49 protein-coding genes and 1 tRNA gene (2 of these 50 cut by a window edge) are annotated in these 57671 nt (G+C 67.7%); 24 read left to right on the top strand and 26 right to left on the bottom strand.

Going from position 1 to position 57671, the window contains the following annotated elements:
• On the bottom strand, positions 1 to 193 hold the 5' portion of the coding sequence (gene rpsF, locus RM704_RS10890) for a 30S ribosomal protein S6 (protein ID WP_005482942.1). Its footprint begins 98 nt before the window's first position; 193 of the gene's 291 nt are visible here — the first part of the coding sequence; it begins with the start codon at positions 191 to 193; its stop codon lies off the left edge, out of view.
• 264 nt (positions 194 to 457) lie between these two features.
• Between rpsF and RM704_RS10885 the strand changes: the two genes are divergently transcribed.
• The 3 genes from RM704_RS10885 (at position 458) to RM704_RS10875 (ending at position 3213) form a co-directional block, all read left to right on the top strand.
• Entirely contained in the window at positions 458 to 772 is a 315-nt protein-coding gene (locus RM704_RS10885) for a hypothetical protein (protein ID WP_005482944.1), read from the top strand.
• Between the two features lie 222 nt (positions 773 to 994).
• Entirely contained in the window at positions 995 to 2116 is a 1122-nt protein-coding gene (femX, locus tag RM704_RS10880) for a peptidoglycan bridge formation glycyltransferase FemX (protein ID WP_033530671.1), read from the top strand.
• 65 nt (positions 2117 to 2181) lie between these two features.
• Complete coding sequence (locus RM704_RS10875; RefSeq protein ID WP_033530670.1) at positions 2182 to 3213, top strand: alanine racemase; 1032 nt, start codon at positions 2182 to 2184, stop codon at positions 3211 to 3213.
• A gap of 134 nt (positions 3214 to 3347) precedes the next feature.
• On the opposite strand, the gene RM704_RS10870 is transcribed toward RM704_RS10875, so the two are convergent.
• Both RM704_RS10870 and RM704_RS10865 read right to left on the bottom strand, forming a co-directional pair.
• Complete coding sequence (locus RM704_RS10870) at positions 3348 to 4847, bottom strand: glycosyltransferase family 87 protein (RefSeq protein ID WP_033530669.1); 1500 nt, start codon at positions 4845 to 4847, stop codon at positions 3348 to 3350.
• A gap of 191 nt (positions 4848 to 5038) precedes the next feature.
• Positions 5039 to 7702 carry a transglycosylase domain-containing protein gene (locus RM704_RS10865; protein WP_192829797.1) on the bottom strand — a complete coding sequence of 888 codons (2664 nt, stop codon included), beginning with the start codon at positions 7700 to 7702 and terminating at the stop codon, positions 5039 to 5041.
• Between the two features lie 372 nt (positions 7703 to 8074).
• Here RM704_RS10865 and RM704_RS10860 point away from each other — a divergent pair, with 372 nt between their 5' ends.
• The 3 genes from RM704_RS10860 (at position 8075) to RM704_RS10850 (ending at position 11250) form a co-directional block, all read left to right on the top strand.
• Positions 8075 to 8755: a PadR family transcriptional regulator gene (locus RM704_RS10860; RefSeq protein WP_033530667.1), complete on the top strand. Its 681-nt coding sequence runs from the start codon at positions 8075 to 8077 to the stop codon at positions 8753 to 8755.
• A 44-nt stretch (positions 8756 to 8799) separates the two neighbouring features.
• A complete protein-coding gene (locus RM704_RS10855) occupies positions 8800 to 9882 on the top strand; it encodes an inositol-3-phosphate synthase (RefSeq protein ID WP_033530666.1) in 1083 nt (360 codons plus the stop codon).
• A gap of 78 nt (positions 9883 to 9960) precedes the next feature.
• Positions 9961 to 11250: an MFS transporter gene (locus RM704_RS10850; RefSeq protein ID WP_033530665.1), complete on the top strand. Its 1290-nt coding sequence runs from the start codon at positions 9961 to 9963 to the stop codon at positions 11248 to 11250.
• A gap of 96 nt (positions 11251 to 11346) precedes the next feature.
• Here RM704_RS10850 and RM704_RS10845 read toward each other — a convergent pair whose 3' ends face one another.
• Positions 11347 to 12795: a CCA tRNA nucleotidyltransferase gene (locus RM704_RS10845; RefSeq protein ID WP_033530664.1), complete on the bottom strand. Its 1449-nt coding sequence runs from the start codon at positions 12793 to 12795 to the stop codon at positions 11347 to 11349.
• A gap of 236 nt (positions 12796 to 13031) precedes the next feature.
• On the opposite strand from RM704_RS10845, the gene RM704_RS10840 reads away from it, so the two are divergent.
• From RM704_RS10840 to trxA, 7 genes are all read left to right on the top strand, one after another.
• Positions 13032 to 15440 carry a DUF6049 family protein gene (locus RM704_RS10840; RefSeq protein ID WP_033530663.1) on the top strand — a complete coding sequence of 803 codons (2409 nt, stop codon included), beginning with the start codon at positions 13032 to 13034 and terminating at the stop codon, positions 15438 to 15440.
• A gap of 47 nt (positions 15441 to 15487) precedes the next feature.
• Complete coding sequence (murJ, locus tag RM704_RS10835) at positions 15488 to 17704, top strand: murein biosynthesis integral membrane protein MurJ (RefSeq protein WP_033530662.1); 2217 nt, start codon at positions 15488 to 15490, stop codon at positions 17702 to 17704.
• A 118-nt stretch (positions 17705 to 17822) separates the two neighbouring features.
• A complete protein-coding gene (locus RM704_RS10830; RefSeq protein ID WP_033530661.1) occupies positions 17823 to 19547 on the top strand; it encodes a protein kinase family protein in 1725 nt (574 codons plus the stop codon).
• 24 nt (positions 19548 to 19571) lie between these two features.
• Positions 19572 to 20285, top strand: coding sequence for an RNA polymerase sigma factor SigM (gene sigM, locus RM704_RS10825; RefSeq protein WP_033530660.1), 714 nt, complete (start codon positions 19572 to 19574; stop codon positions 20283 to 20285).
• Positions 20282 to 21178, top strand: coding sequence for an anti-sigma factor family protein (locus RM704_RS10820; protein ID WP_033530659.1), 897 nt, complete (start codon positions 20282 to 20284; stop codon positions 21176 to 21178). The genes sigM and RM704_RS10820 overlap by 4 nt, the downstream gene beginning before the upstream one ends.
• Positions 21179 to 21350: 172 nt before the next feature.
• A complete protein-coding gene (gene trxB, locus RM704_RS10815; protein WP_033530658.1) occupies positions 21351 to 22322 on the top strand; it encodes a thioredoxin-disulfide reductase in 972 nt (323 codons plus the stop codon).
• A gap of 40 nt (positions 22323 to 22362) precedes the next feature.
• Entirely contained in the window at positions 22363 to 22695 is a 333-nt protein-coding gene (gene trxA, locus RM704_RS10810; protein ID WP_009332067.1) for a thioredoxin, read from the top strand.
• Between the two features lie 52 nt (positions 22696 to 22747).
• Here trxA and RM704_RS10805 read toward each other — a convergent pair whose 3' ends face one another.
• The 9 genes from RM704_RS10805 to rpmH all read right to left on the bottom strand — a co-directional run bounded on the left by RM704_RS10805 (position 22748) and on the right by rpmH (position 29659).
• Complete coding sequence (locus RM704_RS10805; RefSeq protein WP_033530657.1) at positions 22748 to 23365, bottom strand: GNAT family N-acetyltransferase; 618 nt, start codon at positions 23363 to 23365, stop codon at positions 22748 to 22750.
• A gap of 322 nt (positions 23366 to 23687) precedes the next feature.
• The gene (locus RM704_RS10800) at positions 23688 to 24779 is read right to left on the bottom strand and encodes a ParB/RepB/Spo0J family partition protein (RefSeq protein ID WP_078937373.1); all 1092 of its coding nucleotides are present in this window, start codon (positions 24777 to 24779) and stop codon (positions 23688 to 23690) included.
• Positions 24776 to 25849 carry a ParA family protein gene (locus tag RM704_RS10795; protein ID WP_078937383.1) on the bottom strand — a complete coding sequence of 358 codons (1074 nt, stop codon included), beginning with the start codon at positions 25847 to 25849 and terminating at the stop codon, positions 24776 to 24778. Before RM704_RS10795 ends, RM704_RS10800 begins: the two co-directional genes overlap by 4 nt.
• Before the next feature lie 288 nt (positions 25850 to 26137).
• Positions 26138 to 26854, bottom strand: coding sequence for a 16S rRNA (guanine(527)-N(7))-methyltransferase RsmG (gene rsmG / locus RM704_RS10790; protein WP_033530654.1), 717 nt, complete (start codon positions 26852 to 26854; stop codon positions 26138 to 26140).
• A gap of 115 nt (positions 26855 to 26969) precedes the next feature.
• Entirely contained in the window at positions 26970 to 27482 is a 513-nt protein-coding gene (locus tag RM704_RS10785) for a Jag family protein (protein ID WP_033530653.1), read from the bottom strand.
• Between the two features lie 15 nt (positions 27483 to 27497).
• Positions 27498 to 28775, bottom strand: coding sequence for a membrane protein insertase YidC (yidC, locus tag RM704_RS10780; RefSeq protein ID WP_033530652.1), 1278 nt, complete (start codon positions 28773 to 28775; stop codon positions 27498 to 27500).
• A 3-nt stretch (positions 28776 to 28778) separates the two neighbouring features.
• The gene (yidD, locus tag RM704_RS10775; protein ID WP_033530651.1) at positions 28779 to 29132 is read right to left on the bottom strand and encodes a membrane protein insertion efficiency factor YidD; all 354 of its coding nucleotides are present in this window, start codon (positions 29130 to 29132) and stop codon (positions 28779 to 28781) included.
• Positions 29129 to 29500, bottom strand: coding sequence for a ribonuclease P protein component (rnpA, locus tag RM704_RS10770; protein ID WP_078937372.1), 372 nt, complete (start codon positions 29498 to 29500; stop codon positions 29129 to 29131). Before rnpA ends, yidD begins: the two co-directional genes overlap by 4 nt.
• 21 nt (positions 29501 to 29521) lie before the next feature.
• Positions 29522 to 29659: a 50S ribosomal protein L34 gene (gene rpmH / locus RM704_RS10765; RefSeq protein ID WP_005482975.1), complete on the bottom strand. Its 138-nt coding sequence runs from the start codon at positions 29657 to 29659 to the stop codon at positions 29522 to 29524.
• Positions 29660 to 30076: 417 nt separating this feature from the next.
• Between rpmH and dnaA the strand changes: the two genes are divergently transcribed.
• The 9 genes from dnaA to RM704_RS10720 all read left to right on the top strand — a co-directional run bounded on the left by dnaA (position 30077) and on the right by RM704_RS10720 (position 43242).
• Complete coding sequence (gene dnaA / locus RM704_RS10760; RefSeq protein ID WP_033530650.1) at positions 30077 to 32101, top strand: chromosomal replication initiator protein DnaA; 2025 nt, start codon at positions 30077 to 30079, stop codon at positions 32099 to 32101.
• A 1026-nt stretch (positions 32102 to 33127) separates the two neighbouring features.
• On the top strand, positions 33128 to 34258 hold the full coding sequence (dnaN, locus tag RM704_RS10755; RefSeq protein WP_033530649.1) for a DNA polymerase III subunit beta: 1131 nt from the start codon (positions 33128 to 33130) through the stop codon (positions 34256 to 34258).
• A 210-nt stretch (positions 34259 to 34468) separates the two neighbouring features.
• On the top strand, positions 34469 to 35344 hold the full coding sequence (gnd, locus tag RM704_RS10750; RefSeq protein WP_033530648.1) for a phosphogluconate dehydrogenase (NAD(+)-dependent, decarboxylating): 876 nt from the start codon (positions 34469 to 34471) through the stop codon (positions 35342 to 35344).
• Positions 35345 to 35463: 119 nt separating this feature from the next.
• Positions 35464 to 36588 carry a DNA replication/repair protein RecF gene (gene recF, locus RM704_RS10745; protein WP_033530647.1) on the top strand — a complete coding sequence of 375 codons (1125 nt, stop codon included), beginning with the start codon at positions 35464 to 35466 and terminating at the stop codon, positions 36586 to 36588.
• Positions 36585 to 37118 (top strand): DciA family protein, encoded by a 534-nt coding sequence (locus RM704_RS10740; protein ID WP_192829796.1) that lies wholly within the window; start codon positions 36585 to 36587, stop codon positions 37116 to 37118. The genes recF and RM704_RS10740 overlap by 4 nt, the downstream gene beginning before the upstream one ends.
• 396 nt (positions 37119 to 37514) lie before the next feature.
• The gene (gyrB, locus tag RM704_RS10735; RefSeq protein WP_033530646.1) at positions 37515 to 39584 is read left to right on the top strand and encodes a DNA topoisomerase (ATP-hydrolyzing) subunit B; all 2070 of its coding nucleotides are present in this window, start codon (positions 37515 to 37517) and stop codon (positions 39582 to 39584) included.
• 42 nt (positions 39585 to 39626) lie between these two features.
• On the top strand, positions 39627 to 42224 hold the full coding sequence (gyrA, locus tag RM704_RS10730; RefSeq protein ID WP_033530645.1) for a DNA gyrase subunit A: 2598 nt from the start codon (positions 39627 to 39629) through the stop codon (positions 42222 to 42224).
• Positions 42225 to 42242: 18 nt separating this feature from the next.
• The gene (locus RM704_RS10725) at positions 42243 to 43058 is read left to right on the top strand and encodes a DUF3566 domain-containing protein (protein ID WP_033530644.1); all 816 of its coding nucleotides are present in this window, start codon (positions 42243 to 42245) and stop codon (positions 43056 to 43058) included.
• 110 nt (positions 43059 to 43168) lie between these two features.
• Positions 43169 to 43242: transfer RNA gene (locus RM704_RS10720), tRNA-Ile, on the top strand.
• A 260-nt stretch (positions 43243 to 43502) separates the two neighbouring features.
• Here RM704_RS10720 and RM704_RS10715 read toward each other — a convergent pair.
• Entirely contained in the window at positions 43503 to 43694 is a 192-nt protein-coding gene (locus RM704_RS10715) for a hypothetical protein (RefSeq protein ID WP_033530643.1), read from the bottom strand.
• A gap of 136 nt (positions 43695 to 43830) precedes the next feature.
• Between RM704_RS10715 and RM704_RS10710 the strand changes: the two genes are divergently transcribed.
• Together RM704_RS10710 and RM704_RS10705 are read left to right on the top strand one after the other, a co-directional pair.
• The gene (locus RM704_RS10710; RefSeq protein WP_052146371.1) at positions 43831 to 44808 is read left to right on the top strand and encodes a hypothetical protein; all 978 of its coding nucleotides are present in this window, start codon (positions 43831 to 43833) and stop codon (positions 44806 to 44808) included.
• Between the two features lie 464 nt (positions 44809 to 45272).
• Complete coding sequence (locus RM704_RS10705) at positions 45273 to 45509, top strand: helix-turn-helix domain-containing protein (RefSeq protein ID WP_033530642.1); 237 nt, start codon at positions 45273 to 45275, stop codon at positions 45507 to 45509.
• A 265-nt stretch (positions 45510 to 45774) separates the two neighbouring features.
• On the opposite strand, the gene RM704_RS10700 is transcribed toward RM704_RS10705, so the two are convergent.
• The 12 genes from RM704_RS10700 to RM704_RS10645 all read right to left on the bottom strand — a co-directional run.
• The gene (locus RM704_RS10700; protein ID WP_157856780.1) at positions 45775 to 45984 is read right to left on the bottom strand and encodes a hypothetical protein; all 210 of its coding nucleotides are present in this window, start codon (positions 45982 to 45984) and stop codon (positions 45775 to 45777) included.
• The gene (locus RM704_RS10695; protein ID WP_033530832.1) at positions 45981 to 46205 is read right to left on the bottom strand and encodes a hypothetical protein; all 225 of its coding nucleotides are present in this window, start codon (positions 46203 to 46205) and stop codon (positions 45981 to 45983) included. Before RM704_RS10695 ends, RM704_RS10700 begins: the two co-directional genes overlap by 4 nt.
• 196 nt (positions 46206 to 46401) lie before the next feature.
• A complete protein-coding gene (locus RM704_RS10690; RefSeq protein WP_033530641.1) occupies positions 46402 to 47622 on the bottom strand; it encodes a helix-turn-helix domain-containing protein in 1221 nt (406 codons plus the stop codon).
• Positions 47623 to 47791: 169 nt separating this feature from the next.
• Complete coding sequence (locus RM704_RS10685; protein WP_033530640.1) at positions 47792 to 48076, bottom strand: hypothetical protein; 285 nt, start codon at positions 48074 to 48076, stop codon at positions 47792 to 47794.
• Positions 48076 to 48321, bottom strand: a complete 246-nt coding sequence (locus RM704_RS10680) for a hypothetical protein (RefSeq protein ID WP_033530639.1) — start codon at positions 48319 to 48321, stop codon at positions 48076 to 48078. The genes RM704_RS10685 and RM704_RS10680 overlap by 1 nt, the downstream gene beginning before the upstream one ends.
• Before the next feature lie 2 nt (positions 48322 to 48323).
• Entirely contained in the window at positions 48324 to 49295 is a 972-nt protein-coding gene (locus RM704_RS10675) for a peptidoglycan recognition protein family protein (protein WP_052146370.1), read from the bottom strand.
• Complete coding sequence (locus tag RM704_RS10670; RefSeq protein ID WP_033530638.1) at positions 49295 to 49513, bottom strand: hypothetical protein; 219 nt, start codon at positions 49511 to 49513, stop codon at positions 49295 to 49297. Before RM704_RS10670 ends, RM704_RS10675 begins: the two co-directional genes overlap by 1 nt.
• Positions 49514 to 49580: 67 nt before the next feature.
• Positions 49581 to 51410 (bottom strand): hypothetical protein, encoded by a 1830-nt coding sequence (locus tag RM704_RS10665; RefSeq protein WP_033530637.1) that lies wholly within the window; start codon positions 51408 to 51410, stop codon positions 49581 to 49583.
• A 1-nt stretch (position 51411) separates the two neighbouring features.
• Positions 51412 to 52311 carry a hypothetical protein gene (locus tag RM704_RS10660; protein ID WP_311590496.1) on the bottom strand — a complete coding sequence of 300 codons (900 nt, stop codon included), beginning with the start codon at positions 52309 to 52311 and terminating at the stop codon, positions 51412 to 51414.
• Positions 52312 to 52358: 47 nt separating this feature from the next.
• Complete coding sequence (locus RM704_RS10655; protein WP_311590495.1) at positions 52359 to 53516, bottom strand: siphovirus ReqiPepy6 Gp37-like family protein; 1158 nt, start codon at positions 53514 to 53516, stop codon at positions 52359 to 52361.
• Between the two features lie 9 nt (positions 53517 to 53525).
• Positions 53526 to 54491, bottom strand: a complete 966-nt coding sequence (locus RM704_RS10650) for a phage tail family protein (RefSeq protein ID WP_033530635.1) — start codon at positions 54489 to 54491, stop codon at positions 53526 to 53528.
• Positions 54492 to 57671 carry the 3' portion of a phage tail tape measure protein gene (locus RM704_RS10645; RefSeq protein ID WP_052146369.1) on the bottom strand. Its footprint extends 3 nt past the window's final position, so 3180 of the gene's 3183 nt are visible here — the last part of the coding sequence; the start codon falls outside the window, past its right edge — the gene reads right to left on this strand; the stop codon is at positions 54492 to 54494.

The raw sequence follows: 57671 nt of genomic DNA, 5'->3' as shown, positions 1-57671 counted from the left end.
GGTCGATGACCGAGTAGATGCCCTCAGGCTTCTTCTTGATCTCGTACGAGAGACGACGACGGCCCCAGGTGTCGACCTTCTCGACCTTTCCGTTGCCCTCACGGACGACGGAGAGGAAGTTCTCGATCAGGGGGGCGACAGCGCGCTCCTCCAGATCGGGGTCGAGGATGACCATCACCTCGTAGTGACGCATGTGGAACCCACCTCCTTTGGACTCAACGGCCACGGTCGTTCCGTGGCAGGAGGGTTGTGATGCGTACGCAACGGTATCGGCAGCCACTGACAATCGGGGGTCCCCGATGGGGATCCCTGTCATGGCCTAGGCAGACAACGGTGCAGACGGTACAGACTACCTGCACACCCGCTTCCGGTTGAAATCCGGTGGCGGTGACCGTCAATCTGTACACATCGGGTGTGTATGGCGCTACGATGCGCCGCCTTCCGCAGGAGGTGCCCCATGGCACAGACATTGCGACCCAACATCGCCGGCTCCCTGTTCGCCACCGACGACAAGCCCCATCCAGTGCAGGACACCCTGCTGGCCGTGACGCTTGTACTCGGGGCGGTCTCGTTCATCACGGCGATGTTCCACCATCTGCATCTGCTCAGTTCCTGGACGGGCTTGGTGGGAATCCTGACCGGCGCGTACGGGCAGTTCATCTCGGAGACGACCCGTGAGCGCTTCGGCCTGATCGTGGGTCTCGGTGCCTCGGCCGTCGGCTTCTTCCTCGGCATGGCCCACGGGGGTCTCTTCGGCGGCGTCATCGGCTGACATCGCACCCTCGGTCGCACGGTCGGCAGACCGATCCATGCTGTCCGTCGTCTCACATCGGACCAAGCGGCCGAATAACACCACCTGACGTCCTGACCGCGTGATGGCCGGGCTCCAGGTTCCATACAGCCATTCGGGGCGCCCGCAGGGCGCAGTAGGCTTCGGCGCGAGAGCCGGAGCCCCTGTACCCATGGGGACACACCAGCCCGAGGAGCGCCCTGAATGAGCCTGACCCTGAGGACGATCAGCCGTGAGCAGCATCTGGCATACATCCAGAGCCTGCCCTCGGCTAGCCACATGCAGGTCCCGGCCTGGGCCGACGTCAAGGCCGAGTGGCGCTCCGAGAGCCTCGGGTGGTTCGATGACAAGACCGGCGAGATGGTCGGCGCCGGCCTGGTGCTGTACCGCCAGCTGCCCAAGATCAAGCGCTACCTCGCCTATCTGCCCGAGGGCCCGGTCATCAACTGGTTCGCGCCGAATCTCACCGACTGGCTGGAGCCGATGCTCGCGCATCTCAAGCACCAGGGCGCCTTCTCGGTGAAGATGGGCCCGCCGGTGATCATCCGGCGCTGGGAGGCCACCTCCATCAAGGCGGGCATCCAGAACCCGGACGTGAAGCGCCTGCGCGACATCGAGGCCGACTTCATCGAGCCGCGGGCCTTCGAGGTCGCCGACAAGCTGCGCCGTATGGGTTGGCAGCAGGGGGAGGACGGCGGGGCCGGCTTCGGTGACGTGCAGCCGCGCTACGTCTACCAGGTGCCGCTCGCCAACCGATCCCTGGAAGAAGTCCACAAGAACTTCAACCAGTTGTGGCGCCGCAACATCAAGAAGGCCGAAAAGGCCGGCGTCGAGGTCGTCCAGGGCGGCTACCACGACCTGGAGGAGTGGCAGCGGCTGTACGAGATCACGGCCGTGCGCGACCGGTTCCGGCCCCGCCCGTTGTCGTACTTCCAGCGCATGTGGACGGCCCTCAACACCGAGGACCCCAACCGCATGCGCCTCTACTTCGCCCGGCACAACGGCGTGAACCTGTCTGCGGCGACCATGCTCGTCGTCGGCGGACACGTCTGGTACTCCTACGGAGCCTCGGACAACATCGGCCGTGAGGTCCGGCCCTCGAACGCGATGCAATGGCGCATGCTGCGCGACGCCTACGCTCTCGGCGCGACCGTCTACGACCTGCGAGGCATCTCCGACTCGCTGGACGAGACGGATCACCTCTTCGGCCTGATCCAGTTCAAGGTGGGCACGGGCGGCCAGGCCGCCGAATACCTCGGCGAGTGGGACTTCCCGCTGAACAAGCTGCTCCACAAGGCGCTCGACATCTACATGTCGCGCCGCTGACGCCCCCGTTTTTGCTTCCATACCTCTGATACACCGCAGCCACGAGAAAGGTTCCGGGACCGTCCATGGCGCTCACGCTGTACGTCGACACCGCGCGCTGGCGGGCACACCACAAGCACGTTCAGGAGCAGTTCCCGGGACTCGTCCCCGTCTGCAAGGGCAACGGCTACGGCTTCGGGCACGAGAAGCTGGCGGAAGAGGCCACGCGTCTCGGGTCGGACATCCTTGCCGTCGGTACCACGTACGAGGCCGCCCGGATCAAGGACTGGTTCAGCGGTGACCTGCTGGTGCTGACGCCTTACCGGCGCGCTGAGGAGCCCGTCCCCCTGCCCGACCGCGTCATTCGCTCCGTCTCGTCGGTCGACGGCGTGTACGGCCTCGTGGGCGCCCGAGTCGTCATCGAGGTCATGTCCTCGATGAAGCGGCACGGGGTGAGCGAGCAGGAGCTGCCCCAGCTCCACGCGGCCATAGAGAATGTGCGCCTGGAGGGCTTCGCCATCCACCTGCCCCTGGACCGCACCGACGGCTCGGACGCCGTCGAGGAGGTCATCGGCTGGATGGACCGGTTGCGCGCGGCCCGCCTGCCGCTGCACACCATGTTCGTCAGCCACCTCAAGTCCGAGGACCTCATCCGCCTCCAGCAGCAGTTCCCGCAGACCCGCTTCCGGGCCCGCATCGGCACACGGTTGTGGCTGGGCGACCACGAGGCGACCGAGTACCGCGGCGCCGTGCTGGACGTCACCCGCGTCGCCAAGGGCGACCGCTTCGGCTACCGGCAACAGAAGGCGGCCTCCGACGGCTTCCTGGTGGTCGTGGCAGGCGGTACGTCGCACGGAGTGGGCTTGGAGGCCCCAAAGGCACTGCACGGCGTCATGCCGCGCGCCAAGGGCGTCGCCCGAGCGGGCCTCGCCACGGTCAACCGGAACCTTTCTCCGTTCGTCTGGGGCGGCAAGCAGCGCTGGTTCGCCGAGCCGCCGCACATGCAGGTGTCGATCCTCTTCGTGCCGTCGGACGCCCCGGAGCCGAAGGTCGGCGAGGAACTGGTGGCTCATCTGCGGCACACCACCACGCAGTTCGACCGGATCGTCGACCGCTGAGCCCTTGCCCGGACGGCGCAGGAGCCGGGCGCCGAACGGATCAGCCCGCTGGGACGAATGTGGAGGGCCGGACACGAGATCTCGTGTCCGGCCCTCCACATTCGTCCCAGCGTCGCCTCTCTCGCCCTGTTCGCTCAGAGCGAACTGCCTCCCGGGCCACGGCTGCCCCATTCCACCTGAGGCCCTTCGAAGGGCATCGCGTGTCTCGGGGGGTGGGCTGCCGCACCGTACACATGGACATCCTCCGCACCGTCGAGCACTCCGCCGGAGGGATCGTCGTCACCAGCCCTGCGGACCACGTCCCGCTCGGGCAGGAAGATGTCGCACACGACGACGACGCACAGGTAGAGCGTGCCCAACAGGTGGGCCATGATGGCGAGTTGGTAGCCCTCGGCGGGCAGGCCCTTGTGAGCGTCTCCGCTGGTCGTGTACGCGAGGTACATCCAGATCCCCAGGAAGTACGCCACCTCGCAGGCCTGCCAGATCAGGAAGTCCCGCCAGCGGGGCCGGGCCAGGGCGGCGAGCGGGACCAGCCAGAGGACGTACTGCGGCGAGTAGACCTTGTTGGTGAGGATGAAGGCCGCGACGATCAGGAAGGCGAGCTGAGCGAAGCGTGGGCGGCGCGGGGCGGTGAGCGTGAGCGCGACGAGACCGACGCAGACGAGCACCATCGAGACCATCGCGTACGCGTTCGCCGTCTCGGCGGTGATCTGGATGTTCACCCGTTGCGAGATGACGAGAAAGAAGGAACCGAAGTCCACACCGCGCTCCTGGCTGAAGCGGTAGAACTTCGACCACCCCTCGGGCGCCAGCAACATCACCGGAAGGTTCACCGCGAGCCAGGCCCCCACAGCACCGAGCAGAGCGGTCGCGAACGCGCGCCACTTGCCCGCTCGCCAGCACAACACGAAGAGCGGTCCGAGTACCAGGAACGGGTAGAACTTGGCGGCCGTGGCGAGCCCGACCAGCACGCCGAAGGCGAGGGGCCGCCGACGTGACCACATCAGCATCGCGGCGGCCAGCAGAGCCACCGCGAGGAGGTCCCAGTTGATGGTGGCGGTCAGTGCGAAAGCGGGCGCCAGGGCCACCAGAAGGCCGTCCCACGGACGCCGGCGGTGAATGCGCGCGCAGCAGACCGCGATGACCGCGGCACACACCATCAGCATCCCGGCGTTGACCATCCAGTACCACTGCTCCTGGTCCTGGATGGTGCCGCTGCCCGGGGTGAGCCACGCGGCGACCTCCATGAACACACCGGTCAGTACCGGGTACTCCAGGTACTCCATGTCGCCGGGGATCTTGTCGAAGTACGGCACGAGTCCGTCCGCGAAGCCACGGCCCTGGTAGAGATGCGGGATGTCCGAGTAGCAGGCGTGCGTGTACTGGGAGCTGGCTCCGAAGAACCAGGCACCGTCGTAGCAGGGCAACTTCTGCACCATGCCCAGCGCGAACATGCCGATGGCCACCAGTGCGACGACCCGTACCGGCGTCCACCAGGACGTGCCGAGCAGTGCCCGGCGCCCGATGGGGCCGCCGATCAGCTCACTGCCGGTCAAAGCGACCTCGTCCTCCCTGGTGGGCCGCACCGGCTCTGGCTCGTCCGTGCTCACTCGCGTCGTCTCTGCACTGGGCATGCCGCACATCCTGCCGTACGCGTCTAGGAATACGCCGAGGACCATCGCATCCCGTCGTATTCGGCGGCCTGTGTTTCACGTGAAACATAGGTCGCACCCTGATCGGGTCTCGCGCGCATACGGCGAGGGCCACCGCACCGGATCGGTGCGGTGGCCCATGTTTCACGTGAAACATCCTGCCGGGGAGGGCGCTACCCGTCGTTGCCTCCGAAGAGGCCCCCGTTCTGGTTGCCTCTCGAATCGTCCTCCGACTCCGACGGTGTCGCAGTCACCCCGCCGTCGATTCCCCCGGTGTCCGTGCCGCCCGTCTCGGTACCGCCAGGCTCCTCGCAGGTGGGGTTGAACGGGTTGCGGCAGGTCTCGCTGGGCGTCGGCGAAGGCAGGATCTCACTCTCGGTCGGCGTCGGGCTCGGCTCGGGCGACTCCTCCTCCGACTCGGTCACCGTCGGGGTCGGCGTCGGCTCCGGGTCGTCGTTGACGATCACACCGATCGGCTCCGGCTCCGGGAAGTCCTCCGCCGGCTGGCCCTTGAGCGCGTCCTCCATGTAGTCGTGCCAGATCTCGGCCGGGAACGAGGCACCGTGGATCGTCTCCTGGCCACCCGTGCCGTACATCTCCAGGAACGTGCGGTTCTTGTTCGACTCGTCGTCGTCCATGCGGTACATGCTGATCGCCGTCGACAACTGCGGGGTGTACCCGACGAACCAGGCTGACTTGTTGCCGTCGGTGGTGCCGGTCTTGCCCGCGACCTCACGACCGTCCAGCTGAGCCGACGTGCCGGTTCCCTCCTCGACGACAGTCTTGAGGACGTCGGTCACGTTGTCAGCGACCTTCGATGTGAAGGCACGCTTGGATTCCGCAATGTCCTCATGGTCGAACCTGGTCAGCCCCTCGTACTCGACAGTCTTCACCGAGAACGGTTCGTTCTGCTTACCACTGGCGGCGAAGGTCGCGTACGAACCCGCCATGCGGATCGCACTCGGGTCGGAGATACCGATCGAGAAGGACGGGAAGCTCGTGCCGGTCAGGCTGCCCTCCTTGAGGCCCGCCTCCATGGCCGCCTCCTTCACGCGCTCGAGGCCGACATCCATACCCAGCTGCACGTAGGGGGAGTTCGCCGAGACCCGCATCGCCTCACGGAGATCGATCTGATATTTCGGCGGGCTGCCGTACGACTCGTCGCCATCGTTGGCCTGCAGCCACTCCTTCCCCTCTTCGTTGGTCCAGATGTCGCCGTTGTAGTCCCTGATCTTGAGGTTGTTCTTCCCGCTGTAGAGGCTCTTCGGCGAGACGATGGTGCGTTCGTCCTGCGCCTGGTCGGGGTCGAGGTCGGGGTCACGTTTGCCCCAGGTCATGGCCGCCGCCAGGACATAAGGCTTGAACACCGAGCCGACCTGCGCTCCGGTGACGTCGGCGTTGTTGGTGAAGTGCTTGGTGGCGTCCTCGCCCCCGTAGATCGCCTCGATGGCTCCCGACTTCGGGTTCACCGACGCGCCGCCGAACTGCACATGGGTGTCGGTCTTCGGGCGCAGGTCGGGCTTGATGTTCTCCTTACGGACCTTCGTCACGGCCTTCTCGAGTTCCTTGACCTTCTTCTTGTCGAAGGTCGTGTGGATCTCGTAGCCGCCCTGCTCGAGCTGCTTCTGCGTGATGTTGGTGTTGTTGAGGATGTAACCCTTGGCCGTGTCGACCAGGTAACCGATTTGGCCGCCCAGCTGCGCGTTGGAGCGCGGACGCTGGATCTTGGGGAAGTTGGGGTACTTGGCCTTCTCGGCCTGGGACAGGTGCTTGTCCTTGACCATCTCGTTGAGGATCCAACCCCAACGTTCCGTGGCCCGCTTGGTGTTCGCCTCCGACGTGGCGGCCGGGTCGATCGCGGTCGCCCCTGCCGGGTCGTAGTACGTCGCGCCCTTGAGAACCGCGGCGAGGAAGGCGCACTCGCTTGGGTTGAGCTTCTCCGCGCTCTTGTCGAAGTAGGTGCGGGCGGCCGCCTGGAGACCATAGGCGCCACGGCCGAAGTAGGCGGTGTTCAGGTAGCCGCGCATGATCTCGTCCTTGTCGACGGAGGCGCCCACCTTCACCGAGATGAAGAGTTCCTTCACCTTCCGGGACAGCGTCTGCGACTGGTCGTCGAGCATGGCGTTCTTCACGTACTGCTGGGTGATGGTCGAGCCGCCCTGCGTCTGACCGCCCTTGGCCATGTTGACGACGGCGCGGGCGATTCCCATCGGGTCGACGCCGCTGTCGGTCTCGAACGTCTTGTTCTCGGCCGACATGACGGCGTAGCGCATCGCCTTGGGGATCTTCTCGTACGCGATGATCTGACGGTTGACCTCACCACCCGTCGCGACCATCTGCGAGCCGTCCGACCAGTAGTAGACGTTGTTCTGCGCTGTCGCGGCCTGAGCGGGGTCGGGTACGGCCACAACCGCGTACCCGATGCCGGCCGCCGCCACGAGGCAGCCGAAGAACCCGATGAACAGCCCTGTCACCTGGCGCCACGAAGGCACCCACCGCATCGCCCCGTACTTACCGGCGCGCGGATAGTCGATGAAGCGCTTTTTGCCGGGCGGGGCGGCGCGTCCTCGGCCACGACCCGGCCCGCGCCCTGCGGGCTCAGCCGCTCTACGACGGCTGCCGCCCGGACCGGCGCCGGTACTTCTCTGCGCCGCACGTCGAGTCGCTGCGCGTCCCTCGTACGGGGACTCCTCACCTCCCGCAGCGTATGTATCGGAAAGTGACCCGCTGGCGCCCCGCGGTGCCGCGCGGCGGCCGGAGGAAGCCGACTGGCCGCGTCGGGCCGCGGCACGTCCGCCTCCCTGCGGCTGCGGCGGTTTGCGACGGTGCTCGCTCATCGAACGACTACTCCTCGGGCAGGCGCACCCGTGCGCGCCTGGAAACGGCGGCTGGTTTCCGGTCCCCCCGAAGTACGGATGCGGTCGTGTTGGCATTCATCCGTACCGCACCCAGGACGACGACGTGCTCAAACGTCACTCGGTTCCCAGTGGTGTGCATGCCGCACAGACTACGCACCGCCAAAACCCACTGAGCACCGAACTTCACCCCAAAACAGGCAACTTGCTTCCTACTAATCGGTGATGTGACCCCGTTCACCGGATCCCCACTTGTCGCAGCCGTAGGGGCGTTCTATCGTCTTGATGTATCGAGTCGATACATCAGCTCGGCATACATCGTGTCGGCAGGTCAGCGGGAGACGGGAGGCGACGATGAGCCGGCGCTCCGGAATACTCGAGTTCGCCGTCCTCGGTCTGCTCCGCGAAGCCCCGATGCACGGCTATGAGCTGCGCAAACGACTCAACACGTCGTTGGGTGTGTTCCGGGCGTTCAGCTACGGGACGCTCTACCCCTGCCTCAAGACGCTGGTCGCCAACGGCTGGTTGATCGAGGAGTCGGGTGGTACCCCGGAGGACGCTGCCGCCGCCCCGCTCTCGGGTCGCCGCGCCAAGATCGTCTACCGGTTGACGGCGGAAGGTAAGGAGCACTTCGAGGAGCTGCTCTCGCAGACGGGTCCCGACGCTTACGAGGATGAGCACTTCGCCGCTCGCTTCGCGTTCTTCGGGCAGACCTCCCGGGATGTGCGTATGCGCGTCCTGGAGGGCCGTCGCAGCCGTTTGGAGGAACGGCTGGACAAAATGCGCGTCTCTCTGACACGCACCCGCGAGCGCCTCGACGACTACACGCTTGAGCTCCAGCGCCACGGGATGGAGTCCGTGGAGCGCGAAGTGCGCTGGCTGAACGAGCTCATCGAGAGCGAGCGGGCAGGCCGGGACCTGAAGGGCCCCGCCCAAGGAGATCCCGCTCGCGACACCACAGAGGGAGCGCCGGGCGCCCTGCCCCGGTCCGGGGACGCCCCCGGACCGGATGCGCCCGGCGACACCACCACGTGAGGTCCCTGCCAGGACCTCACTCGTACACACAGGGAGCAACCGGAATGGGTTCGGTTCGCGTAGCCGTCGTCGGTGTGGGCAACTGCGCCGCGTCGCTGGTGCAGGGAGTCGAGTACTACAAGGACGCCGACCCGGCGTCCAGGGTGCCGGGTCTCATGCACGTGCGGTTCGGTGAGTACCACGTCAGTGACGTGGAGTTCGTCGCCGCCTTCGACGTCGACGCCAAAAAGGTCGGTCTGGACCTCGCGGACGCCATCGGCGCCTCCGAGAACAACACGATCAAGATCTGTGACGTGCCGAGCACCGGTGTGACCGTGCAACGCGGCCACACGCTGGACGGCCTCGGCAAGTACTACCGCGAGACCATCGAGGAGTCTTCCGAGGCTCCGGTCGACGTGGTCCAGATCCTCAAGGACAGGCAGGTCGACGTCCTCGTCTGCTACCTGCCCGTCGGTTCCGAGGACGCGGCAAAGTTCTACGCCCAGTGCGCCATCGACGCCAAGGTCGCCTTCGTCAACGCCCTTCCGGTCTTCATCGCCGGCACCAAGGAGTGGGCGGACAAGTTCACCGAGGCGGGCGTCCCGATCATCGGTGACGACATCAAGTCGCAGGTGGGCGCCACCATCACGCACCGCGTCATGGCGAAGCTGTTCGAGGACCGCGGTGTGATCCTCGACCGCACGATGCAGCTGAACGTCGGCGGCAACATGGACTTCAAGAACATGTTGGAGCGTGACCGCCTGGAGTCCAAGAAGATCTCCAAGACTCAGGCCGTCACCTCCCAGATCCCTGACCGGGAGCTCGGCGAGAAGAACGTCCACATCGGCCCGTCGGACTACGTCGCCTGGCTCGACGACCGCAAGTGGGCGTACGTCCGTCTCGAGGGCCGTGCCTTCGGTGACGTCCCGCTGAACCTGGAGTACAAGCTGGAGGTCTGGGACTCCCCGAACTCCGCCGGTGTCATCATCGACGCGCTGCGCGCCGCGAAGATCGCCAAGGACCGTGGCATCGGCGGCCCGATCCTGTCGGCGTCGTCGTACTTCATGAAGTCCCCGCCGGTGCAGTACTTCGACGACCAGGCCCGTGAGAACGTCGAGAAGTTCATCAAGGGCGAGGTCGAGCGCTGATCAGGCGTTCGTGACGGGCTGTTGAGGGTCCCCGGGTCAGGTGCCCGGGGACCCTCCGCATATGTGAGGCTGTGCCCCATGTCCGTCGTGCGCGACCTGCGCGTCCTGCTCCGTTTCCGGGACTTCCGGCATTTGCTGGCTGTACGGCTGCTGTCCCAGGGAGCCGACGGCGTCTACCAGGTCGCGTTGGCCGCGTACGTCGTCTTCTCGCCCGAGAAGCAGACGTCGGCAGCCGCGATCGCCTCCGCGATGGCGGTCCTCCTCCTTCCGTACTCCCTCGTCGGCCCCTTCGCCGGAGTCCTGCTCGACCGCTGGCGACGCCGCCAGGTCCTGCTCTACGGCAACCTCCTCCGCGCCGTGCTGGCTTCGGTGACAGCCGTCCTGGTCCTGAGCCACGTACCCGACTGGCTCTTCTACGTCTCCGCCCTCTGCGTCACAGCGGTCAACCGCTTCGTCCTGGCCGGCCTCTCCGCCGCTCTGCCGCGTGTGGTCGACGCCGACCGCCTGGTGGTCGCCAACTCGCTGTCCCCGACAGCCGGAACGCTCGCCGCGACCGCCGGCGGCGGACTCGCCTTCGCCGTGCGGCTGGTGGCATCGGATTCCGACGCCGCAGTGGTTCTCCTCGGCGCGGGCCTCTACCTCTGCGCGGCTCTGGCCTCTCTACGTATCGCCCGGGAGCTGCTCGGCCCGGATCCCGAGCTGGTCCAGCCCCGACTGGGGGCGGCCGTCGCCGGCACCGCACGGGGTCTGGTCTCGGGTGTACGACATCTCACCGAGCCAAAACGGCGGGCCGCTGCCTGGGCGCTGGCCTCGATGACGCTGATGCGCTTCTGCTACGGCGCCCTGACCGTCATGGTGCTCATGCTCTGCCGCTATGCCTGGTCGTCCGACAGCGCTGGAGGGTCCGCATCCGACGAGGGGCTGGCCCTCCTCGGTCTCGCTGTGGGCATCTCGGGAGCGGGATTCTTCACGGCGGCGGTGATCACACCCTGGGCCGCGGGGAGGCTGGGCCCCGGCCTCTGGATCGTGACCTGCTCCGCGGCCGCCGCCGTGCTGGAACCGGCGCTCGGCTTGCCCTTCACGGAAGTGCCCATATTGATCGCGGCGTTCGTCCTGGGCCTGGTCACACAGGGAGCGAAGATCGCGACGGACACGATCGTCCAGTCCTCCGTCGAGGACGGATACCGGGGCCGGATCTTCTCCCTTTACGACGTCCTGTTCAACATCGCCTTCGTAGGCGCCGCTGCCGTGGCCGCGCTGATGCTCCCGCCGGACGGCCGCTCCACCGCTCTGGTGATCACCGTGGCGGTGATCTATGGAGTGATCGCTGCGGCCATGGCCCGCTTCGGCTTGGCGCGGCAGCACTGAAACAGAGAGCGATGTTTCACGTGAAACATCGCTCTCTGTTTCACGTGAAACATCGCACCGCGCTGATGCGGATCGAAGACGACTACCGACCCGCCGTCAGGAAACCTGGGAGGCCTGAGCCCACCACTCCTTGAGCGCTGTCACGGCCTCGTCGTGTTCCATCGGCCCGTGCTCCAGACGCAGCTCCAGCAGGAACTTGTACGCCTGCCCGATCACCGGGCCGGGACCGACGCCCAGGATCTCCATGATCTGGTTGCCGTCGAGATCCGGGCGGATGGCGTCCAGTTCCTCCTGCTCCTGGAGCTGGGCGATGCGCTCCTCAAGGCCGTCGTACGCCCGGGAGAGAGCATTCGCCTTGCGTTTGTTCCGCGTGGTGCAGTCGGAGCGGGTCAGTTTGTGGAGGCGGTCGAGCAGCGGGCCCGCGTCGCGCACGTAGCGGCGGACAGCGGAGTCCGTCCACTCGCCGGTGCCGTACCCGTGGAAGCGCAGGTGGAGTTCCACCAGCCGCGAGACGTCCCTGATGTAGTCGTTGGAGTACTTGAGGGCTGTCATGCGCTTCTTGGTCATCTTGGCGCCCACGACCTCGTGGTGGTGGAAGGAGACCCGGCCGTCGCTCTCGAAACGACGGGTGCGGGGCTTGCCGATGTCGTGCAGCAGCGCGGCGAGCCTCAGCGTGAGGTCCGGTCCGCTCTCCTCGAGCGCGATCGCCTGCTCCAGGACGATCAACGTGTGGTCGTAGACATCCTTGTGCCGATGATGCTCGTCACGTTCCAGTCGCAACGCCGGCAGCTCGGGCAGGACGTACTCGGCGAGGCCGGTGTCGACCAGCAGGGTCAGGCCCTCACGAGGGTGAGCGGAAAGGATCAGCTTGTTCAGCTCGTCCCGCACCCGCTCCGCCGAGACGATCTCGAGGCGACCGGCCATGTCGGTCATCGCCGAGACGACCTCGGGGGCCACCTCGAAGTCCAGCTGGGCGGCGAACCGTGCGGCCCTCATCATGCGCAGCGGGTCGTCGGAGAAAGACGCCTCAGGTGTGCCAGGGGTCCGCAGTACGCGCGCCGAGAGGTCCTCCAGCCCGCCGTGCGGGTCGATGAACTCCTTCTCAGGGAGGGCCACCGCCATCGCGTTCACAGTGAAGTCACGGCGTACGAGATCGTCCTCGATCGAGTCGCCGTACGAGACCTCAGGCTTGCGCGAGGTCCGGTCGTACGCCTCGGAACGGTAGGTCGTGACCTCGATCTGGTAGCCGTCCTTCTGAGCGCCCACCGTGCCGAACGCGATCCCGACCTCCCAGACGGCGTCAGCCCAGGGGCGCACGATCCTCAGCACGTCCTCGGGGCGGGCGTCCGTCGTGAAGTCCAGGTCGTTGCCGAGCCGACCGAGCAGCGCGTCCCTGACCGAACCGCCGACCAGGGCGAGCGAGAACCCTGCCTCTTGGAAACGGCGGGCAAGGTCGTCGGCGACAGGGGACACCCGCAGCAGTTCACTCACCGCGCGGCGCTGCACCCGGCTCAGGGCACTGATGTCTTCGTTGGCGTTCGGCACAACTGAAAAGGGTACGGGGCGCCGGTGGCCGCGGTCGCCTCCATTGAACGTGCACAAGGACTTCGCGCAGATGGCCCCCTCACCCACCCCTTTGATACGTGCACATACGGGGACAGCCCGGCCTCGTCGCTCGATCTTGTGGAGCGGACCGCGGCACTTCCCCTCAGCGCACATCGTTACCATGCGTGGACGCACATTCCGACGACCACTGACGACGACGAGGGACGGGCGAGCGCGTGGCCGAGGCGGCAGACTTCCCAGGGACGAGTCCCTCACCTGCCCGCCGGTGGCTGCTGCGCACCGGAGCCCTCGTCGCTGGGGCCCCCCTGTTGGCAGGCCTGTTCCAGCTGTCCGCGACCCCGGCCGCGCAGGCGGCCCCGAAGGCCTCCCTGGCCGAGGCCACGGGATCGAACACCGTCGAGGTCTCCCTCGACTCGCTCAGCCCCAGCGTGCCCACCGACGGCGACACTGTCACCGTCTCGGGCACGGTCACGAACAAGGGCAAGCAGACCGTCACGGACGCCCATGTGGGCCTGCGTGTGGCCCCGGCCGCCGTGACGGGCCGCTCGTCGATCGACGAAGCGGCCAAACGCTCCGGCTTCGAGCAGTACGCCGACGGGCCGGAGGTCGGCGGCAAGTACGTGGAGAAGTTCTCCGCGCTCGCCTCCGGGGTCGCCCAGCCGTTCACCATCTCGGTACCCGTCAAGGAACTGGATCTCGGCTCGGACGGTGTCTATCAGCTGGGGGTCTCCCTCTCGGGCAGGACCGCCGCCGCTCAGTACGACCAGGTCCTCGGCATCCAGCGCACGTTCCTGCCGTGGCAGCCCGAGGAGTCGGACGCCAAGACGAAGACGACGTACCTCTGGCCTCTGATCTCCCACACCCATCTGACGGCCGAGACCGGCCCCGGCGAGCAGCAGACGCCCGTCTTCCTCAACGAGGATCTGGCCAAGGAGATCTCCGCGGGTGGACGTCTGGAGCAGATGCTGACTCTCGGCAAGGATCTGGACGTCACCTGGGTGATCGATCCGGACCTGCTGGCATCGGTCGTCGCCATGACGGACGGCTACCAGGTCCGCAGCGGGGGCACGACCGTCGCGGGCCGGAATCAGGCCGTAGCCAAGGAGTGGCTGGCGCAGCTGGAAACGGCGGTTCAGGGCGAGGAGGTGATCGCTCTGCCCTTCGCCGACCCCGACCTCGCTGCGCTGGCCCACAACGGCAAGACGATCACCGGCTCCCTCAGCCGTCTGAAAGACGCCACCGATGTGGCCTCCGACACGGTCCAGAACATCCTCCGGGTCGAGCCGGAGACGGACTTCGCCTGGCCCGTGAACGGTGCCGTCGACCCGTCGATCGTCAAGGTCGCCATCTCGGCGGGCGCCGACAAGGTGATCGCCCGCAGCGACAGCCTGCAGGAGAGCAGCAGCCTGTCCTACACACCCAGCGCGGCCCGGCCCATCGGCGGCGGCACCACGGCAGTGGTGGCGGACGCCCGGTTGTCGACGGCCTTCCAGGGCGACATGACGAAGGCCGAGAGTTCCACGCTGGCGGTACAGCGGTTCCTCGCCCAGAGCCTGACCACGGAACTCCAGAACAGCAAGCAGCGCAGCATCGTGATCGCTCCGCAGCGCATGCCGTCGGCCAGCCAGGCACAGACGATGGCGCAGGCTCTCACCGCGCTCCAGGGTGGAAACTGGTCACAGCCTCAGGAACTCTCGGCTGCCGCTGCCGCGAAGCCCGATCCGAGCGCCAACACCAAGATCCCGTCTGCCTCGGCCTACCCCTCGTCGCTGCGGAAGCAGGCGCTGCCGAAGTCGGCTTTCGAGGAGATCCAGACCACGCAGGCCGACCTCGACCGCTTCAAGGTGATCCTCTCCGACCAGTCCCGAGTGGTCACGCCCTTCGGCAGGACCATGGACCGGGAGATGTCCACCTCCTGGCGTGGCCGTTCCATGGACGCGGCGGTCTACCGCAACGGCGTCCAGACGTACCTCAACTCACTCACCGAGCAGGTGCGGTTGATCGAGAAGTCCGAGACGAAGCTCTCGGGCCGCAGCGCGACGATCCCCGTGACCGTGCAGAACAACCTCGTGCAGGGTGTCGACAACCTGACGCTGCGCCTCACGTCCAATGCACCGACGCGTCTGAAGATCGATGACGACGACTTCGCCGAGAAGTCCGTCGACATCTCCGGCGGGCACAGTGAGTCGGTGAAGTTCACCACCAACGCCGAGGCCAACGGGCCGGTCACCGTCGTCGCCCAGCTCTACACGGCGGACGGCGAGAAATATGGTGACGAGGTCAGATTCACGGTGAACGTCACCGAGATCACCGCGACGGTGATGCTGGTCATCGCCGGTGGCGTCCTGCTCCTCGTCCTCGCCGGATTCCGGATGTACACCCAGCGCAAGCGCGCCGCCGCCCGTCTGGAGACAGAGGGAGCCCCGACGGACCACGAGGCGTCGGAGAGCGCCCGGAGGGACGGCGACGCGAACACCGAGGCGGTCTCAGTCGTACACACTGCCGAGGAGAAGCCCCCGGTGAAGTCCGGGGCAGATGAGCCGGAGCACCCGAGTGACCCGGCACCGGACACCGCTCCGGAAAGCGCCGACCCGTCCGGCACGGGTGAGAGAGTGGACCGTTGAGCGATTGTCGTGGCCGGTTGGCCCGGAAACGATGAGGTGGGGTAACCATGAACGCGCCGTACGACGGTGACCGCGGCCAAGGCGCGGCGGACTCGGGATATCCCGAGGGCCCGCAGCCCGGGCCGGGCCAGGTGCCGCCGCAGCCCCCCGCGGACATGTATCTCCAGGACGCCTACGACCAGGACCCCTACCGCGCACAGGATCTCGCCGCGCAGGACCCGGTGGCCGAGGCGCTCTACGACCGAGCCGCCCACCCGCCGCCGACCCCGGGCACCTACCAGCCGCAGCAGCCGCTCTACGCGCAACCGTCGGCGCCGCAGTACGCGCCTGACCCTCGTGTGTGGGCCCAGACGCCGGCGCCCGAGCCCGAGGGGCCGACCCGGCATCTGCCGTACGGCGACGACGCCCGTACCACCCAGTTCGTCGGCGTGGACGACCTGGTGACGCAGGCCGGTGAAGAGCGCCACGAGCCTGACGCCTTCGCCCATCTCTTCCGCGACCAGCAGCAGGGCGGCTCCCCTGTGGGGCAGCCGTCCGTTCCCGGTCCGGCCCCGGCCCCGAGCCCCGGGGCGGGCCGTCCGGACCGCGAGGAGCCCGCACCTGTTCCCACGCCCGCACCCGCCGCGAAGAAGGGCGGGCGGGCCTCGGGCCTGCTGAAGTCGAGCGCCGTCATGGCGGCGGGCACCATGGTCTCGCGCCTCACGGGGTTCATCCGTTCGGCGATGATCGTCTCGGCGTTGGGCCTCGCACTGCTGGGTGAGTCCTTCCAGGTCGCCTATCAGCTACCGACGATGATCTACATTCTGACCGTCGGCGGTGGCCTCAACTCCGTCTTTGTGCCGCAGCTCGTCCGTGCCATGAAGGACGACGAGGACGGCGGAGAGGCGTATGCCAACAGGCTGTTGACCCTGGTCATGGTGATCCTGGGCCTCCTCACCGCGCTCGCCATGTTCGCCGCACCCCTTCTCGTCCGCGCTCTGTCGACGCCTCTTGCCTCCGACGCCCAGGCCAATGACGTCGCTGTCACCTTCACCCGCTATTTCCTGCCCTCGATCTTCTTCATGGGCATCCATGTGGTGATGGGGCAGATCCTCAACGCCCGCGGCCGGTTCGGCGCGATGATGTGGACACCGGTCCTCAACAACATCGTCATCATCGTCACCCTCGGCGCGTTCCTCTGGGTCTACGGCAGCGCGGCGGACTCCGGCATGACGGTCGAGAACATCCCGCCGGAGGGCGAACGGCTGCTGGGTATCGGCATCCTCCTGGGACTCGTGGTCCAGGCCCTCGCGATGATTCCGTATCTGCGGGAGACCGGCTTCCGGATGCGGCTGCGGTTCGATTGGAAGGGGCATGGTCTCGGCAAGGCCGCAATGCTCGCCAAGTGGACCATCCTGTTCGTCCTCGCCAACCAGGCAGGCGCCCTTGTCGTCACCCAGTTGGCGACCGCGGCGGTCACGGAAACCAAGATCGCCGGCACCGGTTTCAGCGCCTACGCCAACGCACAGCTCATCTGGGGCCTGCCGCAGGCCATCATCACCGTCTCGCTCATGGCCGCCCTCCTGCCCCGCATCTCGCGCTCGGCAGCCGAGAACGACGCCGGCGCCGTGCGTGACGACATCTCACAAGGTCTGCGCACCACGGCCGTCGCGATCGTGCCGATCGCCTTCGGCTTCGTCTCGCTGGGCATCCCGATGTGCACGCTGATCTTCGGTTCGTCCGGCACCGGCGCGGCGACGAACATGGGCTTCATGCTGATGGCCTTCGGGCTGGGCCTGATCCCGTACTCCGTGCAGTACGTCGTCCTTCGCGCCTTCTACGCGTACGAGGACACCCGGACGCCCTTCTACAACACGGTCATCGTGGCGGCCGTCAACGCGAGCGCCTCGGCGATCTGCTTCTTCGTGATCCCGGCCCGCTGGGCCGTGGTCGGCATGGCGGCCTCGTACGGTCTGGCGTACATGATCGGCGTCGGCGTGGCCTGGCGGCGCCTCAAGAAGCGGCTGGGCGGGGACCTGGACGGCTCCAGGGTCATGCGCACGTACGCGCGACTGTCCATCGCCTCGTTGCCCGCGGCGCTGCTCAGTGGTGCGGCCTGCTACGGCATCAGCCGGTCCCTGGGACAGGGCGTCGGTGGTTCGATGCTCGCGCTCGTCGGGGGAGGAATCGTTCTGCTCGGTGTCTTCTACGTCGCCGCACGACGCATGCGCATCGAAGAGCTCAACTCGATGGTCGGTATGGTCCGGGGACGGCTGGGGCGCTGAGGCTGGGGTACGCGCACAACCATCGTCCGCCGACGCGTGTCGCTCATAGCGGCGGACTGTGGGCACAATTGGCTTTGGCGTCTTGGAACGCTCAACGGATGGGGAGGCAGGAACGACGGTGGCGGAACGGAGCACGGCTGCCGTCGACGTGGCAGACAACAGCGGCGACGAGCCGCTGACCGCACAAGCGGACCAGTCCACGGCCGACGGGGAGGCCCAGAACCGGGAGCGGGACACGGAAAGCTCGGCGAGCGAAGAGGCACAGGGGAGCGGTACCGAAGGCCCTTCGAAGACGACACCGCCCGAACTGCACAGCGGTCACAAGCTCGCCAGGCGCTACCGCCTCGAGGAGTGCGTCACCCGTCTGGACGGTTTCAGCAGTTGGCGTGCCGTGGACGAGAAACTCCGCCGCGCGGTCGGGGTGCACGTGCTGCCCGCCGACCACGCGCGAGCTCGTTCCGTGCTGGCGGCGGCCCGCTCCTCGGCGTTGCTCGGTGATCCCCGCTTCGTCCAGGTGCTGGACGCGGTCGAGGAGAACGACCTCGTGTACGTGGTGCACGAATGGCTGCCCGACGCCACGGAACTGACGACCCTGCTGGCCTCGGGTCCCCTGGAACCGCATGACGCGTACCAGATGGTCACGCAGATCTCCCACGCCATGGCGGCCGCGCACCGGGAGGGCCTCTCGCACCTGCGGCTCAACCCGAGTGCGGTGCTGCGCTCCGCCGCCGGCCAGTGGCGCATTCGCGGTCTCGCGGTGAACGCCGCGCTGCGCGGCATCGCCTCGGACACCCCACAGCGCACGGACACCGAGGCGATCGGTGCGCTGCTGTATGCGGCGCTCACCCAGCGGTGGCCGTACGAGAACGACGCACACGGCCTCGCCGGCCTTCCCAAGGGCGTCGGTCTCATCGCGCCCGACCAAGTCCGTGCAGGCGTCCACCGAGGGCTGTCGGAGCTGTCCATGCGGGCGCTCGTCAACGACGGTGCCACCGCCTCCCGCCATGAGTCTCCGTGCACGACGCCGGAGGAACTGGTGAAGGCGATCGGTGAGATGCCCCGCATCCGCCCGCCGGAGCCCGCGTTCACCGCGCCGCCCGACTACCAGCACACGACGTACCAGCAGGGCACGTACGGCCGTCAGTCCCCCCACGCCGGTATCACGCAGCCCCTGCAGCCGCCGCCTGCCCCCCTGCAGAGCCGGACCGGCAAGGCCCTCAAGTGGGCCGTCTCGGCCCTGCTGATCGCCGCCCTCGGTCTTGGCAGCTGGCAGCTGGCCGAAGCGCTGATGAAGCGCGGAGGCCAGTCCAGCGAGCCGGACACGAGCCAGCAGACCGACGGCAACGACAAGGGCACCGACAAGGCCAAGCCCGTCACGACGCTCAGCATCAAGGACGCCGCGGAGTACTACCCGGACGGGAAGCCCCAACACGCGGACGACGCGGATCTGACGTATGACAACAGTTCGTCGACGTACTGGAGGACCTACTCCTACAACGACGGACCCACGCTGGCGCCGTTCAAGCAGGGCGTCGGCATCGTCTACGACTTGGGATCGGCCCAGGAGGTGTCTGCTGCCTCGATAGGGCTGTACTACTCCGGGGACCACACGACGGCCACGCTGTACGCGGCCGACTCCTTGTCCTCGTCCGCCCCCCTCAGCTCCATGTCGAAGATCGCCACGAGCAGGACCAACGGCACGGACCTGAAGATCTCCGCCAAGAAGCCGGTGAAGACCCGGTACGTTCTCGTCTGGCTCACCGATGTGCCCAGGGGCGCGGGGGACCAGTTCAGCGGAGCCGGATACAAGCAGGCGATCACCGACGTGAAGTTCATGGGCTGAGAGCTCACCGAGGAGGGGGGTCCGATGGCGCACATCGCTGACCACAGCGGGGTAAGCGATCAGGATCTCCTGGCCCGCCACGTCGAGGGCGACCCCGACGCCTTCAGTGAACTCGTACGGCGGCACCGGGATCGGCTCTGGGCGGTGGCGCTACGGACCCTGGGAGACCGCGAGGAGGCCGCTGACGCCGTCCAGGACGCTCTGGTGTCCGCCTACCGAGCCGCCCACACCTTCCGCGGCCAGTCGGCCGTCACGACGTGGCTGCACCGCATCACGGTGAACGCCTGCCTTGACCGTGCCCGCAAGACCGCCTCGCGCAAGACGTCGCCCGTCGACGACACCGAACGCCTGGAGCAGCTCCTGGAGCCGCACGAGTCGGCGTCCGCTCCGGCCGAACGCAATGATCTGCACCGCCAGCTGTTGGAAGCCCTGGGCACCCTGCCGAAGGATCAACGGGCGGCGCTCGTCCTGGTGGACATGCAGGGCTACCCCGTCGCGGAGGCCGCACGCATCCTCGATGTGCCGACCGGCACCGTGAAGAGCCGCTGCGCCCGTGGCAGAGCCAGACTTCTGCCGCTCCTGACCCATCTCCGTGTGGATGGCGAGGGGGAGGGCGGCAAAAAGTCGGAGCGTGGAAGGAACCGGGCGCAGGGGACATCCGTCCCACCCGCAGCGGGAGCACATGATGCAGGGCCAAGCGATTCAGCTGCTGTGAAGGGCGGAGGTGGGCGAGCGTGACATCCACGACCGACACGGCCGGACACCCGGAAGTCACGGAGATCTCCGACCTCAGCGAGGGTCTTCTGCCTCCTGCCCGCACTGCGGATGTCCGTCGACACCTGGACGAGTGCCCTCTGTGCTCCGACGTCCACGCCTCGCTGGAGGAGATCCGCAGTCTCCTCGGGACCTTGCCGGGGCCTCCGCGCATGCCCGACGACGTAGCGGGACGGATCGACGCCGCCCTGGCCGCCGAGGCTCTGCTGAACGCCTCGGCGCCCGAAAGCGAGACGACCGAAGAGCTCGCGGATGTCTCACGCACCGCTGCAAGCGAGAACGGCGCGCATGTTTCACGTGAAACATCGCCTGCGTCGCCTGCTGTGGATCGCCCCGCCGGTCATCCACGCGCGTCCACCGGCCCGGGCCGGACGAGTCAGAAGCGGCGCGGCCGTCGTAGGACAGCCATCGGTGCCGTATTCGCGATCGCGGCCCTGGGCCTAGGTACCGTTCTCGTCCAGTCGATCGGTGAGGACGACAGCCCCCCGGCCACAGCTTCCGACACCTTCTCCGGCGTCAAGCTGGAGAAGCGGGTCGAAGATCTCTTGGGCAAGACCGAGAGCGGAAGCCCACCCGAACAGGATCCCTTCGGGACTGCGGCCTCACCGGACAAGGGAACGAAGACGTTCTTCACCACCGACGTGCCCGACTGCATCGCGAAGGGCATCGGAGACACCACAGGTGCGATCGCCTCCGAGTCTGGTACGTACCGGGGAGCTGAGGCGTACCTCGTGCTGCTGCCCGACCGCTCCGACGACTCACGCGTCACCGCTTACGTCGTCGACGCCTCGTGCTTGAAGAAGTCTTCGGAACCCGCCGGCGACGTTCTCGTGCAACGAACCTACGCCCGTCCCTGAGGACTTTCTCCGCACTGTTCCACCTCCGGCAACCCCGTGACGGGGTCGCGCCTTCGTGTGCCCGGACACACCGGGAATGCGCGCCCCTTAGGATCCGTTGGGTGGGGTGAGAGTTTCGAGAGCAGCTCCCACCGGCAGTACGCAGCAGTCTCCAGAGACGAGGAACCAAGCCGTGAGCGACGTCCGTAACGTGATCATCATCGGCTCAGGGCCCGCCGGCTACACGGCGGCGCTCTACACCGCGCGCGCGTCGCTGAAGCCGCTGGTGTTCGAGGGCGCTGTCACCGCAGGCGGCGCACTGATGAACACCACCGAGGTGGAAAACTTCCCCGGCTTCCGGGACGGCATCATGGGCCCTGATCTCATGGACAACATGCGCGCCCAGGCCGAGCGTTTCGGTGCCGAGCTCGTTCCGGACGACATCGTCGACGTCGACCTGAGCGGCGAGATCAAGACCGTCACGGACACCGCGGGCACTGTGCACCGCGCCAAGGCCGTCATCGTCACCACGGGCTCCCAGCACCGCAAGCTCGGGCTGCCCAACGAGGACGCGCTCTCCGGCCGCGGTGTGTCCTGGTGCGCCACCTGTGACGGGTTCTTCTTCAAGGACCAGGACATCGCGGTGATCGGCGGCGGCGACACCGCCATGGAGGAAGCCACCTTCCTGTCGCGGTTCGCCAAGTCCGTGACCATCGTCCACCGCCGGGACACCCTGCGCGCCTCCAAGGCGATGCAGGAGCGTGCGTTCGCCGACCCGAAGATCTCCTTCGTGTGGGACAGCGAGGTCGCCGAGATCCAGGGCGACCAGAAGCTCGCCGGTCTGCAGCTGCGCAACCTCAAGACGGGCGAGACGTCCGAGCTGCCGGTGACAGGCCTGTTCATCGCGATCGGACACGACCCGCGCACCGAGCTCTTCAAGGGTCAGCTCGACCTGGACGACGAGGGCTATCTGAAGGTGGCTTCCCCGTCCACCCGGACGAACCTGTCCGGTGTTTTCGGCGCCGGCGACGTCGTCGACCACACGTACCGTCAGGCGATCACCGCCGCCGGGACCGGCTGCTCAGCCGCCCTCGACGCCGAGCGCTTCCTTGCCGCCCTCGCCGACGGCGACCAGGTTGCCGAGCCCGAGAAGACCACCGTCTGACCCCGTCCACCCCACCGCACCAACCAGTTAGGAGCCCTCAGTGGCCGGCACCCTGAAGAACGTGACCGACGACTCCTTCGAGCAGGACGTCCTCAAGAACGACAAGCCCGTCCTGGTGGACTTCTGGGCCGCGTGGTGCGGTCCGTGCCGCCAGATCGCGCCGTCCCTCGAAGCCATCGCCCAGGAGTACGGCGACAAGATCGAGATCGTCAAGCTCAACATCGACGAGAACCCGGCCACGGCTGCCAAGTATGGCGTCATGTCCATCCCGACGCTGAACGTCTACCAGCGTGGCGAGGTCGCCAAGACCATCGTCGGGGCCAAGCCCAAGGCAGCGATCGTGCGGGACCTCGAGGACTTCATCGCCGAGTGATGTTTCACGTGAAACACGAAGGGGCCGACCCAGGAGGGTCGGCCCCTTGGCTTTATAGCGGCCGCAGCGCCGGCTCTTTCTGCACTGCTCCCAGAAGCCGGTCCAGCGCCAGCTCGACGTCCTCCTTCCAGGAGAGCGTCGTTCGCAGCTCCAGCCGCAGCCGCGGATAAGTGGGGTGGGGCCGCACCGTCTTGAAGCCCACGGCCGTCAGATGGTCGGCGGGAAGAACACACGCCGGTTCCTTCCAGCGGGCGTCTCCGAAGGCTTCGATCGCTTTGAAGCCCCGTCGCAGCAGATCCTTGGCCACCGTCTGGACCATCACACGCCCCAGCCCTTGGCCCTGGTACCCCTGCATGATGAAGGCGGTCATCAACTGGACGGCGTCAGGGGATACCGGACTCGTGGGAAACGCTGTGGAGCGAGGCACATAAGCCGGAGGCGCATACAGCACGAAGCCCACCGGTACCTCGTCCACGTAGACGACCCGACCACAGGACCCCCAGTCCAGCAGAACGGCTGAGATCCACGCTTCCTTCTCGAGGGCGGGCGTCCCTGCCTTTACCGCAGCTTCGCCGCTGACTGGGTCCAACTCCCAGAAGACACACGAGCGACAGCGCTTGGGAAGGTCCTGAAGGTTGTCCAGCGTGAGCGGTACGAGCCGACGGCCCATGAAGGCTGTTCCTCGCTTCCTTCGCCCGCAGCGTCGCGAGCGGCTGTCAGAGCACTCCGCTCCCTGAGCAGACTGCCGACGAATCCGCCGACGGCCCCGAGTCCCAGGCCTGCTGTGACCAGTCCGGAACGGCTCACGGTTCGCATGGCCCGCCTCTCCACAAAGATCCGCCAGGTCGATGCGCCATACCCAATCGCATCGTATCCACGATGCGATTGCCTAGATACCGCCTCAAAGCAAAGAGCGGGCTGTGTCCGGTATACATCGGACACAGCCCGCTCATGCGGTCGACGAGCCGAGAGCCGGCCTGAGAATCGGAGGGTCAGACCTCCGGCTCCTCCGAGGTGTCGTCCAGGAGACTCTTCTGGAGAGCGAGTTTCTCGCCGGGAGCGAGAGTGCTCAGGATCCGTTCAAGGTCCTCCGTGGAGGCGAACTCCACGGTGATCTTGCCCTTCTTCTGCCCCAGGTTGATCTTCACGCGCGTTTCGAAACGATCCGAGAGTCGGGTAGCGAGCTCACCGAGCGCCGGAGAGGGAACGGAGCCGGCCCGTGGGCCCTTGGACCGTGCCGTGCTCTTCGGACGCGACCCCATGAGGGTGACGATCTCTTCAACCGCTCGCACCGAGAGGCCCTCGGCCACAATCCGGTGGGCGAGCTTGTCCTGCTCCTCTGAGTCCTCGACGGAGAGCAGAGCCCGCGCGTGCCCGGCGGAAAGAACGCCGGCTGCCACACGACGCTGAACCGCCGCCGAAAGCTTGAGCAGGCGCAGGGTGTTGGAAACCTGAGGGCGCGAGCGGCCGATTCGGTCCGCCAGCTGGTCATGCGTGCAGTTGAAGTCCTTGAGCAGCTGGTCGTAGGCGAAGGCTTCTTCCAGCGGATTCAGCTGAGCGCGGTGCAAGTTCTCGAGGAGCGCGTCCAGCAGAAGCTTCTCGTCGTCCGTCGCCCGTACGATCGCCGGGATCGCGTCGAGCTCGGCCTCATGGCAGGCTCGCCAGCGCCGCTCACCCATGATGAGCTCGTAGCGGGCCGGGCCCACTTGCCGTACGACGATGGGCTGGAGAAGGCCGACCTCCTTGATGGAGGTGACGAGCTCCTGCAACAGATCCTCGTCGAACACCTCTCGGGGCTGACGCGGGTTCGGGGTGATGGAGTCGAGAGGCAGCTCGGCAAAGTACGCGCCGACAGGTGCTGCGGGCAGTTCGCCCGCGGCATTAGGCGACAGCTCCTCTGTTTCACGTGAAACAGGCGGGAGCGTGGCAAGCTTCGAAGCCGCCACCCCACGCTCGGGAGCGAAGACAGACACTTGTGGGGTGGTGGCGGGTGCAGCCGCTGCCGGAGCCTCCTTCTCGCCCGTCGCGGCCGCTGGGATCAGTGCGGCCAGACCACGGCCCAACCCCCTCCGTCGATCACTCACTGGATCCCCTCCACCACACTCGGATTGTTCTGAGCACCAATGTGGGCGTGCGTCGGGTCGTACCCTACGCCCACGCCCCTCAGTGCGATTTCTCGTGCCGCCTCAAGGTAGGAGAGGGCACCGCTCGATCCTGGATCGTAAGTCAGCACCGTCTGCCCATAGCTAGGCGCCTCGGAGATCCGGACAGAGCGAGGAATGCTCGTCCGCAGCACCTCTTCGCCGAAGTGGGTGCGCACCTCGTCGGCGACCTGGGACGCCAGGCGCGTCCGGCCGTCATACATGGTGAGCAGGATCGTCGACACATGGAGGACGGGGTTGAGGTGCCCCCGTACCAGGTCGACGTTGCGGAGCAGCTGGCCGAGGCCCTCCAGCGCGTAGTACTCGCACTGGATCGGGATGAGGACTTCCTGGCCGGCAACCAATGCGTTCACCGTCAGGAGCCCGAGCGAGGGCGGACAGTCGATGAGGATGTAATCCAGGGGCTGCTCGTACGCCTGGATCGCCCGCTGCAGTCGGCTCTCGCGTGCCACCAGCGACACCAGCTCGATCTCCGCACCGGCGAGATCGATCGTGGCTGGGGCGCAGAAGAGACCTTCCACATCGGGAACGGGTTGGACGACTTCCGACAGCGGCCTGCTGTCGATCAGCACGTCGTAGATGGACGGCACCTCGGCATGGTGATCGATCCCCAGCGCGGTGGACGCATTGCCCTGAGGGTCGAGGTCGACCACAAGGACACGGGCGCCGTGCAGAGCCAGCGAAGCGGCGAGATTGACCGTTGTCGTGGTCTTTCCGACGCCGCCCTTCTGATTGGCGACGACCATGACTCGGGTCTGCTCGGGCCGAGGCAGTCCCTCACCGGCACGACCCAGAGCCTCTACCGCCAACTGGGCAGCACGACCGATGGGAGTGTCGTCCATCGGGGGCGGTGTTTCACGTGAAACATCCTCCCCCATCGACTCGGTACGGGGACCGGGGACCGGATCGGTCATCGGTCCCGCGATGTTGGCGTCGGACCGCAAGGATTCACTCTCCTCGACTTCAGGCTCGCAATGAACAGAGCCTCCCATGCCTTCGGGGTCGTGAACCAGTGAGGCCTGGCGTTCTGTGGAGAATTCCACCTCTGTGGAAAACTCCGTTACCTCTCCGAGTGACCCGAGAGGCTTCCGGTCGCGCGGTTCGGCCGCGGCGCGGCCACGGCTGATGATGCCGTGCAGCAGTGAGCGACGTTTCACGTGAAACACGATGCCCAGCGGCAGAGGCCACGCCTGCGCGACACTCCGAGATGCATAGTTTTGGAAGCTTGTGTGGAGTACGACTCGTCGTCAGGACGGATCAGCGAACGTCCAGATCAATGCCTAGCGGCGACGCCGTACCCGCCCTGTCCGCGCCGCCTTCGCCCGCTTCGCCGCAAAGCGCACGCCACCCGGGCTCTCCCCGACCTCCACGCGGACCACCGTGGACAGCGGATCGACCAGACCCTCGCCCACATGGTGGATGGAGGTCGCCACGGCGCCGAGCTTGCTCAGGGCGGTGGCTGCGCTCTTCAGCTCCTCCTCCGCAGTGTCGCCCTTGAGTGCCAGCATCTCTCCGTACGGGCGCAGCAGCGGAATGCCCCAGCCGGCCAATCGGTCCAGTGGGGCCACCGCTCGCGCCGTCACCACATGGACCGGCTGCAGCGTCCCGAGGACTTCTTCAGCTCGGCCACGGACGACGGTCACATGGTCGAGTCCCAGTAGTTCGACCACCTCGGTCAGGAAGTTCGTACGCCGTAGCAGGGGCTCCAGCAGCGTGATCTTCAGGTCGTCCCGGACGAGGGCCAGCGGGATACCGGGCAATCCGGCACCGGAGCCGACATCGCACACCGTCACCCCCTCGGGCACGACCTCGGAGAGCACCGCGCAGTTCAGCAGATGCCTCTCCCACAGGCGGGGTACCTCCCGCGGGCCGATGAGTCCGCGCTGCACTCCCGCCTCAGCCAGGAGCTCGGCATATCGGACCGCATCCGCGTAGCGATCACCGAATACGTCGCGCGCCTGCTCGGGCGCAGGGGGGAGCTCCGCTGCCTCCGTCACGGGGACCGTCCTTCCGTACCGCAAGAGCGCACTGTGCGCTGACACCAGAACAACAGGCTGACAAAGTCCGGCCCCGCCTGCAGGCAGACGGGGCCGGAGAAGCGTACGTACCGAATCAGGCAGGCAGGACGACGACGAAGCGCTGGGGCTCCTCGCCCTCGGACTCGCTGCGCAGACCGACGGACTTGACCGCGTCGTGCACGACCTTGCGCTCGAAGGGCGTCATCGGCTGCAGCTTCACGGGCTCGCCCGTGCTCTTGGCCTCGGCCGCCGCCTTGGCACCCAGCTCGGAGAGCTCGGCGCGCTTCTTGGCCCGGTAACCGGCGATGTCCAGCATCAGACGGCTGCGGTCACCGGTCTCACGGTGCACGGCCAGGCGCGTGAGCTCCTGGAGCGCCTCAAGCACCTCGCCCTCGCGGCCGACGAGCTTGTTCAGATCGCGGCTACCGGAGTCGCTGATGATCGAGACAGAGGCACGGTCGGCCTCGACGTCCATGTCGATGTCGCCGTCCAGGTCGGCGATGTCCAGCAGACCTTCCAGGTAGTCCGCAGCAATCTCACCCTCCTGCTCCAGGCGGGTCAGGGTGTCGCCACCCTCGGAGGCGGCGGAGGTGGTGCCTTCCGTCACGGGATGGACTCCTTCTTACTTCTTGGACGGGGACTTGGGACGCTGCTGACCCTTGCGCTGACCGGACTGAGCCTTGCTGCGGCCACCGGCACCGGGCTTGGGCGCGGCCTTCTTGGCAGCGGCCGCCGGCTTGGCGTCCTCCGGCTCGTCCGACTTGCTCAGCGAGGTGGGCTCGGGCTTCGGCTCGGCTTCGTCGGCGGTCTTCGCACTACCGGACTGACGCTGGGCCTTGGTCTGGCGCTTGGGCTGCTGGCGCTTGGGGGTCGCCGGCGTACCGTCCTCGGCCGTGGCGACGGCCGAGGCCTCGCTCTTGACGACGGTGCCGTCAGCCTGGGCCGCGAGGCCCTCCTTGCTCAGGCCGGTGATGAACTTCCGCTCGTACTCGTTGCGGTCACGGCCCTTGGCGACGATCGCCTTGACGATCGCGCGCTCGCCGCGGCTGCGGGTCTTGCCGTGATGCGTGACGTGCTTGAAGAGTCGCTCCAGGTAAGCGGCCTGCGCCTTGGAACCCGGCGTCGGGTTGTTGTGGATGACGTACATCTGCTGACCCATGGTCCACACGTTGGTGGTCAGCCAGTAGACGAGGACACCGACCGGGAAGTTGATGCCGAAGACGGCGAACATGATCGGGAAGATGTACATCAGCATCTTCTGCTGCTGCATGAAGGGCGTCTTCACCGTGGTGTCGACGTTCTTCGTCATCAGCTGACGCTGCGTGTAGAACTGCGACGCCGACATCAGGACGATCATGATCGCGGTGACGATGCGGACCGTGGTGATCGAAGCGTCGAGCGCCTGGGCCTCGGCGGCGGTGTTCGTGAAGGTCGCGGCCAGCGGGGCACCGAAGATGTGTGCCTTCTGCGCGCTCTCCAGCAGGCTCTCGTTGATGACACCGATCGTGTCGTTGTTCGCGATGCTGTTGAGCACGTGGTACAGGGCGAAGAAGAACGGTGACTGCGCCAGGATGGGAAGGCACGAGGAGAGCGGGTTGGTGCCCGTCTCCTTGTACAGCTTCATCATCTCTTCGGACTGACGCTGTTTGTCGTTCTTGTAGCGCTCCTGGATCTTCTTCATCTCGGGCTGCAGCGTCTGCATCGCCCGGGTCGCCTTGATCTGCTTCACGAAGAGCGGGATCAGGCAGATACGGATCAGGATCACCAAGGACACGATGGACAGGCCCCAGGCCCACCCGGTGTCCGCGCCGAAGAGGGCGCCGTACACGCTGTGGAACTGGACGATGACCCAGGAGACAGGTGTCGTGATGAAGCTGAAGAGGCTGGCAATCGTGTCCACTAATCATGCTCCTTGGGCATGGGACGGGGTCTCTGCGGCCGGGCCCGAGGAGGCCTGCCCCTCGGTGGCCGGTTCGGCGGCGGAGGTCCCGCCCTTGCGTGCACGCCAGGCGCCACGCAACATCTCGTGCCACCGTGGCCGCTTGCGCGGAGGGACATGGTCCACACCGCCGAGCGACCACGGATTGCACCGCAGGATGCGCCAGGCAGTGAGTGCCGTTCCCTTGATCGCACCGTGCCGGTCGATGGCCGTGTAGCCGTAGTGGGAGCACGACGGGTAGTACTTGCACACCGGCCCGAGCAGCGGACTGATCGTCCACTGGTACAGCTTGATCAGCGCCAGCAGCGGGTACTTCATCGCGCGCCCCCTCCCAGCAGCCGCGCTATGGCGGCATCCAGGTCTTGGGCCAGTTGTACGTGGTCGGCGTCACCCGCTCCGGGCAGCGCTCGTACGACTACCAGGCTACCGGGGGGAAACAGGGCGACTCGATCGCGCATCAGATGACGAAGCCTGCGCTTCACCTTGTTGCGGACAACCGAACCACCGACGGCCTTGCTCACGACGAAACCCGCACGCGTCGGGGGAGCGCTCTCCCCAGGCGCGTGCGGGTCCGTGGCACCGCTACGTAGGTGAACGACGAGAAGAGGGCGTCCGGCCCTGCGTCCTCGTCGTACCGCGGTCGCGAAGTCCTCGCGCCGCCTCAGCCGATGCTCGGTAGGCAGCACGACGTCATGACCTGATCAGGATCAGGCGGACAGGCTGGCGCGACCCTTGCTGCGGCGGTTCGCGAGAATCGCGCGGCCGGCACGGGTACGCATCCGCAGGCGGAAGCCGTGGGTCTTCGCGCGACGACGGTTGTTCGGCTGGAAGGTGCGCTTGCTCACTCGGGGGCTCCAGAAAGAAATCGGTGTTTGCGGGTGCCGTCCTGGCTGTCACCGTGCGCCCACGAGTAGCTCGTATAAACGCCCGAGTGCACCGCTGTCCGATCACCTGACGCGATCTGTGCCCATCGGAGGCAGGCGGCAGCAGCCATCGACAACTCGACCTGGTTACGGTACGCGCGGCTACGCCATCCGGTCAAACCGGAGGTCACGGGGAGACACTATCCACAGGCTGGGGACAACAACTTGAACCGCACCGGTCGCCGTGACTACCGTGACGGAACTCCGATTCGTTCCCTTTCCTTTGGCTGTTGGGACCCGACCCGCCCACCAGCACCTCGTTCCGAGGGCCCCACCCGAGTTCCAAACCGACCTGTCCCAGAACCACACGTTCGTGGGACCTGTGAGAGAGCGTGCCCTGTGGCTGACGTACCTGCCGATCTTGCCGCAGTGTGGCCACGCGTACTGGAAAAGCTCCTGGGTGAGGACCAGGGCCAAGGTGTCGAGGTGAGGGACGAGCGCTGGATCAAGCGCTGCCAGCCCCTCGCTCTGGTCGCGGACACGGCTCTTCTCGCCGTCCCGAACGAGTTCGCGAAGGGCGTACTCGAGGGCCGCCTCGCACCGATCGTCAGCGAGACCCTGAGCCGGGAGTGCGGCCGCCCGATCCGTATCGCCATCACCGTCGACAGCTCCGTCGGCGAGCCCCCGCCCCCGCCGGTCCAGCAACGCTTCGAAGAGCGCGAGCTCCCGTCCGTCCCGGCCCAGAACCGCGAGTCCTACGACAGCAGGGACACGTACGACCAGGGGCGCGAGGGGCGCGGCGGGTACGAGAAGCAGAACGCCAACGAGAATCCGAACGGATACGACAGCCAGGGGCGTGACCCCTACGAGGGGTACGGGCGCCACCGGGCCGACGACCGTGGCCCGGGACGCGGCGAACAGCTGGGCGGCGGCCCCGGCGACCTGCTGCCGCCTCCGCGCACGGACCAGATGCCCACCGGCCGCTCGGACCAGCTTCCGAACGCGCGCCCCGCCTATCCGTCCGAGTACCAGCGGCCCGAGCCGGGCGCCTGGCCGCGGCCCTCGCAGGACGACTACGGCTGGCAACAGCAGAGACTCGGGTTCCCCGATCGGGACCCGTACGCTTCGCCATCGTCTGACTACCGCTCGCAGCCGATGGACCGGTCACCGTACGACCAGCGCTCCGAGTACGACTCGGGGCGCCCCGAGTACGACCAGCCCCGCGGCGACTACGACCGGCCCGGTGCCGACTCCCACTACCCGCGACCGGACAGGCGTGAGCTTCCCGACCCACCGCCGGGCTCGGGGCACGTGCACCGGGGCGGGCCGGCCAGCAGTGCGCCCGGCCCGCTGGCGGCGCAGCCCGCGCCGGCCCCCGGCCCGGGTGAACCGACGGCACGCCTGAACCCGAAGTACCTCTTCGACACCTTCGTCATCGGCGCCTCGAACCGCTTCGCCCACGCGGCCGCGGTGGCGGTCGCCGAGGCTCCGGCCAAGGCGTACAACCCCCTCTTCATCTACGGGGAGTCGGGCCTCGGCAAGACGCACCTGCTGCACGCGATCGGACACTACGCGCGCAGCCTCTACCCGGGCACGCGCGTGCGGTACGTGAGCTCGGAGGAGTTCACCAACGAGTTCATCAACTCCATCCGCGACGGCAAGGGCGACAGTTTCCGCAAGCGGTACCGCGAGATGGACATCCTGCTCGTCGACGACATCCAGTTCCTGGCGGACAAGGAGTCGACGCAGGAGGAGTTCTTCCACACCTTCAACACGCTCCACAACGCGAACAAGCAGATCGTGCTCTCCAGCGACCGGCCTCCCAAGCAGCTGGTGACCTTGGAGGACCGGCTGCGGAACCGTTTCGAATGGGGTTTGATCACCGACGTCCAGCCGCCCGAACTGGAGACGCGGATCGCGATCCTCCGCAAGAAGGCGGTGCAGGAACAGCTCAACGCCCCGCCGGAGGTACTGGAGTTCATCGCGTCCCGTATCTCGCGCAACATCCGCGAACTGGAGGGCGCGCTGATCCGGGTGACGGCGTTCGCGTCGCTCAACCGGCAGCCGGTGGACCTCGGGCTGACCGAGATCGTCCTGAAGGACCTGATCCCGGGCGGCGAGAACGCGTCCCCGGAGATCACCGCCACCGCGATCATGGCCGCGACGGCCGACTACTTCGGGCTCACGGTCGAGGACCTGTGCGGCACCTCGCGCGGGCGCGCCCTCGTCACGGCCCGCCAGATCGCGATGTATCTGTGCCGTGAGCTGACCGACCTGTCGCTGCCCAAGATCGGCGCGCAGTTCGGCAACCGGGACCACACCACCGTCATGCACGCCGACCGCAAGATCCGCGCGCTCATGGCCGAGCGACGGTCCATCTACAACCAGGTGACGGAGCTGACGAACCGCATCAAGAACGGCTGACGGCCCACACGGCTACCCAGCCGACTGTCCGTCCGACCACACGGCTGCCGGACGTCCGCAGAACACCGTCATACGTCGCTGAGGGCGCCCCGGGACAAGTTCCCGAGGGCGCCTTCGGTGTTCCTGGAGGACCTCAGGCCGCCTCATGGGGGCGCTTCAGCGGTCTCGTGGGCGCCGCGGCCCGTCTTCCTGGACAGGTGCGGCCGGCTCCGAAGGGGTCCCCGCCGTCGCCGTCCCGTCATCAGGTGTTCGATTACCTGCGGCGTTACGGCCTTCCTCCACAGATTCGGGGACTTTCTCCCGTCCACACCCTGGGGACCGGGAAGTTATACAGATTGTGTCCACAAGGCGAGCCGACGCGAGATCATCGGTCCAGGTCACCTCCCTGTGGATCCGTGGACGAAAGATCTCCACAGGCTGTGGACAAAGCGAGGATCCACAGACTGTGGACGGAGTTGTCCACCGACACCCCACAGGCTGTGGCCGGTTGTCCCCAGTGATCGTCGGCTTCTCCACATGCCTGTCCACTGTTCGGCAAGCCCACGCGGCTCCTCACCGTGTCGAGTGAAAGGCGTCACATGAAGTTGCCTGGTTGGGCTGTGGGAAAGACGGGTAAACCTGGGGACGCCGTTGGGGAGAAGTGCCCCGTGGCTGTGCACGGTGTGTGCAGAACTTTCTGTTCTCCACAGATACCCCTGGTTGTCCACCGCCTCCGCCCACAGGCACGGTGGACAAAATCTGCCGTCTGAGCTGCGAAAACAGGGTTATCCACGGTTTCCACAGGCCCTACTACTACTCCCAACTAGAGAGAGCTGGGAATCCGTTTCGAAGTGGGTCCTGTGCACAACTCGCTCTTGGCTGCCTGACCGCGCCTCGTCACGACTTGACCCCGAGCGGCTCCGAGTGTCAGTGGTGTGCGTCAGACTGTTCCCCGGTGTCCTTCCCGTCACAGGAGCCAGCGACACCGAGACAGACGACGAAGCCAGGCAGGGCGAGAAGCGCCGGCAACAGCAGGAGGCGGCAACAGTGAAGATCCGGGTGGAACGCGACGTACTCGCGGAGGCAGTTGCCTGGGCGGCACGCAGCCTCCCGGCCCGTCCGCCGGCGCCTGTCCTCGCCGGCCTCCTTCTGAAGGCCGAGGACGGCCAGCTGAGCCTCTCCAGCTTCGACTACGAGGTCTCCGCACGCGTGTCCGTGGAGGCCGAGGTCGACGAGGAGGGCACGGTGCTCGTCTCCGGCCGCCTTCTCGCCGACATCTGCCGCGCCCTCCCCAACCGCCCGGTGGAGATCTCCACAGACGGTGCACGGGCGACGGTGGTGTGCGGCTCCTCCCGGTTCACCCTCCACACACTGCCTGTGGAGGAGTACCCGGCGCTGCCGCAGATGCCGAACGCCACGGGCACCGTCCCGGGGGAGGTCTTCGCCTCCGCCGCCGCCCAGGTCGCCATCGCCGCGGGCCGCGACGACACGCTGCCCGTCCTCACCGGTGTGCGCATCGAGATCGAGGGCGACACCGTCACGCTCGCCTCCACCGACCGCTACCGCTTCGCGGTCCGCGAGTTCCTGTGGAAGCCGGAGAACCCCGAGGCGTCCGCGGTCGCCCTGGTGCCCGCCAAGACGCTCCTGGACACCGCCAAGGCCCTCACGAGCGGCGACAGCGTCATCCTGGCGCTCTCCGGCTCGGGCTCCGGCGAGGGTCTGATCGGTTTCGAGGGCGCGGGCCGCCGTACGACCACGCGGCTGCTGGAGGGAGACCTCCCGAAGTACCGCACGCTGTTCCCGACGGAGTTCAACAGCGTGGCCGTCATCGAGACCGCGCCCTTCGTCGAGGCCGTCAAGCGTGTGGCCCTGGTCGCCGAGCGGAACACCCCGGTGCGGCTGAGCTTCGAGCAGGGCGTGCTGATCCTGGAGGCCGGCTCCAGCGACGACGCACAGGCTGTGGAGAGGGTCGACGCCCAGCTGGACGGCGACGACATCTCGATCGCCTTCAACCCGACGTTCCTGCTGGACGGCCTGAGCGCCATCGACTCCCCGGTGGCCCAGCTGTCGTTCACGACGTCCACCAAGCCCGCCCTGCTCAGCGGCAAGCCCGCCGTGGACGCCGAGGCGGACGAGGCCTACAAGTACCTGATCATGCCGGTGCGGCTCAGCGGCTGACCGACCGGATGACGCCGCGGCCCGGCCGCGGAATTGTCCACAGCGCTGTGGGGCCCGGTGATCCAGCGGGCCCTCGGCGCGAAGCCGCAGGTAGGGGTGTACTTATGAGCGGGTATGCCCACAGGTGTGCGTGAGCGTCCGGGTTTAGGCTCGTGCGTGGGTACGCAGTTCAGGTGCCCTCCTGCCACGTCGCAACCTAAGGAACAACTGATGGAGCTCGGTCTCGTCGGCCTCGGCAAGATGGGCGGCAACATGCGCGAGCGGATACGCCGCGCGGGCCACACCGTCATCGGATACGACCGGAACCCGGATCTCGCCGATGTCCACAGCCTCGAAGAGCTTGTGGGCAAGCTCAAGGGCCCGCGGGTCGTGTGGGTCATGGTCCCGGCCGGCGCCGCCACCCAGTCGACCGTCGACGAGCTGGCCGAGCTGCTGGAACCCGGTGACGTCGTCGTGGACGGTGGAAACTCCCGCTGGACGGACGACGAGAAGCACGCCGAGGAGCTGGCGGCCAAGGGCATCGGCTTCGTCGACTGCGGCGTCTCCGGTGGCGTCTGGGGCCTGGAGAACGGCTACGCGCTGATGTACGGCGGCGACGCGGAGAACGTCGCCAAGGTGCGCCCCGTCTTCGACGCGCTGAAGCCCGAGGGCGACCTCGGCGCGGTGCACGCCGGCAAGGTCGGCGCCGGTCACTTCGCGAAGATGGTCCACAACGGCATCGAGTACGCGATGATGCAGGCCTATGCCGAGGGCTGGGAGCTCCTGGAGAAGGTCGACTCGGTGACGGACGTCCGCGAGGTGTTCCGTTCCTGGCAGGACGGCACGGTCATCCGCTCCTGGCTCCTCGATCTGGCGGTGAACGCCCTCGACGAGGACGAGCACCTGGACGGGCTGAAGGGCTTCGCGCAGGACTCCGGTGAGGGCCGGTGGACGGTGGAGGCCGCCATCGACCACGCCGTGCCGCTGCCCGCGATCACGGCCTCCCTCTTCGCGCGGTTCGCGTCGCGCCAGGAGGACTCGCCGCAGATGAAGATGGTCGCGGCGCTGCGGAACCAGTTCGGCGGCCACGCGGTCGAGAAGAAGTAGCCCACGGCAAGAAGCAACGCGCGGCACGGAAGAGAAGAACGAACACGCCACGGTCGACGAGAAGTCGTCCACAGGGCCGCACGGTGGTCCACAACCCTGGGGGAGGTCGGCACCCGACCATGCACGTCACGCACCTGTCGCTGGCCGACTTCCGCTCGTACGCCCGGGTCGAGGTCCCGCTCGACCCGGGCGTCACCGCGTTCGTGGGCCCCAACGGGCAGGGCAAGACGAACCTGGTCGAGGCGGTCGGCTATCTCGCGACCCTCGGCAGCCACCGGGTCTCCTCGGACGCGCCCCTGGTCCGCATGGGCGCCGACCGCGCGGTGATCCGGGCACAGGTGCGGCAGGGCGAACGGCAGCAGCTGATCGAGCTGGAGTTGAACCCCGGCAAGGCCAACCGGGCCCGCATCAACAGGTCTTCGCAGGTCAGGCCACGCGATGTGCTCGGCATCGTGCGAACGGTGCTGTTCGCGCCGGAGGATCTCGCGCTGGTCAAGGGCGACCCCGGCGAGCGACGGCGCTTCCTCGACGAACTGATCACCGCGCGGGCCCCGCGCATGGCGGGTGTGCGCTCCGACTACGAGCGGGTCCTCAAGCAGCGCAACACCCTCCTGAAGACAGCCGCGTTGGCACGTCGGCACGGCGGCCGCTCCATGGACCTGTCCACGCTCGACGTGTGGGACCAGCACCTCGCGCGCGTGGGCGCCGAACTGCTCGCCCAACGCCTCGATCTGGTCGCCGCGATCCAGCCGCTCGCCGACAAGGCGTACGAGCAACTCGCACCCGGCGGCGGCCCGGTCGGTCTGGAGTACAAACCCTCCTCGCCCGGCCTCGTCGGTCACGCGCGCGAGGAGCTGTACGAGCAGCTCACGGCAGCCCTCACCGAGAGCCGCAAGCAGGAGATCGAGCGGGGCGTCACGCTCGTGGGACCCCATCGAGACGATGTGACCCTCAAACTCGGTCCGCTGCCGGCAAAGGGCTACGCCTCCCACGGCGAGTCCTGGTCGTACGCCCTGGCGCTGAGGCTCGCCTCCTACGACCTGCTGCGGGCCGAGGGCAACGAGCCGGTGCTGATCCTCGACGACGTCTTCGCCGAGTTGGACACCCGGCGGCGGGAGCGTCTGGCGGAGCTGGTCGCGCCGGGCGAGCAGGTCCTGGTGACCGCCGCGGTCGACGACGACGTACCGGACGTACTGACGGGGACGCGGTACACCGTGTCCGACGGGACGGTGGAGCGCGTATGAGCGGATCCGAGGGAAGCCCCAAGCCGCCCGAGCCCTCCGGTGTGGACCTCGCGCGCGTGGCGCTGCGCGCCGCGAAGGAGGCCGCACGCGCGCGTGGCGAAGTCACCCAGCAGCAGAAGCAGGCACGGCGTGGCGGCGGGCTGCGCTCCGGCGCGCGTGCCGACGGGCGCGACCCGATGCCGCTCGGTCCCGCCATCAACCGGCTGATCACCGAGCGGGGCTGGGAGACACCGGCCGCCGTGGGCGGGGTCATGGGCCGCTGGCCCCAGATCGTCGGCGACGACCTGGCCAGACGATGCGCGCCGGAGCGGTACGACGAGGACGAGCGCGTGCTGCACGTGCGGTGCGACTCGACGGCCTGGGCGACGAACGTACGCCTCCTCGCCCCGCAGCTGGTCGCGCGGCTCAACGAGGACCTCGGGCAGGGCACCGTGCGGTTCCTCAAGGTCCACGGACCCGCAGGCTCCGCCCCTCGCTACGGCCCCCTTCGGGCTCCGGGAAGCACCGGTCCCGGCGATACCTACGGGTGACCGTAATCACATTTCCTGGCTCTTCCCCAGCCCGTGACCGGTGGTCCTCGGGGCGTCGCCGGGTGCCCGCCTGCTCCTGCGTCGACGTTCGCGTGCGGGTGCGAATGTCGACTTGACCCGGGAGTAGCAAAGGGTTGACACCCGGAAGCGCTGAGTGCCGCTGTGAGCCTCTTGGAGCCCCGCTCCGCATATGGGGAGTCGGGAGAGACCGGTTCAGGGCGGCACATGCGGACTCAGGTACCGGCAAACCCCCATCACTGTCGGCGCTACCGGTAGACTGGAAGCTAATCCCGCCCCATTCGTGGGGACCGCTTCGGAAACACTGTGCAACGCTGACAAAGGCTTCCACCGCAACATGCCGCAGCCGCTCCGGCAAACCCGCCAAGAGCCTGGCTTGTGCTGTGCCAGAAAGGGCGCTTCGTGGCCGATTCCGGCAACCCCAACGAGAACATCCCGTCCACCGAGGCCCTGGCCGGAACGGCCGAGGCCTCACCCTCGGCGTACGACGCCAGTGCCATCACCGTCCTCGAAGGGCTGGACGCGGTCCGCAAGCGGCCCGGCATGTACATCGGCTCGACCGGTGAGCGCGGCCTGCACCACCTCGTGCAGGAGGTCGTGGACAACTCCGTCGACGAGGCCCTGGCCGGGCACGCGGACACCATCGACGTGACGATCCTTCCCGACGGCGGTGTCCGGGTCGTCGACAACGGCCGCGGCATCCCGGTGGGCATCGTCCCGTCCGAGGGCAAGCCGGCCGTCGAGGTCGTGCTGACCGTCCTGCACGCGGGCGGCAAGTTCGGCGGCGGCGGCTACGCGGTCTCCGGTGGTCTGCACGGCGTCGGCGTCTCCGTGGTGAACGCCCTGTCGACGAAGGTCGCCGTCGAGGTCAAGACCGACGGTCACCGCTGGACGCAGGACTACAAGCTGGGCGTTCCGACCGCCCCGCTCGCCAAGCACGAGGCCACGGACGAACACGGCACATCGGTCACCTTCTGGGCCGACCCGGACATCTTCGAGACCACCCACTACTCCTTCGAGACGCTCTCGCGGCGCTTCCAGGAGATGGCGTTCCTCAACAAGGGGTTGAGGATCAACCTCACCGACGAGCGCGAGTCGGCGAAGGCCACCGCCGGGGCGGACGAGGCCGGTGAGGACGAGAAGCACGAGGTCAAGACGGTCTCGTACCACTACGAGGGCGGCATCGTCGACTTTGTGAAGCACCTCAACTCCCGCAAGGGGGACGTGGTGCACCCGTCCGTCATCGACTTCGAGGCCGAGGACAGGGAGAAGTCCCTGTCCGTCGAGGTCGCGATGCAGTGGAACAGCGGTTACAGCGAGGGTGTGTACTCCTTCGCCAACATCATCCACACGCACGAGGGCGGTACGCACGAAGAGGGCTTCCGTGCCGCGATGACCGGTCTGATCAACCGCTACGCGCGCGACAAGAAGCTGCTCCGCGAGAAGGACGACAACCTCACGGGTGACGACATCCGCGAGGGTCTGACCGCGATCATCTCGATCAAGCTGGCCGAACCGCAGTTCGAGGGCCAGACCAAGACCAAGCTGGGCAACACGGAGGCGAAGACCTTCGTGCAGAAGGTCGTGCACGAGCACCTGACGGACTGGCTGGACCGCAACCCGGTCGAGGCCGCGGACATCATCCGCAAGTCCATCCAGGCGGCCACCGCGCGCGTGGCGGCCCGCAAGGCGCGTGACCTGACCCGCCGCAAGGGCCTCCTGGAGACGGCGTCCCTGCCGGGCAAGCTGAGCGACTGCCAGTCGAACGACCCCACCAAGTGCGAGATCTTCATCGTCGAGGGTGACTCCGCCGGCGGCTCGGCCAAGTCCGGCCGCAACCCGCAGTACCAGGCGATCCTCCCGATCCGCGGCAAGATCCTCAACGTGGAGAAGGCGCGGATCGACAAGATCCTGCAGAACCAGGAGATCCAGGCGCTGATCTCGGCCTTCGGCACGGGTGTGCACGAGGACTTCGACATCTCGAAGCTCCGCTATCACAAGATCATCCTGATGGCGGACGCCGACGTCGACGGCCAGCACATCAACACCCTGCTGCTGACCTTCCTGTTCCGCTTCATGCGGCCGCTGGTCGAGGCCGGGCACGTCTTCCTGTCGCGTCCCCCGCTCTACAAGATCAAGTGGGGCCGGGAGGACTTCGAGTACGCGTACTCGGACCGCGAGCGCGACGCCCTGATCGAGCTCGGCCGGCAGAACGGCAAGCGCGTCCGGGAGGACTCGATCCAGCGCTTCAAGGGTCTCGGCGAGATGAACGCCGAGGAGCTGCGCATCACGACGATGGACCAGGACCACCGGGTCCTCGGCCAGGTCACGCTCGACGACGCGGCCCAGGCCGACGAGCTGTTCTCGGTGCTCATGGGCGAGGACGTCGAGGCCCGGCGCCAGTTCATCCAGCGCAACGCCAAGGACGTCCGCTTCCTCGACATCTGAGTCGGTCTCAGCTGACCGCACCAGGAAGGATTCCCCCCAGCAATGGCCGACGAGAACACCCCCGTGATGCCTGAGCCCGCCGAAGGCGAGACGACGGTGCGCATCGAGCCCGTCGGGCTCGAGACGGAGATGCAGCGCTCGTACCTGGACTACGCGATGTCCGTCATCGTGTCCCGCGCGCTGCCCGACGTACGCGACGGTCTCAAGCCCGTCCACCGCCGTGTCCTGTACGCCATGTACGACGGCGGCTACCGGCCCGAGAAGGGCTTCTACAAGTGCGCCCGCGTCGTCGGCGACGTCATGGGCAACTACCACCCGCACGGCGACTCCTCGATCTACGACGCGCTGGTCCGCCTCGCGCAGCCGTGGTCGATGCGGATGCCGCTGGTGGACTCCAACGGCAACTTCGGCTCGCCGGGCAACGACCCGGCGGCGGCCATGCGCTACACCGAGTGCAAGATGGCGCCGTTGTCGATGGAGATGGTCCGTGACATCGACGAGGACACCGTCGACTTCACGGACAACTACGACGGCCGCTCCCAGGAGCCGACCGTCCTCCCGGCCCGCTTCCCGAACCTGCTGATCAACGGCTCGGCGGGCATCGCAGTCGGTATGGCGACCAACATCCCGCCGCACAACCTCCGCGAGGTCGCGGCGGGTGCCCAGTGGTACCTGGAGAACCCCGAGGCCTCCCACGAGGACCTCCTGGACGCGCTGATCGAGCGCATCAAGGGCCCCGACTTCCCGACCGGCGCCCTGGTGGTCGGCCGCAAGGGCATCGAGGAGGCGTACCGCACGGGCCGCGGCTCCATCACGATGCGCGCGGTCGTCGAGGTCGAGGAGATCCAGAACCGGCAGTGCCTGGTGGTCACGGAGCTGCCGTACCAGGTCAACCCGGACAACCTCGCGCAGAAGATCGCCGACCTCGTGAAGGACGGCAAGATCGGCGGCATCGCGGACGTCCGCGACGAGACGTCGTCCCGTACGGGCCAGCGCCTGGTCATCGTCCTGAAGCGCGACGCGGTCGCCAAGGTCGTGCTGAACAACCTGTACAAGCACACCGACCTGCAGACCAATTTCGGCGCCAACATGCTGGCCCTGGTCGACGGTGTGCCTCGGACCCTCTCTCTGGACGCGTTCATCCGCCACTGGGTGACGCACCAGATCGAGGTCATCGTCCGGCGCACGAAGTTCCGGCTGCGCAAGGCCGAGGAGCGGGCGCACATCCTGCGCGGCCTGCTGAAGGCCCTGGACGCCATCGACGATGTCATCGCGCTGATCCGGCGCAGCGACACCGTCGACATCGCGCGCACGGGCCTGATGGATCTCCTGGAGATCGACGAGATCCAGGCCAACGCCATCCTCGAGATGCAGCTGCGCCGCCTGGCCGCCCTGGAGCGGCAGAAGATCATCCAGGAGCACGACGAACTCCAGGCCAAGATCCGCGAGTACAACGAGATCCTCGCCTCCCCCGTGCGCCAGCGCGGGATCGTCAGCGCGGAACTCGCCGCGATCGTCGAGAAGTACGGTGACGACCGCAAGACGATGCTGGTCCCCTACGACGGCGACATGTCCATCGAGGACCTCATCGCGGAGGAAGACATCGTCGTCACCGTCTCGCGCGGCGGCTACGTCAAGCGGACCAAGACGGTCGACTACCGGGCGCAGAAGCGCGGGGGCAAGGGCGTACGCGGCACGAAGCTCAAGGAAGACGACATCGTCGACCACTTCTTCGTGTCCACGACCCACCACTGGCTGCTGTTCTTCACCAACAAGGGCCGCGTCTACCGGGCCAAGGCCTACGAGCTGCCGGACGCCGGGCGTGACGCGCGTGGACAGCACGTCGCGAACCTGCTGGCCTTCCAGCCCGACGAGGCGATCGCCGAGATCCTCGCGATCCGCGACTACGAGGCCGCGCCCTACCTGGTGCTCGCCACCAAGGGTGGTCTTGTGAAGAAGACGCCTCTGAAGGATTACGATTCGCCCCGTGCCGGCGGCGTCATCGCGATCAACCTCCGTGAGAAGGAGGACGGTTCCGATGACGAACTGATCGGAGCCGAACTCGTATCGGCAGAGGACGACATCCTTCTGATCAGCAAGAAGGCACAGTCGATCCGCTTCACGGCGACGGACGAGGCGCTGCGGCCCATGGGCCGTGCCACCTCGGGTGTCAAGGGCATGAGTTTCCGCGAAGGGGACGAGCTGCTCTCGATGAATGTTGTTCGACCCGGTACGTTCGTGTTCACTGCCACAGACGGCGGGTACGCGAAGCGGACCGTCGTCGACGAGTACCGCGTCCAGGGTCGCGGCGGCCTCGGCATCAAGGCCGCCAAGATCGTCGAGGACCGCGGGTCGCTCGTCGGCGCGCTGGTGGTCGAGGAGACCGACGAGATCCTCGCCATCACGCTGTCGGGCGGTGTGATTCGTACGCGAGTCAACGAGATCAGGGAAACCGGCCGTGACACCATGGGCGTCCAACTGATCAACCTGGGCAAGCGCGATGCCGTCGTCGGCATCGCTCGTAACGCCGAGGCGGGGCGGGAGGCGGAGGAGGTCGACGGCGACGATGCCGTGGACGAGACCGCCGAGGCTGCCGTGACGACCGGTACGGACGAGGGTGAGGCGCCCTCGTCCGAGTAGCACGAGGAGTGAGTCAGCGTGAGCGGAGCCACGGGCGCGGGATCGTCCGGTACTTCGGCCGGCACTTCGACCGGGTCGGAGGCGGACGGCGGCGGCCGTGGCTCCGCCGCGCGTGCGATGGACACGCACACGACCCAACTGAAGGCCATCAAGCCGGACGCGACGGACGCGGTCGCGCCCGCGCCGGAGAAGCCCGGAAGCCAGGGAGCAACCGTGACGGACACCCGTGGTCCGCAGAAGCCCGCGTCCGGCAGTCCGGCCGCGGCTCAGGGCGGATCCGGCCGTCAGACCCCGGCACAGCCCCAGCCCCGGCCCCAGGTTTCCGCGCAGGCCGCTGCCTCGGCGCTGCCCGGTGAGCGGCAGTCGCAGCAGCAGGCCGGCCCGTACCACCCGCCGCAGGCCTACGCGCCGGCTCCGGAGGCCTCCTCCCGCAAGCCTCGTACGGGGGCGCGCACGACACCACGCACGCGCAAGGCGCGGCTGCGGGTGTCCAAGGCCGACCCGTGGTCCGTGATGAAGGTCAGTTTCCTGCTCTCCATCGCCCTCGGTATCTGCACGGTCGTCGCCGCCGCGGTGCTGTGGATGGTCATGAACGCGATGGGTGTGTTCTCCACGGTCGGCGCCACCATCTCCGAGGCGACGGGCTCGAACGAATCCAACGGATTCGATCTCCAGGCGTTCCTGTCGCTGCCCAACGTGCTGATCTTCACCACGATCATCGCGGTCATCGACGTCGTCCTCGCCACCGCCCTGGCCACCCTCGGAGCCTTCATCTACAACCTCTCCGCAGGCTTTGTGGGCGGCGTCGAGCTGACGCTCGCCGAGGACGAGTAAAGGCGCCTCACCGCGTCACGGTCGCCCTGCGGGTATCGATTTTGGGACTGCCCACGTCGTGCGCTAATCTTCAGGAGTCAGCGCGCGGGACACACACCGCAGAGCGCGGCGGGGCTATAGCTCAGTTGGTTAGAGCGCATCCCTGATAAGGATGAGGCCACAGGTTCAAATCCTGTTAGCCCCACATCGGCATAGCGCCAGGTGAGAAGCCCGGTAGATCGTCAGGATCTACCGGGCTTCTACATTTGATGATCTTGGTATCCCGCTACTCCCCCGTAACTTCCTTCATGGGCACGCCGCTTTGCAGGAACATGCTGATGCGGATTAGGTCAAGCAACCCTTACTGTGGACAGCAGGACGCCCCCTGTCGATTCACGCGGCAGGGGGCGTCTGTCCGGCTGGGGCCTCCCGAGCACCCGGCCGGAGCCTGTGAGGGTGAGGGGGTCAGCCCCACCCGACATCGAGGACGGTCTCGGTCGTGCTGGCCTCGCTGGATTCCTCGGCTGTCCCTGCCGACGTCCCGGAACTGGCCTCCTGCGCTACGGCGGACGGCTCGGTCGTCTCGGCTGCGGCAGGCGTGACCGTGGCCCCCAGCGTCAGCAGGGCCGATGCGACCGCGAGGCGAAGTCTGACCACGGAAACCCCTTACTCGAACGCATATGTGGACTCGTGTCACTGAACGTAGGGTTGCATGCGGGAAAGGTGAGATCCAAGGGGCCAGCCGTGCGGAAAGCTGCACGTGCAGGATCCCGCACAGCAACGGGGGCCGAACGTGAGCGAGTTGGACAGAACGGGCGATGAACTCCCGCTACTTCCCGATGACCTTGAGATCTACCGGATCATCGCCGAGGGAGGAGACCTCCCTTCAGGTCAGAACGTCGATCGCCTGGTCGCTCTACGCCTGGTCGACCCTGACCCCTACCGGCCCGGCAAATACGTCCCCCACGACCCCCGAGCCGTCGCCAAGGCACTCACCGCTGCTGCACTGCGAGACCTCTCGCAGCTCACCGATCGCATGTCTCACATACCCGCCCTGGAACGACTCGCCGAGCACTTCGACCCCCACCGGCTCTACGGCGGCCCTAGCTCCGAGTACCTCGCCACAGCCGAGCAGATGAACGCCCGCCTCGGCGAAACCACTACGGCGGCCGCGACCGAGATCATCACCCTCCAACCCTCTGAGCCTGCCGACCGCGACCCCGCGATCCTCCGACTCGGCATCGAGCGCACCCGGGCCGCCCTCGCCCGCGGCATCCTGGTGCGGTCGCTGTACCACCGCAGCGCCTACGAACACCCACAGACCCAGCAGTACGTCGGCCAGATGGCCGCCGACGGCGCCGACGTACGAGCCTCCGGCGCACCCGGGCCGCGCATGGTCATCATCGACGGCCGGCACCTCTTCATCGACAACCACGTCCTGGAGGACGCCGAGCCGAACTCCGGCTGGCACGTCTTCGATCGCAGCGCCGTGGCCTGGGCCCGAGCCGTCTTTCACCACTTCTGGGACCAGGCCACGCGCTGGCAGGACCTGTCGAAGCCAGCTGACCGTAGAGCCCTCACGGAGCGCCAGCAACGCATCCTCCGCGAACTCGATGCCGGGTACTCCCAGCAGCAGGTCGGCCCACGTATCGGCCTCAGCGAGCGCGCGGTGGCGAAGGAACTCGCAGCGATCCGAGAGGGACTCGGGCTCCGCTCGACCTATCAGGTCATGGCCTGGTGGGGGAGGGCGTCCACAGTCGAGTCCTCATGATCCTGTGGAGCTTTCACGCACACACCGTCTACTAGCTGTAGATCGCCCAATGCTCTGGGTACAGTGCAAGCGGGGAGACGGACGTGTCCATTCCGTCCGTCTGACGCACAGCCCCAAGCAAGCCCGGTCGGGAAGCTCGGGAGGCTCCCGGCCGGAAGGGCGCCCCTCGCCGCGTGGATCGGCGAGGGGCGTCACATCGCACAGTAAACCGCCCCGCCCTCCATACGGAGGACGGGGCGGCGGCGTTCAGCCATCTCAGGCGAACGCCTTGCGGGGCCAGCGGACGCACATCACACTGCCCCGCCTCCCAGGCCGGCACCGCTCAAGCGGCCAGCCCAGGGGCCTGGGAACGTCACCGACAGCTCGTGAACAGGTAGTTCGCTGAGTTACCCATGGGCCTCAAGATCACACAAATTAGGGTGGACCCTAATCACATTTGATCACGCGGTCGGGAGCGTGGACGGGTGTCACGCCCCACCCCGCCCGACGACCGGGTCCTCGCCCGCCGCCGCCAGGTGGGAGAACAGATCCGCCGCGTCCGTGAGCACCACAACCTCACCCAACCGGACGTCTGCGGACGCTCTGGAATCGACATCGCCACGTACAGCCGCATCGAGCAGGGCCACTCCTCCCCCCTGCTCGACACCCTGATCCGCATCGCCGATGCCATCGGCGTCGAACTCGTCGACCTCGTACGGTGACCCGCCGCCGGCGCGGGGGATTCCCCGGCGGCGGGTCCGGCCGCCCCTCATCGGCACGAGGGGCGGGCTGCCGGCGCCCTGGAAGGTGGACGGGCGCCGGGGACTCAGCGGCCCAGGCCCGCCGGGACGGCCTGGTACGGCAGCTTCCGGCATCGCCGTTTGTGGAAGTACACGGTCGGCGCGGCAGTCGAGGCAGTGTCTATGGGGTACGACCTGTACTCCTCGTCGTTCCGGATCGACTTCTGGCAGTCTCCACAGATCTTGATCACGGCTTCCTGACCTTTCGCGGGCGGCTCCACGGGTGACAGGCGCAGCGGCATCGCGACTGGAGCAGGACACCCTTGGAGTAGGGCAGGAGGATGTCCTTGGTCTGGCGGCACATGCCGTGCAGGGCCTTGTGCTCGGGCCTCTGCCCGACGGCGCACTCGGCCGACATCAGGTCGGGGTCAGTCGACGTTGGTGCTTCCGTGCTCACGGGCGCTCACCTCGCGACCGGGCGTTGGCGACCTTCACGTCCGCGCGCAGGGCCTCGCTGAGCGTGGCCTGGCGGATGTGTTCGGGATCAGCGTCCCACTCCCGTCCGCCGCTGATCGGCCGCAGCTGCACGTACGGGCCCTCGAATCCCATGACCCTGCCGAACCGCGCGCGGCCGGTGTCCTCAACGGTGTCGCCGATCTGCGGCTTGTACGCGGTCATCGTCACCGCGCCTCCCCTGGGCTGGCTGCCAGGAGCCGAAGACAGGGCATGTTGATCTGGTGGGGCATGTTGATGCTCCCGTTGCTTGCTGTGCGTTTGCTGACCGTCACAGCGTGCCAACGCGGCAAGGGCTCTCCGTTCACAGGTTGTGAACGGAGAGCCCAGAGCTTCCCTTGACTACATGTAGCGCAGTCGGCTATACGCCGCTCCACTCGGCGAACTGCCGCAGGTCTTCCCCCGCCCGCTGCCGCGCCCTCAGCAGCGTGCCCACCGTCTCGTGTACCTCCGGGTGGTAGCGCGTAAGCATGGGCGCCAGATCACGCGCCTCCTGCAACGACTTCAAGGCTTCCTTGCCGCGTGCTGTCCACGCCTCGGCGGCGGCCCGCCGGATCAGGAAGCCCGCGACACGGGTCGGCTGGTAGTTGTCCGGCCAGCGCACCTCGGAGGCCACCCGGACGGCCTGCTCGTGGTCGTCCCGGTAGATCGCCATGTCCAGCTCGCCGAGCTTCACATTGAGGTTGCCGAACGCCAGCGCGTACCGGGCGCCCGGCAGTTCCGCCGCGGCGTCCGCAGCGGCGCCAGCCTCCGCCAGCTCGCGGGCCTCGCCGAGCCAGTCCCCGGCCGCCGAATGGTCCTCAGAAGCGGCAGACAGCGCCGACGCACGCAGCAGAAGCGTGCCGCGCACCGCCATCGTCGACGGCTCCCCGTCGTCGTCCAAGTCCCGCAGAGCCTGCCGCACCAGCGCCACACCGCGGTCCGGCCGGGCCGTCTCCGCGTGCGTCATGACGGCCCGCTCATACCGCTCTACGGCAACTTGGCGCGGATCACCCGAGTGCGGAGCGGAGGCCGCCATACGGGCCAGGGCCTGGCGGGCGAGCCCCATATAGCCGAGCCGGTACGCGACGATCGCCGTCGTACGGGACACCTCGGCGAGCATGTTGTGCGCGCGCTCCCGGTCCCGGCCGGGGGCCGCGTCCTGCGCGGCGACCGACAGCACCGAGATGAGTTCGGGCAGGGCCTCGGCGACGGCCGAGAACTCGCCGGCCGCCCGCTGCCGTGCGACCTGGGTGGTCGTGGTCGCGATCTCGTCGAGGGTTCGGGGCGGCAGGTCGTCGTCCGGGGGGATGTCCCAGGAGTCGAGGGCGCTCGTGATGGGGCCGAGCAGCGCGTCGAGTTGGTCGGCCTGGAGCATCTGGACGTACGGCTGCCCGTGAAGGACGGAGACGGTGACGCCGAGGGCGCGAGCGAGTGCGCCCACGATGGCGGGGCTGGCTGCCCGGTCTCCGGTTTCCACCATGGAAATCATGGACCGGGAAACGTTGGAGCGGGTGCTGAGCTGGGTCAATGAGTAGTCGCGGATGAGACGGAATTCGCGGACGCGGTCGCCCACGCTTGTGTGTGCGGTGGTGTCGGGCATACTGGCTCCCGGATTGCGTTGCTGACACTTCGCAATGTACGCCCGGTCCAGTACCCGGTGTACTCTCATCGGCCCCCGCCTTGACAGCGGGGGCCGACGTGCTTTCCGGCTGATCCCGAGCATGATGAAGGGCCCCCTCCCGCCCGGAAAGGCGGAAGGGGGCAAACCGTCAGCGGGCCAGCAGAGCGAACAACCCCGTACCTGCACCTACGGCACCGGCCAGGGCCGCCATCGTCGGCAGAGGCCACCTGCCCTTCTTCAGCGCCTCCACATCCGCGCGGAGGTCACCGATGTCCTTTTCGGTGTCCTGCCGGAGCTGCTGGAGGTCTCTCTCATTGCGGTCCGACCGCTCAACAAGCACCGCCAACGAGCCCTTGACCTCGGCGAAGCCCGTGGCGACCGTACCGCGAAGGCGCTCCAACTCCACCGCCACGGACGCCTCCGGAACCGTCATCACACCCCCCGGGCGAGGGACGCGCTGTTCGTGACGTCGCGCCAGCGCGCCACCAGACCCTTTGCCAGGGAGAGCACTGCGCCGCCCCCGCCGATCGCGGCGGCATGCCACATGCTGCCGTCCAGGGGCTGGGTGACGACGATGCCTGCGAGGAACGACTGGAGGAACGTCGCCAGGACACGTTCCAACAGGTCCCGGGCGTACGTGCCAGCGGTCTTGATGACGGTCTCGCTCAGGGCAGCCATGTTCAGATCTCCTTCGCTTCGGTGCCGGTGCCGGTGCCGGTGCCGGTGCCGGTGACGTCGACGCTCACGTTCACCACTGCGTCCGCGATGGCCGCCTGAACAGCCGCGACGACTGCGGCCGTGTCCACACCGGAGCCGACCAGCTTCGCCAGCGCCGCGATCGCCGCCGACTGCCCGGCCTCCGCCGTCTGAAGCGCGCGTACGCGCTTGCCGATGTCGATGAGAATGCTCGCGGGCTGCCACTCGGGGTTGCCCGCGCTGGTCCACGCTTCCGGGACACCGACCACCGTGTCGGTCTTCCACACGGCCTTGCAGATGTCGGCGTTGCTCATGCCTGCCATGGGGTCCTCCTCCGTCGTCGAGCCGGGACTCCAGCTCGCAGGGTGCTCCAGTCGCTCGGCGATCGCCGAGCGGAAGGCGGTCATACCGAAGCTCGGGTCGATCTTGCGGCGGGTGCCTTCCTTGTGGCCGATCACGCTGTCGGCGGTCCAGCCGTGCGCCCGGCACAGTGCCGCCGCCCACCGGACGGCCTGGCCGTACTGCACGGCCGGGTACGGGTCGCTGCCGTTGCCGAGGTTCTCGATCTCGATGCCGTAGTAGTGGTCGTTGGCGTCGACCGGCTCGGCCGCGTCCGGTTGCGGGTGCGTGGGCGACTCTGCGACTACCGCGTCATGGGCGTTCTGCGCGAAGCTGCCGGCGTGGTTGGCGCGGCCGTGGCCGACCATCGTCGCCACCCCAGTCTTGGACAGGTGGGTGTGACACAGCGGGCCGGGCAGGTCGGCGGTGCCGGTGTAGCAGAAGTCGAGCGAATCGTTGCCTGCGGTGTGGTGGATGACGATGCCGTTGACCGGGCCGAACGTCTTGCCGGTTGCGGCGTCGCGGTTGTGGGTGCGCCAGGATTTGTACTCGCGGACGTTGACGCCTTCGGCCGTCAGCGCGGCCACGATCTGGTCGGCGGAGAGCGGCGCGGCCATCAGACCTGCTCCTCGTTGGAGGCGGCGAGGACCGCCCAGTTCTTGGCGTCCCACAGGCGCTCCAGGGCGCGGGTCACCTCGGGCCCGGTGACCGTCTCGGCGAGCCGGTGCGCCAGGTCGTGGAACGGCCGGCTCACGTCCTGGAGCAGGGCGGGCAGGTGGTCGTACCGGAAGTTGTCGAGCAGTCGGGCGACGGCGGGATGGGGCTGTGCGGCCATGAGCGCCTCCAGGGCATGAAGAAAGCCCCGGCCGGGCGGCACGGGGCGGGGAGAGGGGAGATGGGGGTCAGGCAACTCGGGTCAGCGTCAGCGCGCTGCCAACCCGCAGGATCGTGTCTGACGCGTTCGAGGTGTTCTGCGCCCAAAGGAACGTCACATTCCCGGCGGTGGCGCCGGTGACGAGCTTCCCCTTGAAGGTCGTGCCAGTGCCCGACGCGAACGTCACGGTGCCGGCCGCGGTGGCTACGCCGACGCCGTCGTTGTCGGTCCACGCCATCGAGGCGCTCGCGGGGACGGACCAACCCGCGCGGAAACCGCCGCCGCCGTTCGTCCACACCGCGATCACCTCGACGTCGTAGATCGCGTTCGCTGCGACCGGCCGGGTCAGATGCGGGTCAGCGGCCGGAGAGATCGTGTTCGCGCGGGACGTGTCCGTGCTCTTCAGGACCGGGTCGGGCTGGCCCAGCGCAGGGTGCCGCAGCAGCCCGGCCTGGACGGTGCCGCCGTCGAGGAACGCGACGATGTTCCGCAGGATCGTGGACGCCACGGCCGAGTAGGTCGTGTTGGACCCGGCGTTGGCCTCGATGCGGATCCGCTCGAAGATGTTCGGGGCCGCCGACACAGTGGACGCGTCCTCGACGGCGACCAGGTCGTCGCCGGCGGCCACGTTGAGGAACATCGCGGAGAACCGGTTGTTGTACGCGCCCGTCCCGCACACGAACGCCTTGTTCGTACTGCCGCCGTCGCGGCAGGTGACGTAGTTCAGGTCGAACACATTGGACTCGCCTGACGAGACCTGGACGAGCGTGTCGAACTGCTCCAGGTTGGTGCCCCAGAACCGCTGCGACGAGCCGTTGACGAGGATGCCGGTGCAGCCGGTACCGGATGCGTGAGCCTCTGCCATGGACCAGTTGTTCTGGTTCATCGTCCCGGCCGGGGACTCGACGTGGTACGCGACGCGGTTGTTACCGACGATGTCGACGAAGCTGCGGTTGATTACGCAGTCTCCGGGGTTGAAGTCGGCGTGCTCGGAGAACATCCTCCAGCCGTTGCCGCATCCACCGACCTCGATGTTCTCGAAGACCGAGCGGAACGGGGAGCCGAGGTGCAGGGCGTAGCCGGTGTGGCTGCCGTCCCACGGCCCGTTGATCTGCAAGTTCTTGAAGGAGGAGTTCCAGAACGAGCGGTGGCCCGATGTCACGCCGTTCGTTGTCGCCGACGAGATGCCGTGTGTCGCCCCGCCCACGGTGATCCCGAGGTCGCAGAGCTGCACTCGGACCACCCGGGTCAGGTGGATCGCGGACGTCAGCCCAGCGCCAGCGGTGAGCATGGTGGCCCGGGCGCCCTGGCCGAGCAGGGCGACGCCGATCTCGACGTCGACATCGTCGGTGCCCTCGATGGTCAGCGGAGCGGCCAGGGCGTAGTTGCCCACCGTCAGCTGCACAACTCCGCCGCCGTTGTCGCGGGCGTCGGCGAGGGCCTGCTGGATCTGCACGTTGTCGGCGACGCCGTCGCAGACGTACTGGGCGGCGGCGCGCACATCGGCCGGCGCGGTCGCCGAGGCCACGATCCGAGTGAGCGATGTGTAGCCGGATCCGCCTCCGCCGCCTCCTGCTCCGCCGTTTCGGGCGCCCATCCACACCCGGGAGGTGCCTCCCGTCTCCGCCCACATGCCGGTCACGCCGTCAGGGCCCTGGAACTCGCCGATGAAGCCGAAGCCGTCGGCGACGACCTGGGTGATCGGCTGGCTGTTTGCGTCGAGGAGGTCGGTGTACTGGGTGCCCCCGTCGTCCGAGTCCCAGAGCGTCACTGTGGCGCCGGAGCCGACGCCCCACAGGCCGTCTGTCGGCTGGACGACGAAGTCGGCGGCCGAGGCGCCGAAGGTGCTGCGTGCCACGTCAGCCCACCACCCAACTCACGTCGGCGAACAACACGTCGTCGGCGTTGGTCATGTCGGGCTTCTGGCTCATCCAGACCTGGCCCGCGCGGCTCTCATGATTGGCGGGGTAGATCGTGCACCGGCCGATTCGCGCACCGGTGATGTAGCAGTTCGCGTACACGTTGCGGGTCGGGTGCCGGTAAGCGGCCGGGATCAGGATCGGCAGCCGGCTGTCGTTGGGGCCTGAGAGGTTGCCGCCCGCCCGGGAGAACTGCCCCAGCCTCAGACACGCCACCCCGCTGCGCACTTCGAGCATCGGCGTGACCACGACTGCCCAGCCGCTGAGGGTGGAGGAGACGTCGATCGCGCCGCTGTAGCTGTAGACGTCGCGGTACGCGCTGCCGTCGTAGATACGGACCCGGCCGGTGTCGACCTCGTAGACCAGGTCCCCGAGGGTCGGCGGCAGGCCCGCGAGGGCCGCAGCGGTGGTGGGGCGCAGGCGAGAGCCGACATAGCGTTCACCCCGGCTCACGGTCACGGCCGCCGCCGCGTTGAGGACGGTGACGTCGGCCAGGAGGACCTCGTACACACCCGTGTCGCCCACGTCCTGCGTGAGCGTCGGGGCGCCGGACCCGGGCGTGCCCTCCTTGACGACGGCGCGCACCGTCCACGTAGAGCGAGCCAGCCGCAGGACAACGCGGTCCGTACGAGTCGAGCCGCTGCTGTTCGACGAGATTGCCAGGTTCACAGCCGTGGTGCCGGAGTACCAGGCGTGCCCGCGCACCGAGGCGAACACACCAGCTCGTACATCCACGGAGAGACCGGTGCCTGCGGCGACGACTGCGGTGTCGGTCGGGTTGCCCCAGACTCCGTCGCCGCTGAAAAGCGCGGCGATCTTCTCGTACTCCGCGTCGGTCACCTCCCGCGAATTGTGTGCCGGGGACGGCCAGCTGTCCTGAGCCACTGCTACCTCGCTTCCAGTCGGCCGAGCCTGCGGCCCAGCTCGCGCACAAGCCGCACCATCTGCGGGTCTGTCGTCGCCTCCGGGGAGCCGACCAAGCTCGTCACGTACTCGCCGCTGCCGGGAGTGGCCTGGAGGTGGATGGAGCGCACCAGGTCGGTGACCTCCACTCCGTGCGGCAAGGCGACCGTGACCCTGTCGCCGAGGCCGTAGTCGCGGCCGGCCCTCAGGTCCTCGGTGTCCACCGTGACCGTGGCCAACTCGACGGGCGCCGCACCCTCAGCGAGCGCTGCCGTGCCTTCCTGCGTGAGTTCGCCGGTCAAGTCGTCGACGGCACTGGCGTCGACGAGCTGCTCCACACGCCACCACGCCGACGCGGCCGCGGTATCGGCGACCTCGATGTAGGCGCGGGGGAGGGCTTGGTCGGAGCCTGTGACCAGGGCGTGTGTCACGGTTGGTGCGGACCGCTTGTAGGTGACCGCTCGCAAGTTGCCCAGGCCTTCGGAGAAGCGTGCGGTCGCGGTGAGGTCCTGCGGCTCGTACACCTCGAACTGGATCTGCGTCGCCGTTTGGCGGGTGCGGAAGCCGAGCCCGCCGCCGTCGATCGCGACTCTGCGGCAGGCGGCGAGGAGGCCCTCCAGGCGGGTGTTGACGCTCGTCGTGGTGCCGACCCCCGCCACCGTGGCGAGCGCGAAGTTCGAGATCCGACGGGCCACAAGCGCCCCAGGACCGCAGTTCTCATTCACCAGGGTCCGGATGATCACCTCGGCGTTGGTCGACGTGATCTGACGGGAGGTCTCCGGCTGCGCCGACCACGCTGATGCCGGGGCCGGCCACGTCAGATGCCCGGCCACCAGGGCAAGGTCGTCGGAGAAGCTGACTGTGACCTTGCCCGGCGGAGCCTCACCCTCCCCGCCGATCCCCCAGGAGAAGTCCTGCGGGATCTCCATCGGTCCGGCCATCCACACAGCGCCGTCCCTTAGGACGACGAGCCGGTTGCCGGGCTGGAGTTGAGCCATCACGTACGGGTGCGCGACCAGTTCGACACTCCCGGAGCCGGGTTCGTTGAACCGTACGGTGGCGTCGAGCGAGAGCCAGTCGGCGAGCGGGTCACCCTGCACGATCAGGGCTTGGTCGGTGACGAGGAGCTGGATCGCCAACACCTCACCCCCTTACGCGGTCTCGTAGCGGGAGTTGAAGGCGAGATCGACGGCGCTGCCGGGCCCGGAACCGCTGAGCGTGAAGGTGACGGCGTTATCGCCTGGTGCGAGACCCCACAGCACCGCGTCCGGCCAGTTCAGCGCGCCGACCCAGTTGTCGCCGTTCTCGAAGCGGACCTGAACTGGGTCGGTGCGTACGGTGACTTGCTCGCCAGCCAGCAAGTTGCCGTGGCCGACCGCGCTGGGGTCCAGCTCGAAGGACTTCCCCGCGCCGGTGTGCGTGAAGGTGACCAGGCTCGCGGGTCCGGTGATCGTCCACGTCGGCCACACGACCACGTCACCGGGGTTGGTGACGGTCGTCGCGCCGAGGACCTGGCTGGACGACACCGACGGGTACGGCTCCAGGAAATCGACGCCGACGCCCTGCTCGCGGTGCACCATGACCGGCACCGGGTCTACCCAGTACGGGTCCTCGCACCACAGCGACAGTACGGCGCTGTCGAAGATCCTCCCGAACCCGCGCGTGCCGCGCCCCTCCCACCCTTCCTGGTAGATGACGTTGATGCGGCGGCGGGTGCCGTCCGGCCGGGCGATCTCCAGCACCCCGGGTCCGTCCCTCAACGTCCGCGTGAATGCAGTCGCCAGCTGCCGCCAGCGCTGGACGAACTCCATGTGGTCCGCTCCGCCCACCCACAGCGGCCACACGATCGTCCTCGGCTGCGCCTGCACATGCCTCAGGCGGGCGCCCCCGCGCGGGTGCGCGTCCGTCGTCAGCTCGTACGGCGCCGCCCCCAGCCCCGACACCCCCTCAGCGAGCGTGTACCAGCCCAGCGAGCGGCGCGTCAGCGGCCACGCCACCCCCGCCGGGTCGTAGTAGGTGACCGTGGCCCTGCCAAGGTCCGGAAGGACGATCACGCCCCCGCCGCCGGGCTCGCCCGTGTCCGGCGGGGTGGTGACCGGGGCAGTGAACAGCGGCATTTACCGTGGCCTCCCCACCCGGGTAAGCGCGTCCTGGCGACGCTGTAGCGCCTCCAGGTCCCGCAGCGTCATCTCCCGCTGCGTCAGGTTGTAGGTGGTGGACGGGCTGTACACCCGCGACGGGCCACCGGCCGTGCCACGCGCTGCAGCCAGATCCAGTTGCCGCGGTGTCGGGGTGTCGACGAGGCCGGCCATCGACCGGTCGACCGCCCGGCGCCCCGAGTCGATGCCCTTGCTCAGACCCGCCGGAATGAACCTGCCGATCCGGGCCATCACCCGCGACGGGCTCTTGATGCCCAACTCCTTGCGGATCGCCTTGGACATCGACTTGGCGATCCGCAGCATCTGCCGCTCGATCGCCTTCTGCTGAGCCTGAAGACCCTTGACCAGGCCTTGCCCGGCGGCGATTCCCGCTCCGTACATCGCGTCCGCCGCGGTGTTGCCGGCCTTGCCCGCGACCTTCACGAGCGCCGCCTGCTCGGCGTTGATCTTCTTGATCTGCTCCGGCGTCGCTGCCGCCAGACCGGCTGCCACAGCGGAGCCCTGCTCGACTCCGGCCTGCGCGATCTGGGCGAGCAGATCCGCGCGGACGCCCTTCTTCTGGAGCGCGGCCAGGTTCTTCGCGAAGGCCTCGGCCTGGGCCCGGTCCCGCTGGAGGCGGATCAGGATCCCATCGGCCGTGGCAGGGCCGGTGCCCTGGGTGATGTTCGCCGCGTCGAGGACGCCCTTCTTCACGTCCGCAGCGAGCTTGTCCCGCTCCTTGATCAGGTTGGACAGGTTCGTGGAGGCCTTCTTCAGCCGGGCCGCGACCTGCTCCTCCTGCCTGGCGAGCGCGAGGAGTTGCTTCGTGCCGGCCGACAACGTGCCCAGCGCCCTTGACCGCTTCTTTCCGGGCTTGAGCGCGTCGGCGATGATGTCGGCGAGCTTGCCCGAGGCGGCCTTGACCTGCTTCTCGGAGCCGGTCAGGCCCACGATGAGACCGCGGGCGATCCACCGACCCTGCTCCGCCGTCACCTTCGACGGCGATGAGATGCCCAGAGCGTCGGCGATCGGACCGGGGAGCGCGGATGCAGCCCAGCTGCTGATCTGCCCCTTGAGCCAGCCCGTCATGGAGGAGATGCCCGTCCACAGGCCTCGGACGACGTCTGCTCCCTTGCTCACCAGGAGACTGCCGAGGTCACCGACTGCCGACACGGTCCGGCCTGGCAGCCCTCCAGCCCAGCTGAGGAATTCGGAGCCCTTGCTGACGGCTCCGTCCTTGAAGCGCTGCCAGGCGCGGGAGCTGGTGCTAGCCAGGTTCCCGCCCAGGGCACTGAGGGCGCTTACGGACCGGCCGGGCAGAGCCCGCACGCTGCCCATCCAGGAATTCCATTGGCGGCTGACGGGCCCTGATACGTATCGCGACCACAGTCCGCCGAACCAGGTGCCGATGGCGACACCGACCACATTGAAAAGGGAACCCGCCTGGCCCGCCTTGTTGGAAACCCAGTTGGTGAACGCCTGCCACCATTTCGGCAGGTTCTCTTCCGTTTTGGTGATGAGTTGCTTCGCGAAGCCGATCATCATCAGGGCCACGGCGGCGGACAGGGCCGCGCCGACCAGCAGCGGCAGCGCAACGATCGCTGTGATGATGGCGGCCGTGATCAGACCCAGCTTGAGGACCTTCTCTGGGTTCGCCGCGATGTAGTCCGCCGCCCGGCCACCGAGGCTCATCAGGCCCTCGATCACCTTCGGCGCCTGCTCGGCGATCTTCCGCCCGATCTTCTGGCCCAGGGTCACCGCGAAGTTCGCGATCCGGTCGGCCGCGTCACCGCCGCCCTTCCCCGCTTCGGCCCACATACTGCCGAACTCCCGGGTCACGACGCCCTTGGCCTTTGAAAGGGCAGGGATTACTTCGCCACCGAGGAATTCCACGACGTTCTGCTGGATGCCTCGCTTGAATGCCTCGACTTTTGCGCCTGCATTGTCGCGCAGAGCATTTCCCATTTTGTCTGCTGCGCCGCCGACTTTGCCCAAGTCGGACACTGCTTTTGAAGGGTCAAGGGCGAACAATGCGGCGCCCATATCCTCCGCTTTAGTGCCAAAAAGTTCGATCGCGACTGCATTCCGCTCGGCCGGATCCTCAATCGCTCGCAGCTTGTCGAGCACTGTGTCGAAGGCCTTCGCCGCCGTCGGGCCCCCGGCAGCGAACTTCTTGACCATGTCGTCGGCCGACAAGTTGAGCGACTTGAAGCCACCCCGCACCCGCTCGCCGCCGGCGACGGCCTCGATCGTGAACTCCTTGATCGAGTCGGCCACCACATCGGTGTCCCGGGCACCGGCGAGCATGCCCTGACGGATCAGCCCCATGGCCGTCTGCCCGTCCAAGCCCATCGCCCGGAAAATCGTGGAGTACTCGTTGAAGGTGTCGGCCACGTCATCGGCGCGAGGGCCCAAGCCGACTACGCCCTTGGCGATGATGTCGATCGCCTCGCCGCCGTCCTTGGCGAGGCCGGTCTTCATCATCTGACCGACCGCGTTCGCCGCCTGACCGAGGTCCAACTCAAAGGTGTTCGCCAGGTCCGACACCTTGGTGGAGATGGACGCGATCTGGGCGTTCGTCGCATCCGGTGGCAGCAGCCCAGACGCCATGGTGACGCGGATCGCGTCCGCCGCCCCCTGGAAGTCCTCCGTGATCGCGTTCGCGTACAGCTCCCCGGCGATCTTCCCGTAGCGCTGCGCCTCGGCCGGGGTCTTCCCCAGCTGCGCGCCCAGGCGGCCGACGATCCGAGACTGGTCGAGGGCCTCGCCCATAGCTGCGATCAGCAACGCGCCCGCAGCGGCGCCGGCCGCCACAGCCGCTCCTCCCGCGACCTCCTTCAGCCGAGACAGCCGGGAACCGGTCTCCTCGACGGCCTGGTCAGCTCCGTCAGCGGTGCCCGCGCTGAGCCCGTCGCCGACCGCGTCTCCGGCCTGGCGCCCGGCAGCGATGAACCGGCCGCGAGCATTTCGCAGTCGGCCATCCGCGCCACGAACGACACCCTCACCCAGCTGCTCGCCAGCCTGCTGCCCGGCCTGCTCGGCGTCGTCCCCCATACGCTGCCCAGACGTCCGGAGCGCGTTCTCCGTACGGCGCAGGGCAGGGTCTACCGCCCGGTCGTCGATCGACACGATCGCGTTCAGCTCGCCCACGGTCAGCGC

It is taken from the genome of Streptomyces gottesmaniae (genome assembly GCF_031845845.1).
GTDB lineage: Bacteria > Actinomycetota > Actinomycetes > Streptomycetales > Streptomycetaceae > Streptomyces > Streptomyces akebiae.
The sequence above is the reverse complement of the archived record's forward strand: the minus strand, read 5'-3'. Positions and strand labels throughout refer to the sequence as shown.

What these genes read in the sequence shown, in the direction of transcription:
- RM704_RS10795 (WP_078937383.1), bottom strand. Translation starts at nt 25,849, where the DNA reads ATGGGAGGCTCTGTTCATTGCGAGCCTGAAGTCGAGGAGAGTGAATCC.
- RM704_RS10685 (WP_033530640.1), bottom strand. Translation starts at nt 48,076, where the DNA reads ATGACGGTTCCGGAGGCGTCCGTGGCGGTGGAGTTGGAGCGCCTTCGC.
- RM704_RS10850 (WP_033530665.1), top strand. Translation starts at nt 9,961, where the DNA reads ATGTCCGTCGTGCGCGACCTGCGCGTCCTGCTCCGTTTCCGGGACTTC.
- RM704_RS10860 (WP_033530667.1), top strand. Translation starts at nt 8,075, where the DNA reads ATGAGCCGGCGCTCCGGAATACTCGAGTTCGCCGTCCTCGGTCTGCTC.
- yidD (WP_033530651.1), bottom strand. Translation starts at nt 29,132, where the DNA reads ATGAAGTACCCGCTGCTGGCGCTGATCAAGCTGTACCAGTGGACGATC.
- RM704_RS10855 (WP_033530666.1), top strand. Translation starts at nt 8,800, where the DNA reads ATGGGTTCGGTTCGCGTAGCCGTCGTCGGTGTGGGCAACTGCGCCGCG.
- recF (WP_033530647.1), top strand. Translation starts at nt 35,464, where the DNA reads ATGCACGTCACGCACCTGTCGCTGGCCGACTTCCGCTCGTACGCCCGG.
- sigM (WP_033530660.1), top strand. Translation starts at nt 19,572, where the DNA reads ATGGCGCACATCGCTGACCACAGCGGGGTAAGCGATCAGGATCTCCTG.
- RM704_RS10680 (WP_033530639.1), bottom strand. Translation starts at nt 48,321, where the DNA reads ATGGCTGCCCTGAGCGAGACCGTCATCAAGACCGCTGGCACGTACGCC.
- RM704_RS10805 (WP_033530657.1), bottom strand. Translation starts at nt 23,365, where the DNA reads ATGGGCCGTCGGCTCGTACCGCTCACGCTGGACAACCTTCAGGACCTT.
- RM704_RS10670 (WP_033530638.1), bottom strand. Translation starts at nt 49,513, where the DNA reads ATGGCCGCACAGCCCCATCCCGCCGTCGCCCGACTGCTCGACAACTTC.
- RM704_RS10695 (WP_033530832.1), bottom strand. Translation starts at nt 46,205, where the DNA reads ATGACCGCGTACAAGCCGCAGATCGGCGACACCGTTGAGGACACCGGC.
- gnd (WP_033530648.1), top strand. Translation starts at nt 34,469, where the DNA reads ATGGAGCTCGGTCTCGTCGGCCTCGGCAAGATGGGCGGCAACATGCGC.
- RM704_RS10875 (WP_033530670.1), top strand. Translation starts at nt 2,182, where the DNA reads ATGGCGCTCACGCTGTACGTCGACACCGCGCGCTGGCGGGCACACCAC.
- RM704_RS10690 (WP_033530641.1), bottom strand. Translation starts at nt 47,622, where the DNA reads ATGCCCGACACCACCGCACACACAAGCGTGGGCGACCGCGTCCGCGAA.
- femX (WP_033530671.1), top strand. Translation starts at nt 995, where the DNA reads ATGAGCCTGACCCTGAGGACGATCAGCCGTGAGCAGCATCTGGCATAC.
- RM704_RS10740 (WP_192829796.1), top strand. Translation starts at nt 36,585, where the DNA reads ATGAGCGGATCCGAGGGAAGCCCCAAGCCGCCCGAGCCCTCCGGTGTG.
- gyrA (WP_033530645.1), top strand. Translation starts at nt 39,627, where the DNA reads ATGGCCGACGAGAACACCCCCGTGATGCCTGAGCCCGCCGAAGGCGAG.
- RM704_RS10885 (WP_005482944.1), top strand. Translation starts at nt 458, where the DNA reads ATGGCACAGACATTGCGACCCAACATCGCCGGCTCCCTGTTCGCCACC.
- murJ (WP_033530662.1), top strand. Translation starts at nt 15,488, where the DNA reads ATGAACGCGCCGTACGACGGTGACCGCGGCCAAGGCGCGGCGGACTCG.
- RM704_RS10870 (WP_033530669.1), bottom strand. Translation starts at nt 4,847, where the DNA reads ATGCCCAGTGCAGAGACGACGCGAGTGAGCACGGACGAGCCAGAGCCG.
- RM704_RS10650 (WP_033530635.1), bottom strand. Translation starts at nt 54,491, where the DNA reads ATGCCGCTGTTCACTGCCCCGGTCACCACCCCGCCGGACACGGGCGAG.
- RM704_RS10865 (WP_192829797.1), bottom strand. Translation starts at nt 7,702, where the DNA reads ATGAGCGAGCACCGTCGCAAACCGCCGCAGCCGCAGGGAGGCGGACGT.
- RM704_RS10675 (WP_052146370.1), bottom strand. Translation starts at nt 49,295, where the DNA reads ATGGCCGCGCCGCTCTCCGCCGACCAGATCGTGGCCGCGCTGACGGCC.